57 protein-coding genes and 1 tRNA gene (1 of these 58 only partly in view) are annotated in these 55,177 nt (G+C 71.4%); 22 read left to right on the plus strand and 36 right to left on the minus strand.

All coding sequences use genetic code 11. The annotated features are described in order from the left end of the window. Positions 1–110: 110 nt before the first annotated feature. Genes AC1ROW_RS07785 through AC1ROW_RS07800 form a run of 4 tightly spaced genes read left to right on the plus strand, consistent with a single transcriptional unit; the run spans position 111 to position 3,315 of the window. On the plus strand, positions 111–1,145 hold the full coding sequence (locus AC1ROW_RS07785; protein ID WP_493018257.1) for a carbohydrate ABC transporter permease: 1,035 nt from the start codon (positions 111–113) through the stop codon (positions 1,143–1,145). After that, positions 1,142–2,056, plus strand: coding sequence for a carbohydrate ABC transporter permease (locus tag AC1ROW_RS07790; RefSeq protein WP_493018258.1), 915 nt, complete (start codon positions 1,142–1,144; stop codon positions 2,054–2,056). Before AC1ROW_RS07785 ends, AC1ROW_RS07790 begins: the two co-directional genes overlap by 4 nt. A gap of 4 nt (positions 2,057–2,060) precedes the next feature. Then, positions 2,061–2,297, plus strand: a complete 237-nt coding sequence (locus tag AC1ROW_RS07795; protein ID WP_493018259.1) for a hypothetical protein — start codon at positions 2,061–2,063, stop codon at positions 2,295–2,297. Between the two features lie 10 nt (positions 2,298–2,307). Then, positions 2,308–3,315: a LacI family DNA-binding transcriptional regulator gene (locus tag AC1ROW_RS07800; RefSeq protein ID WP_493018260.1), complete on the plus strand. Its 1,008-nt coding sequence runs from the start codon at positions 2,308–2,310 to the stop codon at positions 3,313–3,315. A gap of 299 nt (positions 3,316–3,614) precedes the next feature. Here AC1ROW_RS07800 and AC1ROW_RS07805 read toward each other — a convergent pair whose 3' ends face one another. Together AC1ROW_RS07805 and AC1ROW_RS07810 are read right to left on the minus strand one after the other, a co-directional pair. Continuing rightward, positions 3,615–4,853, minus strand: a complete 1,239-nt coding sequence (locus AC1ROW_RS07805; protein WP_493018261.1) for an MFS transporter — start codon at positions 4,851–4,853, stop codon at positions 3,615–3,617. A gap of 58 nt (positions 4,854–4,911) precedes the next feature. After that, complete coding sequence (locus tag AC1ROW_RS07810) at positions 4,912–5,388, minus strand: MarR family winged helix-turn-helix transcriptional regulator (protein ID WP_493018262.1); 477 nt, start codon at positions 5,386–5,388, stop codon at positions 4,912–4,914. A gap of 77 nt (positions 5,389–5,465) precedes the next feature. Here AC1ROW_RS07810 and AC1ROW_RS07815 point away from each other — a divergent pair, with 77 nt between their 5' ends. Beyond that, a complete protein-coding gene (locus AC1ROW_RS07815; RefSeq protein ID WP_493018263.1) occupies positions 5,466–6,917 on the plus strand; it encodes an amino acid permease in 1,452 nt (483 codons plus the stop codon). Here AC1ROW_RS07815 and AC1ROW_RS07820 read toward each other — a convergent pair. From AC1ROW_RS07820 to AC1ROW_RS07850, 7 genes are all read right to left on the minus strand, one after another. After that, complete coding sequence (locus AC1ROW_RS07820; RefSeq protein ID WP_493018264.1) at positions 6,869–7,552, minus strand: class I SAM-dependent methyltransferase; 684 nt, start codon at positions 7,550–7,552, stop codon at positions 6,869–6,871. The two genes, AC1ROW_RS07815 and AC1ROW_RS07820, sit on opposite strands and share 49 nt — an antisense overlap. A 67-nt stretch (positions 7,553–7,619) precedes the next feature. After that, positions 7,620–7,757, minus strand: a complete 138-nt coding sequence (locus AC1ROW_RS07825; RefSeq protein ID WP_493018265.1) for a hypothetical protein — start codon at positions 7,755–7,757, stop codon at positions 7,620–7,622. Positions 7,758–7,991: 234 nt separating this feature from the next. After that, positions 7,992–8,381 carry a 50S ribosomal protein L7/L12 gene (rplL, locus tag AC1ROW_RS07830; RefSeq protein ID WP_493018266.1) on the minus strand — a complete coding sequence of 130 codons (390 nt, stop codon included), beginning with the start codon at positions 8,379–8,381 and terminating at the stop codon, positions 7,992–7,994. Between the two features lie 53 nt (positions 8,382–8,434). Next, positions 8,435–8,950, minus strand: a complete 516-nt coding sequence (gene rplJ, locus AC1ROW_RS07835) for a 50S ribosomal protein L10 (RefSeq protein ID WP_055917683.1) — start codon at positions 8,948–8,950, stop codon at positions 8,435–8,437. A 198-nt stretch (positions 8,951–9,148) separates the two neighbouring features. Continuing rightward, positions 9,149–9,967, minus strand: coding sequence for an alpha/beta fold hydrolase (locus AC1ROW_RS07840; protein ID WP_493018267.1), 819 nt, complete (start codon positions 9,965–9,967; stop codon positions 9,149–9,151). After that, on the minus strand, positions 9,964–11,694 hold the full coding sequence (locus AC1ROW_RS07845; protein ID WP_493018268.1) for a sensor histidine kinase: 1,731 nt from the start codon (positions 11,692–11,694) through the stop codon (positions 9,964–9,966). The genes AC1ROW_RS07840 and AC1ROW_RS07845 overlap by 4 nt, the downstream gene beginning before the upstream one ends. Further along, complete coding sequence (locus AC1ROW_RS07850; protein ID WP_493018269.1) at positions 11,691–12,461, minus strand: response regulator transcription factor; 771 nt, start codon at positions 12,459–12,461, stop codon at positions 11,691–11,693. The genes AC1ROW_RS07845 and AC1ROW_RS07850 overlap by 4 nt, the downstream gene beginning before the upstream one ends. Positions 12,462–12,622: 161 nt before the next feature. Here AC1ROW_RS07850 and AC1ROW_RS07855 point away from each other — a divergent pair, with 161 nt between their 5' ends. Next, on the plus strand, positions 12,623–14,194 hold the full coding sequence (locus tag AC1ROW_RS07855; RefSeq protein WP_493018270.1) for an ABC transporter permease: 1,572 nt from the start codon (positions 12,623–12,625) through the stop codon (positions 14,192–14,194). Positions 14,195–14,219: 25 nt separating this feature from the next. Then, positions 14,220–14,891, plus strand: a complete 672-nt coding sequence (locus AC1ROW_RS07860) for an ABC transporter ATP-binding protein (protein ID WP_493018271.1) — start codon at positions 14,220–14,222, stop codon at positions 14,889–14,891. A 6-nt stretch (positions 14,892–14,897) separates the two neighbouring features. Here the strand turns inward: AC1ROW_RS07860 and AC1ROW_RS07865 are convergent, their stop codons facing one another. The 5 genes from AC1ROW_RS07865 to AC1ROW_RS07885 are packed head-to-tail and all read right to left on the minus strand — an operon-like array spanning position 14,898 to position 19,541. Continuing rightward, complete coding sequence (locus AC1ROW_RS07865) at positions 14,898–15,485, minus strand: pentapeptide repeat-containing protein (RefSeq protein WP_493018272.1); 588 nt, start codon at positions 15,483–15,485, stop codon at positions 14,898–14,900. Positions 15,486–15,514: 29 nt separating this feature from the next. Next, the gene (locus AC1ROW_RS07870) at positions 15,515–16,543 is read right to left on the minus strand and encodes a sugar phosphate isomerase/epimerase family protein (RefSeq protein ID WP_493018273.1); all 1,029 of its coding nucleotides are present in this window, start codon (positions 16,541–16,543) and stop codon (positions 15,515–15,517) included. Continuing rightward, a complete protein-coding gene (locus AC1ROW_RS07875; RefSeq protein WP_493018274.1) occupies positions 16,543–17,670 on the minus strand; it encodes a Gfo/Idh/MocA family protein in 1,128 nt (375 codons plus the stop codon). Before AC1ROW_RS07875 ends, AC1ROW_RS07870 begins: the two co-directional genes overlap by 1 nt. 48 nt (positions 17,671–17,718) lie before the next feature. Further along, on the minus strand, positions 17,719–18,819 hold the full coding sequence (locus tag AC1ROW_RS07880) for a Gfo/Idh/MocA family protein (RefSeq protein WP_493018275.1): 1,101 nt from the start codon (positions 18,817–18,819) through the stop codon (positions 17,719–17,721). Beyond that, positions 18,816–19,541 (minus strand): sugar phosphate isomerase/epimerase family protein, encoded by a 726-nt coding sequence (locus tag AC1ROW_RS07885; RefSeq protein WP_493018379.1) that lies wholly within the window; start codon positions 19,539–19,541, stop codon positions 18,816–18,818. Before AC1ROW_RS07885 ends, AC1ROW_RS07880 begins: the two co-directional genes overlap by 4 nt. Before the next feature lie 169 nt (positions 19,542–19,710). Between AC1ROW_RS07885 and AC1ROW_RS07890 the strand changes: the two genes are divergently transcribed. The 5 genes from AC1ROW_RS07890 (at position 19,711) to AC1ROW_RS07910 (ending at position 24,790) form a co-directional block, all read left to right on the plus strand. Next, on the plus strand, positions 19,711–20,892 hold the full coding sequence (locus AC1ROW_RS07890) for an ROK family transcriptional regulator (RefSeq protein WP_493018276.1): 1,182 nt from the start codon (positions 19,711–19,713) through the stop codon (positions 20,890–20,892). A 106-nt stretch (positions 20,893–20,998) separates the two neighbouring features. Further along, the gene (locus tag AC1ROW_RS07895; RefSeq protein ID WP_493018277.1) at positions 20,999–22,159 is read left to right on the plus strand and encodes a Gfo/Idh/MocA family protein; all 1,161 of its coding nucleotides are present in this window, start codon (positions 20,999–21,001) and stop codon (positions 22,157–22,159) included. A gap of 2 nt (positions 22,160–22,161) precedes the next feature. Then, complete coding sequence (locus AC1ROW_RS07900; protein WP_493018278.1) at positions 22,162–22,908, plus strand: ThuA domain-containing protein; 747 nt, start codon at positions 22,162–22,164, stop codon at positions 22,906–22,908. Positions 22,909–22,988: 80 nt separating this feature from the next. Beyond that, on the plus strand, positions 22,989–24,023 hold the full coding sequence (locus tag AC1ROW_RS07905) for a Gfo/Idh/MocA family protein (RefSeq protein WP_493018279.1): 1,035 nt from the start codon (positions 22,989–22,991) through the stop codon (positions 24,021–24,023). Positions 24,024–24,058: 35 nt separating this feature from the next. After that, positions 24,059–24,790: a YqaJ viral recombinase family protein gene (locus AC1ROW_RS07910; protein WP_493018280.1), complete on the plus strand. Its 732-nt coding sequence runs from the start codon at positions 24,059–24,061 to the stop codon at positions 24,788–24,790. Here the strand turns inward: AC1ROW_RS07910 and AC1ROW_RS07915 are convergent. Then, positions 24,769–25,527 carry a DUF998 domain-containing protein gene (locus AC1ROW_RS07915; RefSeq protein WP_493018281.1) on the minus strand — a complete coding sequence of 253 codons (759 nt, stop codon included), beginning with the start codon at positions 25,525–25,527 and terminating at the stop codon, positions 24,769–24,771. The two genes, AC1ROW_RS07910 and AC1ROW_RS07915, sit on opposite strands and share 22 nt — an antisense overlap. 223 nt (positions 25,528–25,750) lie before the next feature. Between AC1ROW_RS07915 and AC1ROW_RS07920 the strand changes: the two genes are divergently transcribed. Continuing rightward, entirely contained in the window at positions 25,751–26,722 is a 972-nt protein-coding gene (locus AC1ROW_RS07920; protein WP_493018282.1) for an NADP-dependent oxidoreductase, read from the plus strand. On the opposite strand, the gene AC1ROW_RS07925 is transcribed toward AC1ROW_RS07920, so the two are convergent. From AC1ROW_RS07925 to AC1ROW_RS07960, 8 genes are all read right to left on the minus strand, one after another. Next, the gene (locus AC1ROW_RS07925) at positions 26,703–27,254 is read right to left on the minus strand and encodes a GNAT family N-acetyltransferase (RefSeq protein ID WP_493018283.1); all 552 of its coding nucleotides are present in this window, start codon (positions 27,252–27,254) and stop codon (positions 26,703–26,705) included. The two genes, AC1ROW_RS07920 and AC1ROW_RS07925, sit on opposite strands and share 20 nt — an antisense overlap. 92 nt (positions 27,255–27,346) lie before the next feature. Beyond that, entirely contained in the window at positions 27,347–28,036 is a 690-nt protein-coding gene (gene rplA, locus AC1ROW_RS07930; RefSeq protein WP_185278481.1) for a 50S ribosomal protein L1, read from the minus strand. A 79-nt stretch (positions 28,037–28,115) separates the two neighbouring features. Continuing rightward, positions 28,116–28,547: a 50S ribosomal protein L11 gene (gene rplK / locus AC1ROW_RS07935; protein ID WP_185278482.1), complete on the minus strand. Its 432-nt coding sequence runs from the start codon at positions 28,545–28,547 to the stop codon at positions 28,116–28,118. Positions 28,548–28,669: 122 nt separating this feature from the next. Next, positions 28,670–29,590 (minus strand): transcription termination/antitermination protein NusG, encoded by a 921-nt coding sequence (gene nusG / locus AC1ROW_RS07940; protein ID WP_493018284.1) that lies wholly within the window; start codon positions 29,588–29,590, stop codon positions 28,670–28,672. 54 nt (positions 29,591–29,644) lie between these two features. After that, the gene (gene secE / locus AC1ROW_RS07945) at positions 29,645–29,917 is read right to left on the minus strand and encodes a preprotein translocase subunit SecE (RefSeq protein ID WP_493018285.1); all 273 of its coding nucleotides are present in this window, start codon (positions 29,915–29,917) and stop codon (positions 29,645–29,647) included. A 43-nt stretch (positions 29,918–29,960) separates the two neighbouring features. After that, positions 29,961–30,033: transfer RNA gene (locus tag AC1ROW_RS07950), tRNA-Trp, on the minus strand. A gap of 143 nt (positions 30,034–30,176) precedes the next feature. Next, on the minus strand, positions 30,177–30,848 hold the full coding sequence (locus tag AC1ROW_RS07955) for a LuxR C-terminal-related transcriptional regulator (protein ID WP_493018286.1): 672 nt from the start codon (positions 30,846–30,848) through the stop codon (positions 30,177–30,179). A 4-nt stretch (positions 30,849–30,852) separates the two neighbouring features. Continuing rightward, positions 30,853–32,073, minus strand: coding sequence for an ATP-binding protein (locus AC1ROW_RS07960; protein WP_493018287.1), 1,221 nt, complete (start codon positions 32,071–32,073; stop codon positions 30,853–30,855). 115 nt (positions 32,074–32,188) lie between these two features. Between AC1ROW_RS07960 and AC1ROW_RS07965 the strand changes: the two genes are divergently transcribed. The 3 genes from AC1ROW_RS07965 (at position 32,189) to AC1ROW_RS07975 (ending at position 35,644) form a co-directional block, all read left to right on the plus strand. Then, entirely contained in the window at positions 32,189–33,736 is a 1,548-nt protein-coding gene (locus tag AC1ROW_RS07965) for a PspC domain-containing protein (protein ID WP_493018288.1), read from the plus strand. Continuing rightward, positions 33,733–34,269: a hypothetical protein gene (locus AC1ROW_RS07970; RefSeq protein ID WP_493018289.1), complete on the plus strand. Its 537-nt coding sequence runs from the start codon at positions 33,733–33,735 to the stop codon at positions 34,267–34,269. Before AC1ROW_RS07965 ends, AC1ROW_RS07970 begins: the two co-directional genes overlap by 4 nt. Positions 34,270–34,729: 460 nt before the next feature. Next, positions 34,730–35,644, plus strand: coding sequence for a nucleotidyltransferase family protein (locus tag AC1ROW_RS07975; RefSeq protein WP_493018290.1), 915 nt, complete (start codon positions 34,730–34,732; stop codon positions 35,642–35,644). A 23-nt stretch (positions 35,645–35,667) separates the two neighbouring features. On the opposite strand, the gene AC1ROW_RS07980 is transcribed toward AC1ROW_RS07975, so the two are convergent. From AC1ROW_RS07980 to AC1ROW_RS07990, 3 genes are read right to left on the minus strand one after another with little or no spacing between them, the layout of a single operon-like run. Continuing rightward, positions 35,668–37,071, minus strand: a complete 1,404-nt coding sequence (locus AC1ROW_RS07980; RefSeq protein ID WP_493018291.1) for a sugar transferase — start codon at positions 37,069–37,071, stop codon at positions 35,668–35,670. Next, complete coding sequence (locus AC1ROW_RS07985) at positions 37,071–38,150, minus strand: LCP family protein (protein WP_493018292.1); 1,080 nt, start codon at positions 38,148–38,150, stop codon at positions 37,071–37,073. The genes AC1ROW_RS07980 and AC1ROW_RS07985 overlap by 1 nt, the downstream gene beginning before the upstream one ends. Beyond that, positions 38,147–38,746, minus strand: coding sequence for an arsenate reductase/protein-tyrosine-phosphatase family protein (locus AC1ROW_RS07990; protein WP_493018293.1), 600 nt, complete (start codon positions 38,744–38,746; stop codon positions 38,147–38,149). Before AC1ROW_RS07990 ends, AC1ROW_RS07985 begins: the two co-directional genes overlap by 4 nt. A 280-nt stretch (positions 38,747–39,026) precedes the next feature. On the opposite strand from AC1ROW_RS07990, the gene AC1ROW_RS07995 reads away from it, so the two are divergent. From AC1ROW_RS07995 to AC1ROW_RS08005, 3 genes are read left to right on the plus strand one after another with little or no spacing between them, the layout of a single operon-like run. Further along, positions 39,027–40,154, plus strand: a complete 1,128-nt coding sequence (locus AC1ROW_RS07995) for an ATP-binding protein (RefSeq protein WP_493018294.1) — start codon at positions 39,027–39,029, stop codon at positions 40,152–40,154. Positions 40,155–40,201: 47 nt separating this feature from the next. Further along, positions 40,202–40,510, plus strand: a complete 309-nt coding sequence (locus AC1ROW_RS08000) for a PqqD family peptide modification chaperone (protein ID WP_493018295.1) — start codon at positions 40,202–40,204, stop codon at positions 40,508–40,510. A 1-nt stretch (position 40,511) separates the two neighbouring features. After that, complete coding sequence (locus AC1ROW_RS08005; protein ID WP_493018296.1) at positions 40,512–42,044, plus strand: tyrosine-protein kinase domain-containing protein; 1,533 nt, start codon at positions 40,512–40,514, stop codon at positions 42,042–42,044. 34 nt (positions 42,045–42,078) lie between these two features. On the opposite strand, the gene AC1ROW_RS08010 is transcribed toward AC1ROW_RS08005, so the two are convergent. Genes AC1ROW_RS08010 through AC1ROW_RS08020 form a run of 3 tightly spaced genes read right to left on the minus strand, consistent with a single transcriptional unit; the run spans position 42,079 to position 44,601 of the window. After that, complete coding sequence (locus tag AC1ROW_RS08010; RefSeq protein WP_493018297.1) at positions 42,079–43,341, minus strand: O-antigen ligase family protein; 1,263 nt, start codon at positions 43,339–43,341, stop codon at positions 42,079–42,081. After that, on the minus strand, positions 43,338–44,417 hold the full coding sequence (locus tag AC1ROW_RS08015; protein ID WP_493018298.1) for a glycosyltransferase: 1,080 nt from the start codon (positions 44,415–44,417) through the stop codon (positions 43,338–43,340). Before AC1ROW_RS08015 ends, AC1ROW_RS08010 begins: the two co-directional genes overlap by 4 nt. 10 nt (positions 44,418–44,427) lie before the next feature. Beyond that, positions 44,428–44,601: a hypothetical protein gene (locus AC1ROW_RS08020; protein WP_493018299.1), complete on the minus strand. Its 174-nt coding sequence runs from the start codon at positions 44,599–44,601 to the stop codon at positions 44,428–44,430. Between the two features lie 211 nt (positions 44,602–44,812). Here AC1ROW_RS08020 and AC1ROW_RS08025 point away from each other — a divergent pair, with 211 nt between their 5' ends. Beyond that, positions 44,813–46,930, plus strand: a complete 2,118-nt coding sequence (locus AC1ROW_RS08025; protein WP_493018300.1) for a RecQ family ATP-dependent DNA helicase — start codon at positions 44,813–44,815, stop codon at positions 46,928–46,930. Between the two features lie 86 nt (positions 46,931–47,016). Here the strand turns inward: AC1ROW_RS08025 and AC1ROW_RS08030 are convergent, their stop codons facing one another. Genes AC1ROW_RS08030 through AC1ROW_RS08040 form a run of 3 tightly spaced genes read right to left on the minus strand, consistent with a single transcriptional unit; the run spans position 47,017 to position 49,069 of the window. Beyond that, entirely contained in the window at positions 47,017–48,189 is a 1,173-nt protein-coding gene (locus tag AC1ROW_RS08030; RefSeq protein ID WP_493018301.1) for a UDP-N-acetylmuramate dehydrogenase, read from the minus strand. A gap of 8 nt (positions 48,190–48,197) precedes the next feature. Beyond that, positions 48,198–48,623, minus strand: a complete 426-nt coding sequence (locus AC1ROW_RS08035; RefSeq protein ID WP_493018302.1) for a MaoC family dehydratase — start codon at positions 48,621–48,623, stop codon at positions 48,198–48,200. Continuing rightward, on the minus strand, positions 48,623–49,069 hold the full coding sequence (locus AC1ROW_RS08040; RefSeq protein WP_493018303.1) for an FAS1-like dehydratase domain-containing protein: 447 nt from the start codon (positions 49,067–49,069) through the stop codon (positions 48,623–48,625). The genes AC1ROW_RS08035 and AC1ROW_RS08040 overlap by 1 nt, the downstream gene beginning before the upstream one ends. A 487-nt stretch (positions 49,070–49,556) precedes the next feature. On the opposite strand from AC1ROW_RS08040, the gene AC1ROW_RS08045 reads away from it, so the two are divergent. Beyond that, a complete protein-coding gene (locus AC1ROW_RS08045) occupies positions 49,557–50,480 on the plus strand; it encodes a Ppx/GppA phosphatase family protein (protein WP_493018304.1) in 924 nt (307 codons plus the stop codon). A 12-nt stretch (positions 50,481–50,492) separates the two neighbouring features. Here AC1ROW_RS08045 and AC1ROW_RS08050 read toward each other — a convergent pair whose 3' ends face one another. From AC1ROW_RS08050 to AC1ROW_RS08060, 3 genes are all read right to left on the minus strand, one after another. After that, complete coding sequence (locus AC1ROW_RS08050) at positions 50,493–51,752, minus strand: RNA polymerase sigma factor (RefSeq protein WP_493018305.1); 1,260 nt, start codon at positions 51,750–51,752, stop codon at positions 50,493–50,495. 43 nt (positions 51,753–51,795) lie between these two features. Beyond that, a complete protein-coding gene (locus AC1ROW_RS08055; protein WP_493018306.1) occupies positions 51,796–52,212 on the minus strand; it encodes a YciI family protein in 417 nt (138 codons plus the stop codon). 98 nt (positions 52,213–52,310) lie between these two features. Continuing rightward, a complete protein-coding gene (locus AC1ROW_RS08060) occupies positions 52,311–52,991 on the minus strand; it encodes a TetR/AcrR family transcriptional regulator (RefSeq protein ID WP_493018307.1) in 681 nt (226 codons plus the stop codon). Between the two features lie 125 nt (positions 52,992–53,116). On the opposite strand from AC1ROW_RS08060, the gene AC1ROW_RS08065 reads away from it, so the two are divergent. Continuing rightward, positions 53,117–53,857, plus strand: a complete 741-nt coding sequence (locus AC1ROW_RS08065) for a DUF4386 domain-containing protein (RefSeq protein ID WP_493018308.1) — start codon at positions 53,117–53,119, stop codon at positions 53,855–53,857. A 107-nt stretch (positions 53,858–53,964) separates the two neighbouring features. Here the strand turns inward: AC1ROW_RS08065 and AC1ROW_RS08070 are convergent, their stop codons facing one another. Then, positions 53,965–55,177, minus strand: the 3' portion of a protein-coding gene (locus AC1ROW_RS08070; RefSeq protein ID WP_493018309.1) for an NtaA/DmoA family FMN-dependent monooxygenase. The gene runs 188 nt beyond the window's last position; 1,213 of the gene's 1,401 nt are visible here — the last part of the coding sequence; its start codon lies off the right edge, out of view — the gene reads right to left on this strand; it ends in the stop codon at positions 53,965–53,967.

The following is a 55,177-nucleotide window of genomic DNA, read 5'->3' on the forward strand; positions in this document are numbered from 1 at the left end:
TACGGCGACCACCGAGATCTACACTTACAATTCCTCGTCGGCAGCGTCAGATGTGGAGAAGAGACAGGCCCGGCTCCCCACCCCCACCGTCTTCTCCCCGGAGGCCGCACATGTCAACGTCGAACGTCGTCGCCCCCTCACCAACAAAGAACAGGCCGCCCGAGCAGCGCGCCGGAGTCAAGCACAACCGCCGCCAGCAGAGCCGCTGGGCCCTGTACCTCATCATCCCCACGCTGATCCTGCTCGCCGTCGTCATCGGCTACCCGATCGTCAGTGCCGTGGTGATGTCGTTCCAGAAGGACGCCGGCCTCGATCCCGCGACGGGCCTGTTCGTCCAGGGCGGCTTCGCCGGATTCCAGAACTACGCCCACTGGCTGTTCCAGCAGTGCCAGGGACCGAACGGCACGACGGTGTCGTGCCCACCCGGCAACCTCGGCTCCACCTTCTGGAGCGCGGTCGGGGTCACCTTCTTCTTCACGATCACGACCGTGGTCCTCGAGACCGTCCTCGGCCTCTGGTTCGCGCTCATCATGAACCGCGCCTTCCGCGGCCGCGGCTTCGTCCGCGCGGCCATCCTGATCCCGTGGGCGATCCCCACCGCCGTCACCGCGAAGCTGTGGTTCTTCATCTTCTCGGTCGCCGGTGTCGCCAACGCCGTGCTCAACGCGCACATCCTCTGGACGAGCGACGAATGGGCATCGCGGTTCGCGGTCATCATCGCCGACACCTGGAAGACCACGCCGTTCATGGCGCTGCTCATCCTGGCCGGCCTCCAGATCATCCCGGAGGACGTGTACGAGGCGGCGAAGATGGACGGGGCCAGCACGTGGCAGCGCTTCTGGCGCGTCACGATGCCCCTGCTGAAGCCGGCGCTGATGGTCGCGGTCCTGTTCCGCGTGCTCGACGCGCTCCGCATCTACGACCTCCCGCAGATCCTCACGGGCGGCGGCGGAGGCAACGGCCACGCGACGACCACGCTGTCCATCCTCGTGGTCAATCAGATCAGGCAGGGCTTCAACAGCGCTGCCGCCCTCTCCACCATCACGTTCATCCTGATCTTCCTGGTCGCGTTCATCTTCGTGCGATTCCTCGGCACGAACGTGGTGCGAACGCAGGAGACACAAGCGAAGGGAGCGAAGGGATGACCACCGTCGCCGGGCCCGCATCGGCCACCGCGGAGGCAGAGGCCCTCCCCCGCACGCGCACCAAGAACCGCACCAGGTCCCGCAACCGCAACCAGATGACCCGCACGCTGCTGCAGGCGCTGGTGATCGTGGTGTGGTGCCTGCTGCCGTTCTACTGGATGGTGGTGACGTCGTTCCGCGACGTCGGGTACACCAGCGACAACACGCCCTGGTTCACCCACATCACGTTCGACAACTACGTGACCGCCCTCTCGACCAACCTGGGCAACCACCTCGGCCAGGCGCTGCTGAACTCGCTGTTCATCGGCATCTGCGTCACGGCGATCTCCCTCATCGTCGGCATCTTCGCCTCGTACGCGCTCGCGCGCCTCGAGTTCAAGTTCAAGGGCATCATCCTGGGCATCATCCTGGCCGCCTCGATGTTCCCGGGCGTCGCGCTCATCACCCCGCTGTTCCAGCTGTTCACGAACATCGGGTGGATGGGCACGTACCAGGCGCTGATCATTCCCGAGATCTCGTTCGCCCTGCCGCTGACGGTCTACACGCTCGTCTCGTTCTTCCGCGAGATGCCGTGGGATCTGGAGGAGGCCGCCCGCATCGACGGATGCACGCAGGCGCAGGCGTTCCGCAAGATCATCCTGCCGCTGGCCGCTCCCGCGGTGTTCACGACCGCGATCCTGGCGTTCATCTCCTCGTGGAACGAGTTCCTGATCTCCAGCCAGCTGTCCAGCGACGCGACGCAGCCGGTGACGGTGGCGATCGCCTCCTTCACGGGCAGCCAGCCGCACCAGGAGCCGTACACCGCCGTCATGGCGGCCGGTACGATCGTGACCGTCCCGCTCATCATCCTGGTGCTGATCTTCCAGCGCCGGATCGTCGCGGGCCTCACGGCCGGTGGAGTGAAGGGCTGAGCGGATGCGAAGGAACGACCCGAAGGAGTTCGTCGACCTCGGACTGGGGTTCGTCGGCTTCTTCGCGGTCGTCTTCGTGATCATCACCGCCTCCTGCGAGCTCACCGGCCAGCCCGCGCTCACGTGGGCTCTGGTCTCGCTCGTGCTCGTGGTCGTCTTCATCCTCCTGCTGCAGGCGCGGCGCCGCATCCAGGCGTCGCGCCTCCGGGCGGAGGAAGCGCGAGCGGGCCAGGACTCCTGACGGGGGAAGCATGGCAGGAATCGAGGAGGTCGCGCGCGCGACCGGGGTCTCGACCGCGACGGTCTCGCGCGCGCTCCGAGGCCTTCCGAACGTCTCGGACACCACCCGGGCCGCGGTCCGGCGCGCCGCCGACGAGCTCGGCTACGTCGCGTCGTCCAGCGCGTCGGGACTGGCCAGCGGCCGCACCCTGGCGCTCGGGGTGGTCGTGCCGTCGGTCAGCCGCTGGTTCTACACGCAGGTGCTGGAGGGTGTCGACGCGGAGCTGCGCTCGGCCAGCTACGACATGATCCTGTTCAACCTGGGCGGCCACCGCGGCGACCGCGAGCGGGTCTTCCACCGCAGCATCCTGCGCAAGCGCACGGACGCGCTGCTGGCGCTGTGCCTCGACTTCACGCCCGACGAGCGCGAGCAGCTCGCGTCGCTCGGTCACCCGACCATCGTCGTCGGCGGCCCGGTGAAGGGCCTGCGCAGCGTCGGGATCGACGAGAAGGCGACGGCCAAGGAGGCCACGAACCACCTGATCGGGCTCGGCCACACCGAGATCGCCCACCTCGGCGGCGAGGACGAGGAAGGCCTCAACAGCAACGTGCCGGCCGGGAGGCTGCGCGGCTTCGAGAAGGCCATGCGATCGGCGCACCTCCCCGTGCGGCCGGAGTGGGTCATCCCCGGCGGGTTCTCCCTGCCCGAGGGCCGCGCGGCGATGAACCGGCTGCTCGACCGCCCGGGCCCGCGGCCGACGGCGGTGTTCGCCGGCTCGGACGAAATGGCGATGGGCGCCATCCTCGCCGCAGGCGACCACGGGCTGCGCGTACCGGACGACCTCTCCGTCATCGGGATCGACGACCACGACTACGCGGAGTGCTTCGGGCTCACGACGATGGCGCAGAGCCCGTTCGAGCAGGGAGCGGTGGCGACACGCATCCTCCTGGACGAACTGGCCGGCCGCGAGCCCCGCGCCGGCTCGGTGCGCTCCTCCGCGCACCTGGTCGTCCGCACGTCGACCGCGCCGCCCCGCTGAGGCCTTCGAGTTCGTACACTTTGCGCAAATCATTGCCGATTTGCACGAATCGGGGCGGATATGAACGATCGACGCCCACCGATCTGAAACAATGGGTCACGCGGCCGTTGGCCGATCGCGCCTTTCGGGTAGGCACGATCGACCGCCGACAGTCCGTCCGTACCGACGCTTCGGCGCGTACGGGAAGAGCCGCCCTGACTAGGACAGGGCGGCTCTTCGCTTTTTGAACCGGTTCAGGGTTTATTGTCGCCGTTCCTGAGTCGGAGACTGGGGCGACGCGCTTCGGCGGCGCGGCTCGGTCAGTCCGCGTCGGCGACGGCCAGAATCTCCGCCTCCTGCTCCAGCGTCTCGTGCGGGGCGTCGACGCGCTTGAGGTGCTTGTGGCCGAACATCACCAGGGCGGCGGCGATCAGGACCGAGACGGCTCCGGCATAGAACGGCGTCGACCGGGCGAACAGGCTCGCCAGCAGTGTCGCCGCGGGCGGGGCGATCGCGCCGCCGAGGAACCGGACGCCGGAGTACGCGCTCGACGCGACCGACCGCGGCAGGTCGGTGGCCTCCATCACGCACTCGGTCAGCACCGTGTTCAGAATGCCGAGCAGCAGGCCGCCGACGATCACGCACACGATCAGCGCGACCAGCGAGCCCACCAGCAGGCCGGCGGCGGCGAGGTCGATCGCCAGGAGCGGCATGATCAGCCACAGCACGCGGGTCCGCGGCAGCCGCACGGTGAGCAGCGGCGCGACCCAGACCGACGTGATCGCGAGCGCGACGCCCCAGCCGAAGAAGATCAGGCCCAGCGTGATCGCGTCCTTGACACCGAGGTCGGCCAGCGCGAACGGCGTGTACGCCAGCAGGACGAAGAAGCCGATGTTGTAGAACAGCGCGGCGGCGGCCAGGAAGCCGAGCGCGGGCCGGCCGAGCGCCCGGAACGGCGCGGAGAGCCTCGTGGGGACGGGCTTCTCGGGGTTCTTCTTGAGCATCACAACGATCGCGATGAAGCCGATCGCCATCAGGGTCGCGGTGCCGAAGAACGGGCCGCGCCAGCTCCAGCTTCCCAGCAGACCGCCGAGCAGCGGGCCGATGGCGATGCCGAGGCCCAGCGCCGCCTCGTAGAGGATGATCGCCGCCGACGTCCCGCCCGCCGCCGCGCCGACGATGGTCGCGAGCGCCGTGGAGATGAAGAGGGCGTTCCCGAGGCCCCAGCCGGCGCGGAAGCCGATGATCGACCACACGTTCTGCGACAGCCCGGCCGCCAACGCGAACACCACGATCAGCGCGAGACCGATCAGCAGCGTGCGCTTGGCGCCGATGCGGCTGGAGATCCAGCTCGTGAAGAACATCGCGACACCCGTGATCAGCAGGTAGCTCGTGAAGAGCATCTCGGTCTGCGTCGGGGTCGCCTTCAGGCTCGCGGCGATGGCCGGGAGGATCGGGTCGACGAGGCCGATGCCCATGAAGGCGATGACCGACGCGAACGCGACGGCCCAGACGGCGGTCGGCTGCTTGAGGATGTTGTCCGGCTTCTGATGGGACATGGACGGGTGAGGCCTCCTAGGTCTGTGAAGCGAGAAGAGTGAACGGTGAGGTGAATCCTCAGCGGCCGTCGACGGCGGCCGATGTCGCGGCCGACAGGTCGACGCGGGACGCGATGATCTCGACGGTGGCCCGCATCGCGGCCAGCTCGTCGTCGCGGAGGTCGGCGAACATCGGCACGAGCGCCTCCGAGAGCGTGTCGCGCCAGTCCTGGAGCGCCGCGGCGCCCTTCGGGGTGATCGCGATCTGCCAGGCGCGGGCGTCGTCCACGTCGGCGATGCGCTTGACCCACTCCGACTCGACCAGGTTGCGCACCAGCTTGGTCATCGTCGGCTGGGACACGCGGCTCTGGGACGCGAGCTCGCCGAGCCGCATCGCGCCGACCGACTGGAGCACGCTGAGCGTCCGCCAGACCGCCGGGGACTCAGTGCTGCCCGTGACGCGCGCGGCCAGCCGGGTGAGGCGGTGGCTCGCGACGACGAGGTCGCCGAGGGTCTGGCGGAGCTGGGTGGTGTCGGTGGGCAAGGTTTTGGTCACGCAGACAATTATATATAGCTTGTCTATATAAATCAAGCGCGTCCGGACACTGACATGTCGGCTGGTTGAATCGCCGGATGACTTCCTCCGACCCGGCCGGCGACGGCGCGTACCACAAGGGCCTCAAGCGACGGCACATCCAGATGATCGCCATCGGCGGCGCCATCGGCACCGGACTGTTCCTCGGCGCCGGGGGACGCCTCAACTCCGGCGGCCCCGGCCTCCTCGTCGTCTACGCGGTGTGCGGAGTGTTCGCCTACCTCATCCTGCGTGCGCTCGGCGAACTCATCCTGCACCGTCCGGACTCCGGCTCGTTCGTGTCGTACGCACGGGAGTTCTTCGGCGAGAAGCTCGCGTTCGTGACCGGCTGGATGTACTGGATGTACTGGGGCATGATCGGCATCGTCGACGTGACGGCTGTCGCCCTCTACATGCACTTCTTCGGCAAGTACATCCCGGTCATGGCCGAGATCCCGCAGTGGGTGTTCGCGCTGCTCGCCCTCACCGTGGTGCTGCTGCTCAACCTGCTCTCGGTGAAGGTGTTCGGCGAGCTGGAGTTCTGGTTCGCGCTGATCAAGGTCGTCGCGCTCGTCGCGTTCCTGGTGATCGGCGTCGCCTTCGTCGTCTGGGGCACCCCGGTCGACGGCCGCACGCCCGGCTTCGCGCTGCTCGCGGACCACGGCGGCCTCTTCCCGAACGGGCTGCTCCCGCTCATCCTCGTGGTCCAGGGGGTCGTGTTCGCCTACGGCGCGATCGAGCTCATCGGCACGGCCGCGGGCGAAACCGAGAACCCGGAGAAGACCATGCCGCGCGCGATCAACACGATCCTGGTGCGGATCGCGCTGTTCTATGTCGGCTCCGTCCTGCTGCTCTCACTGCTCCTTCCCTACACCGCGTTCAAGAAGGACGAGAGCCCGTTCGTGACGTTCTTCTCATCCATCGGAGTCGAGGGCGCCGACGCGATCATGAACCTCGTCGTGCTGACCGCCGCCCTCTCGTCGCTCAACGCCGGCCTCTACTCGACCGGCCGGATCGCCCGGTCGCTGGCGTTGCGCGGTGCGGCCCCCCGGTTCGCGCTCCGGATGAACAAGGCCGGGGTGCCCTACGGGGGCATCCTCATCACCGGCGTGGTCGCCCTGGCCGGCGTTGCCCTGAACCTGGTGATGCCGGGCGACGCGTTCGAGGTCGGGATCAACCTGACCTCCATCGGGCTGCTGTGGGCCTGGGCGATCATCGTGGTCTGCCAGCTGAGACTGCACTCCCTGGCGAAGGCCGGGAAGATGGCCCGGCCGTCGTTCCACATGCCGGGCGCGCCGTTCACGAGCTATCTGACGCTCGGCTTCCTCGCGCTGGTCGGCGTGCTGATCCTGCTCGACTGGCCGATGGGCACCCTCACGGTCGGCACCGCCGTCGTGGTCGTGGTCCCCCTGCTCATCGGCGGCTGGTTCCTGGTGCGCGGCCGCGTGCAGGCGCACGCGGCTCAGGAAGCGGAGGCCGCGTCGCGGGAGTCGACGTCCGTCGTGCGCTGAGCCAGCAGGAAGGCCTGGCGCGACTTCTCCGGCGCGATCCGCTCGCGGGTCGCCTCCGCTACGAGCGAGAAGCCGGCCGCGGTCAGCCGCTGCTTCACCCGGTCGGGCGACTGCCGCCGGGTGCGGAGGTCGAGCTCGTGGCCGTACGCCTGCCGCAGGTGCACCACGTCCTCGTCGCCCTGCTCGCTCACCTGGAACGCCAGCAGCAGCCGGCCGCCCGGGCGCAGCACGCGGGCGAACTCGGCGAACACGGCGTCCTGGCGATCCTGCGGGATGTGGATGATCGAGTACCACGCCAGCGCGCCCGCGAGCTCGCCGGCGCGGAACGGCAGCGCCGCCATCGACGCGACCTCGAACGGGATGCCCGGATGGTCGCGCCGGGCGACGTCGATCATCCCGGGCGACAGGTCGACACCGCGCACGTCGACCCCGATGCCGGCGAGGAACCCGGAGACGCGGCCGGGGCCGCAGCCGAGGTCGGCCACCGCTCCCCCGCCGTCGCCGGCGACCTGCTCGGCGAAGGCGGTCAGCAGAGCCCGCTCGATCGGGAGCTTCTCGAGTTCGCCCGCCAGCAGCGCCGCGTAGTCGTCGGCCACCAGGTCGTACGCGACGCGCGCCTCGTGCTCACTGTCCACCCGTCCGACCCTAGGACGCCGAAACGCCCCCGTCCGAGCAGGACGGGGGCGTTTCGCGTGGTTCGGGTTACCGCAGGTACCGGTCGTACAGGAGGGTCCTGCGGCAGAGATCCGGCGGGTGGGCGCCGCTGTCGCGGTCGTCACCGTGCAGGAGCGCGGCCCCGAGTCCGCGCAGGGTGGAGGCGAACGTGCGCCAGGTATTCATCGTGGTTTCTTCTTCCGGTCGTGCGTCCTTGCACACCGATGCACGCGGGCAGGCGCGATCGGACGCTCTGGTGGGGACGAGCGTCCGCGCCGCGCCTTCGCGGTTAAACCACGAAGGGCGCCGCCCCGTTACGGGGGCGACGCCCTCCACAACGCGGAACACTCTGTTACAGAAGGAGTCCGCGTCGCGTGGCTGTGTCAGCCTGCGGTAGAAGAAGCCCCGATGGGGCGTCGACTACTTGAGGGTGACGGTGGCGCCAGCCTCTTCGAGCTGAGCCTTCGCCTTCTCGGCGGTCTCCTTGTTGGCGCCCTCGAGCACGGTGCTCGGTGCGCCGTCAACGAGGGCCTTCGCCTCACCGAGGCCGAGGCTGGTGAGGGCGCGCACCTCCTTGATGACCTGGATCTTCTTGTCACCGGCGGCCTCGAGGACGACGTCGAACGAGTCCTTCTCCTCGACCTCTTCGGCAGCGGCGCCCGCACCACCGGCGGCCGGGGCGGCCACGGCGACGGGGGCGGCGGCGGTGACCTCGAAGGTCTCCTCGAACTTCTTCACGAACTCGCTGAGCTCAATGAGCGTGAGCTCCTTGAACGCGTCGAGCAGCTCCTCAGTCGACAGCTTTGCCATGATTTTCTCCTTAGTGTGTGTGGTTACTCACCGCTGCGGGATCCTTGCGGACCTTACGCAGCGGACTCCTGCTTCTCACGCAGCGCGTCGACCGTGCGAACGGCCTTCGACAGCGGTGCGTTGAACAGATATGCGGCTCCGAACAGCGAGGCCTTGAAGGCGCCGGCCAGCTTGGCCAGCAGAACCTCACGGGACTCGAGGTCGGCGAGCTTGCCTACCTCTTCTGCGGTCAGCGGGTTACCGTCGAAGTAACCGCCCTTGACCACCAGCAGAGGGTTTGCCTTGGTGAAGTCGCGCAGAGCCTTCGCGACGGCGACGGGGTCGCCGTGAACGAAAGCGATCGCGGACGGCCCGACCAGCTCGTCGTCGAACGACGAGATTCCCTGGTTGTTGGCCGCGATCTTGGTCAGCGTGTTCTTCACCACGGCGTACGTCGCGTGCTCACTGATGGACTTGCGCAGCGTCTTGAGCTGAGCAACAGTGAGACCGCGGTACTCGGTCAGCAGAACGGCGGTCGAGCTCTCGAACAGTCCTTCGAGCTCGGCGACCGTGGCTTCCTTGTTCGCCATGGCTACTCCTCGGTTGTCTTCTCGCACACCGCGGGAGCGGCGTGCGCCTCGACCGCGGGCAAAGAAAAAAGCTCCGGCGCAGGGGCACGGAGCTCGACTCGCAGAGAACTGCGGGAATCACTTCACACACCTGCGCGGGCGCCCACCTGAGTGGATCTTCGGACATGCACGCATGTCGACCAGCGGTCTTCGGCTCCGTCAAGCGTACGGGATGGGGCGCGCCGCACGCAAATCCGGCGCTGCGAGGTGGGCGCGCAGGAAGTCCCCGACGTCTCTGCCGAACCGCGGGTGCAGTGCGACGCCGGCGTGGGAACGATTGAGGTAGACCACGTGCGAGGCGCGCGGGAGCCCGCGGACGGTCTCCGCGGCGAGCTGCAGCGGATAGAAGAAGTCGCGGCCGCCGGAGACGACCAGCGCGGGCGCCGAGACGCGGGAGAGCCGGTCGCGGACGTCGTAGCCCTCCTCGGCCTCCACGAGGGCGCGCAGCCCCTGCGGGTCCGCGGGGCCGGGCAGCAGGCGGGTGAGCAGCCGGACCGCCGGGGCCAGCAGCGGGGCGTCCATCGTCGCGAGCGCGAGCTCGGTCGTCGCGCCCGGCTCGCCCGCGCTGAGGCGATCCGCATAGCGGCGCTGGGCGGCCCGGCCGTTCGCCCCGAGCACCGCGGCCCCTGCGGCGACGACCAGGGAGCTCACCAGGTCGGGATGGTCGACGGCCAGCTGGAGGGCGATGCTGGCGCCCGTGGACACGCCCATGATCGCCGCCGGCGTGCCGAACCGGCTGCGCAGCATCGTGGCATAGAGGTCGGCGACCTCCGCCATCGTGGCGCCCGGCTCGAGGCGCGCCGGCCGCCCGACGGCATGGACGCGGTGGGTGCGCGCCGGGCCGGTGACGATGACGCGCTCGGTCAGCGCGTCCAGGCCGCGCGCGCGGCCGGGCTCGGACGGCAGGCCGCGCAGGTACACCAGCGGAGGCGCGGCCGGGTCGCCATAGGCGACCGTGGGCAGGATGGTCCCCGTCACTCCCGGTCCGCTCCCTCTGGGGCGCTCTCGGACGTCAGGGCGCTCTCGGACGTCAGAGCGCTCTCGGACGTCAGGGCGCTCTCGGGTGCGAGCGCGCTCTCGGTCGTCAGGGCGCTGTCGGGCTCCCCCGCCACGTCCTCGACCGTCGCGGGCGGCAGCACGGACGCCTCCGGGGGACGATCCTCCACCAGCGGCAGCCGGACCGTGAAGACGGTGCTGCCCGGCTCGCTGGTCAGAGTGACCGAGCCGCCGTGCGCCTCCACCACCGCCCGCACGATGGCGAGCCCCAGCCCGGTCGATCCGGTCGCCCGGTTGCGGCTGCTGTCGCCCCGGGCGAAGCGCTCGAACAGCGTCCCCTGGAGGCCCTCCGGGATGCCGGGGCCGTCGTCCGAGACCGTGACCACGGCCTGCCGGGCGACGTCGTCCAAGGTGAGCGCGGCGACCACGGTAGTGCCCTCCGGCGTGTGGACGCGGGCGTTCGCGAGCAGGTTCATCACCACCTGGTGGAGGCGCGGGGCGTCGCCCAGCACTTCCACCGGCTCCTCGGGCAGGACGATCCGCCAGGTGTGGTCGGGCCCCGCCGCGTGCGCGTCGCTGAGGGCGTCGATCAGCAGCAGCGACAGGTCCACAGGGTCGCGGTCGAGCTCGCGGCCCTCGTCCAGCCGCGCGAGGAGCAGTAGGTCCTCCACGAGCGAGGTCATCCGCGTGGCCTCCGACTCGATGCGGCCGAGCGAACGGGTGACGTCCTGCGGCAGCTCGTGCGGCGAGCGGCGGGTGAGCTCGGCGTAGCCGCGGATGGACGCCAGCGGGGTCCGCAGCTCGTGGCTGGCGTCGGCGACGAACTGGCGCACCTTCTGCTCGCTGGCCTGGCGGGCGGTCAGCGCCGAGGCGACGTGGCCGAGCATCCGGTTGAGCGCGGAGCCCACCTTGCCGACCTCCGTGTGCGTGTCGGAGTCCTCCTCGGGGACGCGCACCGACAGGGCCACGTCGCCACGGTCGAGCGGCATGTGCGCCACCTGCTCCGCGGTCTCCGTGACCCGCGCGAGCGGCTTCATGGCGAGGCGGACGACGAAGCTGGCGATGAGGAACGCGAAGACCAGGCCCGCGAGGGTGACCAGCGCGATCACGAGCGTCAGCTGCTGCGTGGTCGCGTTCACCTCGCTGAGCGGGAGGCCGATGATGACGCTGTCGCCGTTGTCGAGCGGGGCGGCCGCGATCCGGTAGGAGCCGAGGGAGGCGCCGAGGTCGACGGTGCGCGGCTGTGAGTCGGCGGGAACGGTGAGCAGCGCCATTCCGTTGATCGTGACCCGCTGCGGCCCGAGCGGCTGGTCCGTCGACGGCGACGACCGATCGGACAGGATCACCGGCGGGAACAGCAGGCTGCCGTTCGAGCTGCGCACGGCGCCGAGCGTGCCGGTCGGCTGGCCCGGCGTCGTCACGACGCCCTGGGCCTCCGGCACGGTGGGCCCACCCGCGTTGATGCGGTCGGCGGTGTGCTGCCCGCGCACCAGCGCGCTGGTGAGCTGCTGGTCCAGCCGCTCCACGAGGTAGTTCTGCAGCGCCAGCACGCTGAACGTCCCGATCACTGCGCCGAGCACCGCGAGCATCGCCACGACGACGAGCACGACACGGCTGCGCAGCGTCCAGCTGCGGAACGGACGGAGACCGAAGCGCCGGGCGCGCTCACGGCCGGGGGTCGGGGCGCCCGCAGAGCGGGCAGCGGTCATCGCGCGGCCTTCACCATGTAGCCGGCGCCGCGCACGGTGTGGATCATCGGCGGACGGCCGGCGTCGATCTTCTTGCGCAGGTAGGAGATGTACAGCTCGACAACGCTGGAGGAGCCACCGAAGTCGTACGACCACACGCGGTCCAGGATCTGCGCCTTGCTGAGCACGCGCCGGGGGTTGCGCATGAGGAAGCGCAGCAGCTCGAACTCGGTGGCGGTGAGCTGGATGGGGTCGCCGTCGCGGTGCACCTCGTAGCTGTCCTCGTCCAGCACGAGGTCGCCCACGATCAGCACCGGGTCGTCCTGGTCGGCGATGGCTGCGCGTGACCGGCGCAGCAGGCCGCGGAGCCGGGCGACGAGCTCCTCCAGGCTGAACGGCTTCGTGACGTAGTCGTCGCCGCCGGCGGTGAGCCCGGCGATCCGGTCGTCGAGCGAGTCCTTGGCGGTGAGGAACAGGACGGGCGCCTCGTTGCCGTCGGCGCGCATCCGGGAGAGCACCTGAAGCCCGTCGATGTCCGGCAGCATGATGTCCAGCACGACCACGTCCGGCTTGAACTCGCGCGAGAGCTGCAGCGCCTGCTGCCCGTTGGACGCGGTCTTCACCTCCCAGTCCTCGTAGTGCAGCGCCATCGCGAGCAGATCGGTGAGCGTCGCCTCGTCATCCACGACGAGGACACGGATCGAACTCCCGTCGGCACGGCGCAGGAGGGTACGGGGCTGGCTGGAGGGGCCGGAGGCGGCTCGGGTGTTGATGGTCACCTTTCCCATTATGAGGAGGGGGATTGATGGTGTCTTTGCGAAAGCTATGGAGAGTCTGAGAAGGGTGGAGTGCACTCGGTAGATCCATTGCCTCGCCACAGTGCCCGGCAAAGCCCCGGCCCTACCGTCGCGTTCAGTCACCCCTTTCCGACCCAGAGATATGGAAGCCAATGTTCGGGACATATCTGCGGCGCGAGCTCCTCAATCGCCGCAAGCAGACGGTCATCATCGCGATCGGCATGGCCCTCGCGATCGCGCTCGTCATCATCGTCAACGCGGTCTCCGCCGGTGTGAAGGACGCGCAGGCGAGCGTGCTGCAGTCCGTCTACGGCGTCGGCACCGACATCACCATCACTCAGCCGGCCACCGCGCAGAACGCGACCACCCAGCAGGGCGCCGGCGGAGGCCCCCGCTTCGACTTCGGGGCGAACTCGGGGACCGACACCGGCTCCGGGCGTCAGGTGAACACCTCCCGCTTGGAGCCCACCCGCGGGGCCACCGTGATGGACGCCTCGACGCTCACCACCGCGTCGAAGGTCCGGAACGTGCAGTCCGCCGCCGCGGTGCTATCGCTGACCAACACCAGCTTCAGTGGCACCCTCCCGAACTTCCAACAGCTCCGCGAGCAGCGTCAGGCCGGCGGCTCGACGGCCTCCACGCCCCCGCCCACCGGCGGAGCGGATGGAGCGGGCGGCAGCTCGTTCACCGTCGACTCGTTCTCGGTGATGGGACTCGACCCGGGAGGCAAGTCGGTCGGACCGCTCTCGTCCGTGACACTTTCCAGCGGTCGCACCTTCACCGCGGCGGACAAGGCGGCCGACGTCGTCGTGCTCGACGCCGCGTACGCCAAGACGGCCTCCAAGGCGGTCGGCGACACCGTGACCATCGGCGGCACCGACTTCACGGTGATCGGCATCGTCTCCGCCACGGGGGCCGACTCCACCACCGCGGCGAACGCCTACATCCCGCTCGGCGTCGCGCAGACCCTCTCCGGCCAGGCCTCGAAGATCTCCGCCGTCTACGTCACGGCGGCGTCGTCGAGCGACATCGACCAGCTCAAGGCCGACCTGAGCAAGGCCCTCCCCGGTGCGACCGTCAGCACGCAGGCCGACCTGGCCTCCAGCGTCTCCGGCTCGCTCGGCAGCGCAGGCCAGCTCATCGCCAACCTCGGCACCTGGCTCTCGGTGATCGTGCTGGCTGCGGCATTCCTCATCGCCATCCTGTTCACCATCTCCGGCGTCACCCGACGCACCCGCGAGTTCGGCACCCTGAAGGCGATCGGCTGGTCCAACCGCCGCATCACCGGCCAGGTCGCGGGCGAGTCGATCGTGCAGGGCCTGATCGGAGGCGTCATCGGCGTCGCCGTCGGACTCCTCGGCGTGCTGGTCGTCAACATCGTCGCTCCGACCCTGACCGGCAGCGTGGGCTCCGGCTTCGCCAACGCTGCCGGCCAAGGGACGGGCGGAGTCGGGACGGGAGGCGCGGGCACGGGGCAGACCGGCGCCGGCACAACCGGCGGCTTCGGGGGCGGCGGCTTCGGCGGCGGGAACGGCGCGTTCGCCGGCGCACGCCGGGCCGCCTCCCAGACCACGGCCGACATCGCCCTGCACGCCCCGATCACGGTGTGGATCATCGTCGGGGCCGTAGCCCTCGCCATCCTCGGCGGTCTCATCGCCGGCGCGATCGGCGGCTGGCGCGCCTCCCGCCTCCGTCCCGCCGCCGCCCTGCGCTCGGTCGCCTGAGCCGACCACGACCTGAAGGAGTCTCGTGTACACCCTTACGAACGTCACCAAGAAGTACCGCCAGTCCAAGCGCGAGGTCGTCGCCCTCGACGATGTCACCCTGGAGATCCCGGACGGCCAGCTCGTCGCCATCCAGGGCCCGACCGGCGGCGGCAAGTCCACCCTGCTGCAGATGCTGGGCGCGCTCGACCGGCCCACCTCCGGCTCGGTGGAGCTCGGGTCGGCCAGCCTGTCGAAGCTGGGCGACGGCACCCTCACCGGCCTCCGGGCCACCGAGATCGGCTTCGTCTTCCAGGGCTTCAACCTGATCCCGACGCTGACGGCTCAGGAGAACGTGGAGACGGCGCTCGCGCCGCTCAAGGTCAGCACGGAGGAGCGCAAGCGCCGCGCGGCCGAAGCGCTCGCCTCCGTCGGTCTCGCCGACCGCGGCAGCCACCTCCCGTCCGAGCTCTCGGGCGGGCAGCAGCAGCGCGTCGCGATCGCCCGCGCGCTGGTGAAGGACCCGGAGGTGCTGCTGGCCGACGAGCCCACCGGCAACCTGGACGAGGAGACCCGCGACGAGATCATGGACCTCCTCGAGGGCCTGTGGCGCGACCGCGGCCTGACGGTCGTCGTCGTGACGCACGACACCGCCGTGGCCACGCGCGCCCAGCGCCGCCTCCACATCGCGCACGGCCAGGTGAAGGAGGTCGCGTAGCGCCCGTCAGGTCGGGGTCGCGACCACCGTCATGCCAGCGGCCTCCGCGAGGAGGACGGCCTGGCGCTCGTCGATGGTGGCGCCGCGGAGGCCGACCTCGGCCGGGTCCACGCCGGTCAGGTCGCTGCCGACCAGGTTCGCCGCGAAGAAGTCGGCGCCGGTGAGCACCGCCGCCGACAGGTCGCACCCGGCGAACACCGCCTCGCCGCAGCGCGCCCGGCTGAGGTCGGCCTCCCGGAGCTTGACGCCCGTGAACTGGACGCCGCGCAGCTCGGCGCGGCCGAGGTCCACGAACGACCAGTTGCCGCCCTCCACCTTCAGGAGCGGGAACTCGCAGCCGCTGAAGCTGCTGCCGGTGACCTTGCACCGCAGGAACGTCGCGTCGAAGAAGTTGCAGCCGACGAACGTGCAGTTCACGAAGGCGCTGTCGGTGTGCTCGCTGACGTTGAACCGCACCGAGCGGAACGTGCACGCGGTGAACGTCGCTCCCGTCGAGCGGACCTCGGTCAGGTCCACGTCGATGAACTCGACGCCGTCGAACTCGAGCCCGTCGAGGTCGCGGCCGTACCAGTCCTCGCCCCGGATGATGTCCACGAACGCGAGCCTACCGGGAGGCCCCGACCTCAGTCCTGGTTGCTGAACGCCGCGTCGAACGACGCCGTCGGCAGCTTCCACAGCAGCGAGCGGATGAATCCGACCGCCTCGGCGGCGCCGTGCAGGCGGTCCATCCCGGCGTCCTCCCACTCGACCGAGATGGGGCCGGTGTAGCCGATCGACTCCAGCGCGCGGAAGGAGTCCTCCCACGGCACGTCCCCGTGCCCGGTCGAGACGAAGTCCCAGCCGCGGCGCGGTTCGCCCCAGGGCAGGTGCGAGCCGAGCACTCCGGCGCGGCCGTTCTTCGGGCGCAGGCGGGTGTCCTTGCAGTCGACGTGGTAGATGCGGTCCTTGAAGTCCACGATGAAGCCGACCGGGTCGATGTCCTGCCACATCATGTGCGACGGGTCCCAGTTGAAGCCGAACGCCTCGCGGTGGTCGATCGCCTCCAGCGAGCGGACGCTGGTCCAGTAGTCGTACGCGATCTCCGACGGGTGCACCTCGTGCGCGAACCGCACGCCCTCGCCGTCGAACACGTCGAGGATGGGGTTCCAGCGGTCGGCGAAGTCCTGGTAGCCGGCGTCGATGACGGACGCGGGCACCGGCGGGAACTGCGCGACGTACGGCCAGATGCTGGAGCCGGTGAAGCCGACGACGGTGTCCACGCCGAGCTTGCGGGCGACCTTCGCGGTGAGCTTCAGCTCCTCCGCGGCGCGCTGGCGGACGCCCTCCGGGTCGCCGTCGCCCCAGACCTTCGAGCCGACGATCGCCTGGTGGCGGAAGTCGATCGGGTCGTCGCAGACCGCCTGCCCCTTGAGGTGGTTGGAGATCGCCCAGACCTTCAGTCCGTACTTGTCGAGGATGTCGAGGCGCCCCTGGAGGTAGGCGTCGTCCTCCGCGGCGCGCCAGACGTCGAGGTGCTCGCCCGAGCAGGCGATCTCCAGGCCGTCGTAACCCCATTCGGAGGCGTGCTTCGCGACCTCCTCCAGCGTGAGGTCGGCCCACTGGCCGGTGAACAGGGTGACCGGGTGCGTGCGGCCCGACTCGACATCAGTCATCAGTTGGTCTCCATCTCGATCCAGGTGCCCGACTCGGCCGAGTCGATCACGGCGTCGGTGATCCGGACGGCGCGCAGGCCGTCCTCGAAACGCGGCAGGCCGTCGGGGGTCTCCCCCGCGACCGCGGCGTAGCTGTCGGCGACGAACGCGTTGAACGCGTCCTGGTAGCCCTGCGGATGCCCGGAAGGCACCACGCAGAGCCGCGCGGCGTCGGCGCTGAGCTGGTCGGCGTCGCGCGGGATCAGGAGGCTGCCCGAGCGGCGGCCGATCCAGAGCGTCTCCGGCTGCTCCTGGTCGAAGGCCACGCTCTCGGCGCTGCCCGCGATCTCCAGCCACAGCCGGTTCTTGCGGCCGGGGGCGACCTGTGACACGAGCAGAGTGCCGATCGCTCCCGACACGGTCTCGATGACGACCGCGGCGGCGTCCTCCGTGGTGATGCCCGCGTGGGAGGCGCGCTCGGCGAACACCGTGCGCTTCGTGGCGGAGAGGCGCGCGACCCGATCGCCGCTGACGAACTCCACGAGGTCGACCAGGTGCGAGCCGATGTCGGCGAACGCGCGCGAGCGGCCGCCCTGCTCCGAGTCGACGCGCCAGTTGTCGTCACCGGAGGCCAGCAGCCAGTCCTGGAGGTAGGAGGCGTTCACGGTGAGCACCTGGCCGGCGTCGCCGGACGCGAAGCGCGCCCTGGCCTCCCGGACCAGCGGGTGGAAGCGGTAGACGAACGGCACGGTCGCGGTGCGCCCCGCCGCGGCGGCGACCAGCGCCTCCGCGTCGCCGACCGTCGTAGCGAGCGGCTTCTCGCAGACGACGTCCTTGCCGGAGGCCAGCACCGCGGCGGCCTGCGCGGCGTGCAGCGCGTTCGGCGTGGTCACGTGGACGACGTCGATCGTGTCGTCGGCGAGCACCTCCTCCAGCGAGTCGTACGCCCGGCCGATCCCGAGGCGCTCGGCCGCGGTGGCCGAGCGCTCCGGGGAGGACGAGACGATGCCCGCCAGTTCGGCGCGCGCGGCCCGCGCCGCGCGCGAGTGCACCTCCGCCATGAATCCGCCGCCGACGATCGCGACGCGCAGCCGCGCTCCGGCCGCGCTCTCGTCCCGCCGGCTCAGTCCACCCGACTCGCTGCTCACACTGCTCCGTTCGTCCGTCGATCCCGCATCGTTTGGCGATCCGGCACGTCAGGCCAGGGTCGCCGCGCGCGGGTCCCAGTCCTCCGGCAGCGCGGGAGCGACTTCGACGGTGCTCTTCACGTCCACCGGGGTTCCGGACTCGCCGGCCTCGATGGTCGCGACCATGATGTCGAGGACGTGGAAGGCCTGCTCGCCCGAGGCGCGCTCCGGCACGCCGGCGCGGATGGCCCGCGCCAGCTCGACGACGCCGATGCCGCGGCTGCTCGTGGTGCCGGTCGACGGCAGCGTCTCGACGCCGTCGGCGCCGTGCACCAGGAGGTCGCCCTCGAAGGTGTTCGGGTCCGGGACGACGAGGGTCGCCTCGAGGCCGGCGACCTCGAACTGCGTGCGGCCGAGCTTGGAGTCGAAGCTGAAGATCGACTGCGCGGTCTGGCCGCTCTCGAACTCGTAGAGGGCGCTGACGTGGGTCGGCACGGTGACCGCGAACGACTCGCCGGCCCGCGGGCCGGAGCCGATGACGCGCGACTCCTTCGCCTTCGACGCGACGGCGGACACCCGCTTGACGGGGCCGAAGAGCTGCACCAGCGCCGTGAGGTAGTACGGACCGATGTCGAACAGCGGTCCGGCGCCCTCCTGGAACAGGAAGTCGGGGTTGGGGTGCCACGACTCCGGACCGGCGCTCTGCATCAGGGTCAGCGCGGTCAGCGGTGCGCCGATGGCGCCGCTCTCGACCAGGCGGCGGGACGACTGGATACCGGCGCCCAGGAAGGTGTCGGGCGCCGTGGCGACGCGCAGGCCCTTCTCGTGGGCGGCCTCCAGAAGCTGCTGACCGCTGGTGCGGTCGAGCGCGAACGGCTTCTCGCTCCACACGTGCTTGCCGGCGGCGAGCGCCTGCAGCGCCACCTCCACGTGCACCTTGGGGATGGTCAGGTTGACGACGATCTCGATCGCGTCGTCCGCCAGCAGCTCCTCGACGGTGCCCGAGCCCGGGACGCCGTACTTCTCGGCCTGGGCCTTCGCGCGCTCCAGGTCGATATCGGCGACGAAGCGCACGTCGAGGTCCGGGAACGCGGTGAGGTTCTCGAGGTACTGGTTGCTGATGACGCCGGCGCCGATGAGGCCGACGCCGACGCGGCCCGTGCCGGTCACGCGAAGGCCTCGGTGGTGAGGAAGGCGTAGCTGTCGGCGACGGCCTGGAAGCGGTCGCCGCGGGAGTCGTCCAGCTCGATGACGCGGAGCGCGTCCGGAGCGGCCGCGATGATGGCGGCGACGGGCACGGTGCCCTGGCCGACGGCGACCTGGTCCTTGGTCTCGGTGGTGCCGGGGCCGTCCTTGATGTGGAGGGCGACGACGCGGTCGCCGAGCTTCGTGAGCAGCTCGACCGGGTCCTTGCCGCCGACGATCACCCAGTAGGTGTCGACCTCGAGGACGACCTCTGGCGCGAGCTTGCTCGCGAAGTACTCGAGCGCGGTGACGCCCTCGATGGTGCTCTCGAGCTCGTGGGCGTGGTTGTGGTAGCCGACGCGGACGCCGTGCTTGGCGGCGACCTGGGCGGCGGCGTTGAGGGCGGCGGCCGTGGCCTCCACGTCCGCGGCGGTCTGCCAGCGCTCGGCCGGCACGTGCGGGTCGATGACCGTCTGGATGCCGAGGTCGGCGGCGGCGGCGAACACGGTGTCCAGGTCGTCGCGGCCGATGAAGCCCTGGTGCGTGGTGGGCGCGGTCAGGCCGGTCTCGGCGAAGCCCTGGCGGAGGCCGTCCGCGAAGTCCAGGAAGCCGAAGGGCTCGACCTGGGTGAAGCCGATGTCCGCGATGCGGCGAAGGGTCCCGACCGTGTCCTCGGTCAGAAGCTCACGGACCGTATAGAGCTGCACGGAGAGTTTTGACGTCGACACTGTTCTCCTCGTCGAGTTCGCTGGGGTGTCGGCGCACGAGACGGCGCCGGGATCCATTCAAGCGAGACTTCTGTCGATTGTCAATCAAAAGTCGCCTCGTGATCGGCGGGCTTTGGACCGGCGACCAGCCCTGTGGTTCAATACGTGCATGACCGACAGTGTCCGGGAGTCCGGCATCGTCGCCGCTGACGCCTCGGACCTGCTGGCGATCCTGCGCGACGGCGTTCCGCGCACCCGCGCGCAGCTCGCCGAGCTGACCGGCCTCGCCCGCTCGACCATCGCGGTGCGCATCGACTCGCTCACCGAGTCCGGCCTCGTCGCCCCGGCCGGCGACGACGTCTCGACCGGCGGCCGCCCGCCCGCCCGCATCCGGTTCAATCCCGACTCGCGGGTCGTGCTTGGGGTCGACCTCGGCGCCACGCACGGTGTCGTCGCGCTCGCCGACCTCGCCGGCACGATCACGAGCAGCGAGTCGCGCCGGCTCCGCATCTCCGACGGCCCGGAGGCCGTGCTCGACTGGGCGCTGGAGACCGCCGAGCGCCTGTACGCCGCGACCGGACGCCCCCTCGGCGACCTGGTCGGCGTGGGCGTGGGTGTCCCCGGACCGGTCGAGCACTCGACAGGCCTCCCGGTCAACCCGCCGATCATGCCCGGCTGGGACCGCTTCGACATCCCGGCCTACGTGCGCCGGGTGTTCGACGTGCCCGTGCTGGTCGACAACGACGTGAACCTCCTGGCCCTCGGGGAGCACGCCCTCGCGTGGCCCGACCAGTCCGAGCTCCTCTTCGTCAAGGTCGCCACCGGTATCGGCGCGGGCATCATCAGCGGAGGCCGCTTGCAGCGCGGCGCGCAGGGCTCGGCCGGCGACCTCGGCCACGTGCGGGTGCCCTTCACCAGCGAGACCCCGAGCCACGGCGCGCGGGACGCCGACCTGGAGGCCCTCGCGAGCGGCCCCGCGATCGCGCGGGCGCTCACCGCGGCGGGCATCCCGGCCGAGACCAGCGATGACGTCGTGGCGCTCGCCCGGACCGGCAACGCCGAGGTGCTGCAGGCCATCCGCCAGGCGGGACGCGACCTCGGCGAGGTGCTCGCGACCTGCGTCAACCTCCTGAACCCCTCGCTCGTCGTCGTCGGCGGCAGCCTCTCCCGGGTCGGGGAACAGCTCCTCGCCGGGGTGCGGGAGGTCGTCTACCAGCGCTCGACCCCGCTCGCGACCCAGCATCTCACCATCACCCAGTCCCGCTCCGGCGAGACCGGCGGCGCCATCGGGGCGGCCACCATGGTCATCCAGGCCACCCTCGGCGTCGCCGCCCCTCCGCTCCCCCGCTGAGCCCCCACCGTCCACCGTCCACCTCCGCGCCCCGGGAAGGTCGAATCGATTCGATCCCGGCACGCCAGAACGAACCGCCCCACCACAACCCCGTGAAAGGAACGCAGTGACCACCGCATCCACCCCGCTCCGCGCCGGCGTCGTCGGCCTCGGCTGGGCCGGCCAGCAGCACATGGCCGCCTACTCCGACCTCCCCGGCGTCGAGCTCGTCGCCATCGCCGGAATGGAGGACGGCCCCCGGGCCGAGCTCGGCGAGAAGTACGGCGTGACCCGCCGCTACAGCGACTGGCGCGACCTCGTCGCCGACGGCGACCTCGACGTCGTGAGCGTCGCCGTGCCCACCTTCCTGCACGCCCCGATCGCCGTCGGAGCGCTGGAGGCCGGCATCCACGTGCTCAGCGAGAAGCCGATCGCCCGCACCGCCGACGAGGCGCAGACGATGGTGGACGCCGCGCACCGCTCCGGCCGCGTGCTGGAGGTCGCCTTCAACCACCGCCGCCGCGGCGACATCGAGGCGCTGAAGGCCGCGATCGACGCCGGCCAGATCGGGCGGCCGTACCACGCGCGGGCGATCTGGCTGCGCCGGGCGGGCATCCCGGCGCTCGGCAGCTGGTTCACCAACCGCGAGATGGCCGGCGGCGGACCGCTGATCGACATCGGCGTGCACGTGCTCGACTATGCGCTGCACCTGTTCGGCGAGCCGCGGGTCACCGCCGTCTCCGCCGTCACCCACTCCGAGCTCGGCGCGCGCGGCCGCGGCGGCGCGAAGAGCGACAAGCAGCACGTCGGCTCCGCCTACGAGGTGGAGGACCTGGCCAGCCTGCTGCTGCGCCTGGAGGGCGGCGGCTCGATCGTGCTCGAGACGAGCTGGGCGGCCTACCGTCCGGCCGGCGACGAGTTCGGCATCACGCTCTACGGCACCGAGGGCGGCGCCGACCTGCGGGTCGTGGATTACGCACCCGCCGGCGAGCTGACCATCTTCACCGGCGAGGGCGAGGAGGTCGAGGACGTCGCGGTGAAGGCCGACCCTGGCCGTGGCCACCTCGCCGTGGTCGAGACGTTCCTGGAGCACGTCGCCGACCAGGCGAACTGGTCGCACTGGGACGGCTCGCTCGCCCTCGACCGCGCCCGCGTCATCGACGCGGCGTACGAGTCGGCCCGCATCGGCGCCGAGGTGCGCCTGAGCCCGGCGACGGCGGGGCTCGACACCGCCCAGAGCACGGCAGAGACCGCCACCGACACCACCACCGAGACCCAGGAGGCCTGACCATGACCGCACTGCCCACTTCCCCGTTGCGCGTCACCGTCTGGAACGAGGGCGTCCACGAGACCACCCAGCCCGAGATCGCCGCGATCTACCCCGAGGGCATCCACGGCGCCATCGCCGCCGGCCTCACCGAGCTGCTCGGCGAGGAGGTCGTCGTGCGCACGGCGACCCTCGCCGACCCCGAGCACGGCCTGAGCGAGCAGCAGCTCGCCGAGACCGACGTGCTGCTGTGGTGGGGCCACATCGCCCACGACCAGGTCTCCGACGAGGTCGTGGAGCGCGTCCGGCAGCACGTGCTCGGCGGCATGGGCCTGATCGTGCTGCACTCCGGGCACTTCTCGAAGATCTTCATCCGCATGCTCGGCACCACCTGCTCGCTGCGCTGGCGCAACCCGGAGGGCGGTGAGCGCGAGCTCGTCTGGAACGTGAACCCCGCGCACCCGATCGCCCAGGGCGTCGACCAGCCGATCGTGATCGAGGCGCAGGAGATGTACGGGGAGTTCTTCGACATCCCGACGCCGGACGACCTGGTGTTCATCAGCTCGTTCACCGGTGGGGAGGTGTTCCGCTCCGGCGTGACGTTCACCCGCGGCCGCGGCAAGATCTTCTACTTCTCGCCCGGCGACCAGGAGTACCCGGTGTACTTCCACCCGCAGGTGCGCCGCGTCCTCGCGAACGGCGTGCGCTGGGCAGCGCCCGTGCCCGGCGCCCGCCAGGCCCCCGAGGTCTCCAACCCGCAGCCGGTCTGACCCATCCACCTGACAGGACACGCCGCCTCCGCACCGGAGGAGGCGGCGTGTCCTGCCAGTTCGCAGGGCAGACTGGTGCCATGTCGAATGAGCTTCCTTCGCCGCGTTTTTCGGACCCGGCGGACGCGCCGGCGCTGCGCTGGGGCGTGATCGGGCCGGGCGTGATCGCGGGCGACTTCACGGACGCGTTGCACGCGCACACGACGCAGCGGATGGTCGCCTGCGGCTCGCGCTCGGCCGAGCGGGCCGCCGCGTTCGCCGCCGCGCACGGTGTCGAGCGCGCGTACGACTCCTACGAGGCGCTTGTCGCCGACCCGGGGGTGGACGTCGTCTACGTGGCGACGCCGCACAGCGAGCACCTGGAGCACGCCCTCCTCGCGATCGCGGCGGGCAAGCACGTCCTGGTGGAGAAGCCGCTCGCCGCGACGGCCGACCAGGCCAGGCGCATCGCCGCGGCGGCGCGAGAGGCCGGGGTCTTCGCGATGGAGGCGATGTGGACCCGCTACCTGCCGCAGACCGACATCGTCCGCCAGCTCCTCGAGGCCGGAGCGCTCGGCGAGGTGCGCGTGGTCACCGCCGACTTCGGCGGCAACCCGCCCTTCGACCCGGCCGGGCGACTGTGGGATCCCGCGCTCGCCGGCGGCGCCCTCCTCGACCTCGGGGTCTACGTGGTGTCGTGGGCGTCGTTCGCGCTCGGCGCTCCCGCCGGGATCATCGCGACCGGGACGATCGCCCCGACCGGCGTGGACGAGCAGGTCGCGCTGATCCTGAGCTCCGCCCGCGGCGGCCAGGCGCTGCTCAGCACGGGCCTGCGCGCCGGCACGCCCTCGCTCGCGACCATCTGCGGCACGGAGGGCAGGATCGAGCTCGACAGCCCGTTCTGGGGGCCGAGCGGACTGCGCGTGGTCGGTCCCGACGGCCGCGTCGCGGCGGAGTGGCGCGACCCGTACGGCCGGCCCTACCGGCAGGGGATGTCGTACGAAGCGGCCGCGCTCGCCCGGTACGTCGCCGAGGGCCGCACCGAGTCGCCGCTGCACTCGCTGGACGAGGCGGTGTCCACGCTCGCCACGATCGACGAGGCACGCCGCCAGCTCGGCGCCGCGGGCGTGGGCTGACAGCGCTCGCGCCCGAGCCGAGGCAGAATGGACGAGTGTTCGACCGCTCCGCCACCCGCACCGCCGACCTCTACCGGCCGGGCGTGCTGGCGGACCTCGGGCCGGCCTCCTCGGCCCCGGCGCCCCGTCCCGTCGTGCCGGCCGTGCCGGGCGCGACCGGGCACCTGGCCCGGGTCGTCGCGTCGTCCAGCGATCGCGTCGGCTGGCTCCGCGCCCGCAGCCGCGGGATCACGGCGACGGACGTCGCGAAGCTGACCACCCCGCAGTCGCTCCGCGCGGCGGTCCACGACAAGCTGAACGGCTCCGGGTTCTCCGGAAACGTCTTCACCCAGCACGGCCGCAGCCGGGAGCCCGAGATCGCCGCCTGGGTCGCCGCCACCCACGGCATCCAGCCGTCCGACCTGCTCTTCCACGCCGAGCGCGACCGGAGACACCTGGCGACGCCGGACGGCCTGATCCTGCGCACCGGCGGCCGGATCGAGCTCGCCGAGATCAAGACCACGAACAAGCCGTTCAACAGCATCCCGCGGCACTACCTCCGCCAGATCTGGTGGCAGCAGTACGTCCTCGGCGCCGAGCGGACGCTCTTCGTGTGGGAGCAGCACGACCGTTTCGTGCCGATCCACGACGAGCCGCAGTGCCAGTGGGTCGACCGCGACGACCGGGAGATCGCCCGGCTCGTGGCGCTGGCCGGCGACCTGATCGACCTGCTGCGGGAGGCGACGGCCCGGCCGGTCGCCCGGGTTCAGCCGACGATCGCCTCCTGATCGGTCGGGTCCGCCTCCGCGGTCTGCCCTGTGTCCGCCGACACCGTGCGGTCGCCGGCGGGCGACCGCGTCAGCGCGAGCGCGTAGGCCGCCATCCACGCGATGGCGACGGTGGTGCCGACGAGCTCCAGCCACGCGCCGACGTCCGTCGCGACCTGCACCAGTGCGAGCAGTCCGCCCACGATCGTGATGAGGGCGACCGCGACACAGCTCACCAGCGAGACGCGCGCGACCCGCGGGAGGCCGGAGGCGAACGCGACCTGGAGCATCGCGAAGCACGCCGCGGCGAAACCGACCACCGCGGAGACCGTGTGCACGAGATCCTGCACGGTCGACGCCGGATCGACCAGCGGAACCGGGCAATACGCGGTGCAGGTGACCTGGGAGGCCAGGACGAAGCACAGCGCCGCGAACCCGAGGCTGGCGGCGGGAGCCCACCGGTCCAGCGCACGCACCGACGACCGGACGTGCCCGCTCGCCAACGCGACGGAGAAGCCGCCCGCCGCGATGAGCAGCAGCGCGACCTCGAACGGGAACGCCGTGGGAGCGCCGACCGCGCCGAGCTCGCTCACGTAGACCGGGTACGGCACGGTGAGCCGGGCGGCCCAGATGATCGTCAAGCCGCTGAGGACGCACACGGTCCCGATCGCCAGCAGTACGGGGATCGCCCGCTGCCAACCGCCGGCGAGCACGGGCAGGGCGAACGGCTGGCGCACGATACGCAGCAGTCGTCGCACAGGGGCTCCTCGGGATGACTCGGGTCGAGGGATTCTATCCGGAGCATCCCTGCGAACGTCCTGAGCCGGGCACGGCCTTTCTGAACGGATCGGTGAACGGCCGGAGCGGAACGGGAAACAGACTGTTCACACGCGGTCACCGGCCCGAAACACCCGTGAGCCTTCCGCGCGTTTGACTGGGAGCAGCCGCACCGTCCGCGGCGTGGCGACGAGGGGATCACGAATGCCGAACACCATGCGCGCTGCGCTGCTCGACGCCGCGGGCGATCCGGCCGCCCTCCGGATCGGCGAGGCCCCGACGCCGGACCGGGTGAACGCCGAGTTCCTGGTCAAGGTCGTCGCGGCGGGCGTCAACCCGCTCGACGCCTCCACGCGGTCAGGCGATGGCGTGTTCGGCGCCATCCACAGCTTCCCGGCCGTGCTCGGCCATGACTTCAGCGGGGTGGTCGTGGAGTCGCCCTTCGCCGCGCACCCGCTCCGCCCGGGCGACGAGGTCTTCGGGATGGTGATGGTCCCCCGCTTCGGCGGCAGCTACGCGGAGTACGTGTCCGTGCCGAGCGTGAGCCTGGTCCGCAAGCCCGCGACGCTCTCGCACATCGAGGCGGCCGCGGCGCCGCACGCCGCGCTCACGGCGTGGGGCATGGTGGTGGAACTGGCCAAGGCGCACGAGGGCCAGCGGGTGCTGGTGCACGCGGGCACCGGCGCCGTCGGGCACTTCGCGATCCAGTTCGCCGCCTACTTCGGCGCCCACGTGATCGCCACGACGCCGAACGCCGACCACGCCTGGCTGCGCTCGCTGGGCGCCGCCGAAGTGGTGGACGAGGCTGCCACGGGCTACGACCCCACCGGGCTCGGCGACACCGTCGACGTCGTCATCGGCCCCGCCCCGGACCTGGAGCGGGCCACCCGTGCCCTCGCCCTGATCCGGCCCGGCGGCCTGCTGGTACTGCACGTCCCGGCCGGCGTCGACCCCGGGCTGGCCGAGGCCGCCGACGCCGCGGGGGTGCGGGCGACCGGCTACACGGGCGCGCCGGACGGAAGCACCCTCGCCGTCATCGCGCGCCTCCTGGAGACCGGGAGCGTGCGCGTGCACGTCGACCGGATCTTCCCGCTGGACGAGATCGCGGAGGCCCACCGGGCGCTCGAGCACGAGCACACGAAGGGGGCGATCGTGCTCAAGGTCGCGGAAGGCTGACCAGCTCGCGCTCCATCACCCAGTCGTCCTCCAGCCGGTCCCCGACGAGGAAGCGCTTGGAGCCGACCCGCTCGAAGCCGTGCTTGCCGTAGAAGTTCTGGGCGCGCGCGTTCTCCTCGTTGACGCCGAGCCAGATCCCCGCGGCCCCGGCCTGCGCGGCGACCGCCAGGCTGGCCTCCATCAGCCGGCCCGCGACACCCTCGCCGTGATGGCCGGGGAGGACGTAGCACTTGCTGAGCTCGGCGGTCGGGCGCACCCGCACCGCGGCCGACACGTCCGCGTCGGCCGGCTCGCCGAGGTTCACCATCGTATAGCCGATGACCGCACCGCCGGCATCCTCCGCCACGAGCACCCGCCGCGCCGGGTCGACCGTGTATTCGCCGAACCGCTCCGCCGACAGCACGGCCGCGATGAAGGCGGCCTTGGCCTCGTCGGTGGTGTGCGGCGGACACGCGAGCGGGAAGGTCACGGCGGCGACGGCCGCGAGGGCCTCCGCGTCGGCGGCGGTCGCGGGACGGATCACGACGGTCATCCCCTCAGCGTAGCCATCCCCCCTCCACAGAGGAGACGACGACGGGCCGGTCACCGCGTGCGCGGTGCCGGCCCGTCGAGGGAACGATGCGATCAGATCGCGTTGACGTCCAGCGGGATGCCCGGGCCGAACGTGGTCGACACGGCGCCCTTCTGGATGTAGCGGCCCTTCGCAGCGGACGGCTTGAGACGGACGACCTCGTCGAGGGCGGCCTTGATGTTCTCGTCGAGCTGCTCGGCGGTGAAGCCCGCCTTGCCGACCACAAAGTGGACGTTGGCGTGCTTGTCGACGCGGAACTCGATCTTTCCGCCCTTGATGTCGGAGACGGCCTTCGCGACATCCGGGGTGACCGTGCCGGTCTTCGGGTTCGGCATCAGGCCGCGCGGGCCGAGCACCTTGCCGAGACGGCCGACCTGGCCCATGAGCTCCGGGGTGGAGACGGCCGAGTCGAAGTCGGTGTACCCGCCGGCGACCTTCTCGATCAGGTCGGAGCCGCCGACCTCGTCGGCGCCCGCGGCGATAGCGGCCTCAGCGGCCGGGCCGGTCGCGAACACGATGACGCGCGCGGTCTTGCCGGTACCGTGAGGAAGAATGACGGTACCGCGGACCATCTGGTCCGCCTTGCGCGGGTCCACACCGAGCTTCAGCGCGACCTCGACGGTCGAGTTGAACTTGGCGGAACCGGTCTCCTTCGCGAGGGTGACCGCCTCGGTGGGGGTGTAGAACTTGCCGGCCTCGATCTTGTCGGCCGCGGCCCGGTAGGCCTTGGACTTCTGTGCCATGAGATTTCTCCTAACGAGAATGTGGTGCGAGCCTGGCCGGCTCTGCCACGGTGATGTCTGGGTGACGGGGAGGTCGGGCTTACGCCTCGACCGTGATGCCCATCGAACGGGCGGTGCCTGCGATGATCTTCGACGCCGCGTCAATGTCGTTGGCGTTGAGGTCGACCATCTTCTGCTCGGCGATCTCGCGCACCTGGTCCTTGGTCAGCTTGCCGACCTTGGTGGTGTGCGGCACGCCGGAGCCCTTGGGGACGCCCGCGGCCTTCTTGATCAGCTCTGCGGCCGGCGGGGTCTTGAGGATGAACGTGAACGAACGGTCCTCGTAGACGGTGATCTCCACCGGGATGACGTTGCCGCGCTGCGCCTCGGTGGCCGCGTTGTACGCCTTGCAGAACTCCATGATGTTCACGCCGTGCTGACCCAGGGCCGGGCCGATCGGCGGGGCCGGGTTGGCGGCGCCGGCCTTGATCTGAAGCTTGATCAGACCGGTGACCTTCTTCTTCGGTGCCATGTCTCTTCCTTCTTTGTGTATTCGAGCACGCGGGTCTGGGACTCGCGTCGCTCTCCCGGTTTCTCGGCCCTTCCGAGACCCGGTGTGATGTGAAAACTAGGGGATGCCCTGAAAGATTCCCGTCAGAGCTTCGTGACCTGGTCGAAGCTGAGCTCGACCGGGGTCTCGCGCTCGAAGAGCGACACGAGCACGGTGAGCTTGCCGCTCTCCGGCTTGATCTCGCTGATCGAGCCAGGCAGACCCGCGAACGAGCCCTCCTTGATGGTGATGGTCTCGCCGATCTCGAAGTCGACCTCGGCCGGGATGACGCGCGCGGCGGACTTCTGGCCCTTCGCGGCGCCCTTGGCCGGGGCCTGCTCGACCTGCACGAGGCTCTTGAGCATCGAGAAGGCCTCTTCGAACCGCAGCGGGGTCGGGTTGTGGGCGTTGCCCACGAAGCCGGTGACGCCCGGGGTGTGGCGGACGACCGACCAGCTGTCCTCGTTGAGGTCCATGCGCACCAGCACGTAGCCGGGGATGCGCACGCGGTTGACCATCTTGCGCTGGCCGTTCTTGATCTCGACCACGTCCTCCATCGGGACCTGGACCTCGAAGATGAAGTCCTCCATGTTCATGGAGACCATGCGGTTCTCGATGTTGGACTTCACGCGGCGCTCGAAGCCGGCATAGGAGTGGATGACGTACCACTTGCCGAACTTGGCGCGCAGCTCGGCGCGGAACTCCTCGTACGGGTCGGTGGCGGCCTCGTCCTCGTCCTCCACGGCCTCCTGGGCGGCCTCGGCCTCCTCGGCGGAGTCGACCTCGAGGGCCTCATCGACGGCGCGGTCGGCCTCGGGGTCGACGGCCTCGGCCATCGCGTCGAGGACCGCGTCCAGGTCAATCTCGGTGCCGTCCTCGGCGACGATGTGCAGCGCCTCGTGCTCGGCGGGGTCGGACGACTCCTCGTCGCGCTCCAGGACGTTGCCCGTCTGCGCCTCGTCGTCTTCGGAGGACTGCTCGGCAGCGGTCGCCCAGTCGACGTCGTCGCGGTTCGTCTCAGACACTGAATTCATTCCATTTCTGTCGGTATGGCCGTGCGGCCGGTCGGGATGAGCGGGTTACTTCGGATTTCCGAAGACCCACACCACGCCGAGACCGAACACCCAGTCGAGCAGGGACACGATCGCCATCATGATGACCACGAAGACGAGCACGACGCCGGTGTAGCTCAGGAGCTCCTTGCGCGTCGGCGTGACGACCTTCTTGAGTTCGCCGATGACCTGCCGGATGAACAGGGCGATCCGCGCGAAGGGGTTGCGCCTCGCGGCGCGATCCTTCTTGGCGTTGGCGACGACTTCCTCGCTCGGCTCGTCGATTACCTTTCGGGCCACCTCGTTACACCTTTCGTGGACCGGCATCCGGGATGCCGGTTTGCAGGGCGGACAGGAATCGAACCTGCAACCTGCGGTTTTGGAGACCGCTGCTCTGCCAATTGAGCTACCGCCCTAGGGATCGTGAACCCGGAAGACCCTCCTGGCATTCGCGAAAATAGGCGCAGAAAAGCTTGGCGGATTCAACCACCGCACCCAAGTGTACGGGACGCCACAGCCCCTCGCAAAAACGCCCCGGCCCCGTGCGCGGCGTCTCGGCTCAGAGGAGCTTGCGCTCCAGCGCCCACGCCGTGAGCTCGTGCCGCGACGAGAGCTGGAGCTTGCGGAGCACGGCCGAGACGTGCGTCTCGACGGTCTTGACCGAGATGAACAGCTCCGCGGCGACCTCCTTGTACGCGTAGCCGCGTGCGATCAGCCGCATGACCTCCCGCTCGCGTGCCGAGAGCCGGTCGAGCTCGTCGGTGCTCTCGGCCTGCTCGCCCGCCGCCGCGCCGAACGCGTCGAGCACGAAGCCCGCGAGCTTCGGCGAGAACACCGCGTCGCCGCCGGCGACGGCCACCACCGCGTCGCTCACCTGGCGCCCCGAGCTGCCCTTGGTGAGGTAGCCGCGGGCTCCGCCGCGGATCACGCCGACGACGTCCTCTGCCGCGTCCGACACGCTGAGCGCGAGGAAGCGCGTGCGCTGGTGCTCGGCGGCGGTGCGCCGGAGCACCTCTGCGCCGCCGCCGCCCGCGCCGCCCGGCAGATGCACGTCGAGGAGCACCACGTCGGGTTGCGTGCGGAGGATCGCCTCCACGGCGCCGTCGACGTCCTGCGCCTCCGCCACGACCTGGAGGCGGTCGTCGAGGTCGGCGCGCAGCCCGGACCGGAAGATCGAGTGGTCGTCGACGATCACGACCGTGATCGGGCGCGGTGCGGTGGCGTCGGTCATGGTCTCATTCTCGCTCTGCTGGCAGTTCGACGGTCAGGTGGATCTCGGTCCCGGTCTCGCGCGAGGTGACCGTGGCGTGGCCTCCCGCGCGGCGCATCCGGCCGACGATCGACTCGCGCACGCCCAGCCGGCCCTCCGGCAGCGCGGCGATGTCGAAGCCGGGTCCGCGGTCGCGGACGAACACGTCGGCCGTGCCCGCGCCGGACTCGACGTACACGGAGACGTCGCCGCCGGCGTGCCTGGCCGCGTTGAGCATCGCCTCCCGGGCGGCGGCCGCCAGCTCGGCGGGGGCACGGAGGACGGGCTCGCCCACGCTGACGACGTCGAAGTGGACGGCGTGGTCGACCTCCAGCGCCGCGGCGACCTCCCGGAGCTCCGTGGCGAGGTCGGAGGCCTCGGGCGCCCCGCCGTCCGCGCCCTCTGCGTAGAGCCAGTCGCGCAGCTCGCGCTCCTGGGCGCGCGCGATCCGGCCGACCTCGCTGGAGGCGCCCGCGCGATTCTGGATGAGCGCGAGCGTCTGCAGCACCGAGTCGTGGAGGTGCGCGGCCATCTCCGCGCGCTGCTCCTCGCGGACCCGCGCCGTCCGCTCGGCGATCAGTTCGCGCCAGAGCCGCAGCGCCCACGGCGCGACCAGGACGGCAGCGCCCGCGAAGGTGGCGCCGATGATGGCGAGCCACAGGTATCCCGACGAGCGCCCCGCCTGCATCCCGCTGAGGACGAGGGCCAGCGCGACCAGGAACCCGCCAGCGGCCAGCCGGAACGTCGTCGGCGAGAGCGGGGACGCGGCGAGGCTCTGATCGTCCACGAGCTGATCCCAGATCACGGCGGCGACCAGCAGCAGAACCGACGTGAGGACGGCGCCGAACGCGGAGCCCTGCGCGTCCGCGGCGACCATCACGACGGCGGCGACCCCCGCGGCGGCGCCCATGCCGGCCAGCACCCGCGGCACGTTCACGCGGCGGGTGACCCGCTCGTCCGGATCCTCCGGGGTCGCCGCGCGCAGCGGGGTCAACGCCCAGAGCCACAGATAGAACAGCACGCCCGCGCCGCCGATCAGGGCCGTGCCGACGAAGATCCAGCGCACGGCGACGACGGGCCAGCCGAGGTGGTCCGCCAGCGCCACGCTCACCCCACCGACCAGGCACTCCCGCGGGCGCGCGAGCGGAGGGCGCGGGATGCGCCCTGGGGACGCCGCGCTGGAGCGGGTCGCCGGGTTGGAGGCCATACCTGGAATCCAAGCAGAACCGGTCCCTCCCGCACAGCGCGAACGGCGGGAATCAGGGTGCGGTCAGGGTGTCCCCCGATAGCGACCGGGCGCCGCCGCAGGCCACGATCGAGGCATGGTGAACGACAGCACGACTCCTCCCCCGTCAGGCGGCGCCGCCGCCGGCGGCCGGCAGGCCCCGTACGGCGGCCCGCAGACCGGTCTCTCCGGCCGCGGCACACGCTTCTTCGACTGGATGCGCAGCCTCGGCGTCACGCGCACCGACGGCTGGATCGGCGGAGTGTGCGCAGGCATCGCGTACCGGATCGGGATCGATCCCCTGATCGTCCGCGGCATCCTGGTCGTCGCCGCGCTGCTCGGCGCGCCCGCCATCCTGTTCTACGCCATCGCCTGGGCGCTGCTGCCGGACCGCGACGGCCGCATCCACCTGCAGCGGCTCTTCGAGGGCGAGTTCGAGCCTCCGATGGTCGCGATCGGCGTGCTCGTCGTGCTCTCGCTGCTGCCCTGGTCGGACGGGGTCTGGTGGTTCGGTCGCTCCCCGGGCTGGGGCGACGAGGTCGGACGGATCGTCTGGACGCTGATCGTCCTCGCCGCCGCGACGACGCTGATCGTCTTCGCCGGGCGCCAGGCGGATCGTCGGTCCTGGACCGGGAGTGCGGGCGGTGCGACGGCCGGACAGGCGCCCGCGCCTGATGCGGGCTCACCGGCCGCCGCAGCCGCCGCCACCACGAACGCCGCCGCCTCCACAGACTCCGCCATCCCCGCGACGCCGACCGTCGCCACGGTCACCGAGCCGACCGCGCCGCCCGCGCCCGGCGCCGGCGCGAGCACACAGGAGGTGGACGACTGGCGTGCCAGACAGGCGCAGTGGAAGGCCGAGCACGACCAGTGGAAGCAGCGCCTCGCGGAGGACATGCGCACGGTGAAGGCGCAGCGCTCGGCCCAGCTCCGCGCGCAGGCGGCCGCGGCGAACGCCGAGGCGGAGTCCCGGCGGGCGGCCTACCGCGCCGCGAACCCCCGGGTCGGAGCCGCGATCGGCTGGCTGTCGGTCGGCCTGGCGCTGGTCGCCGGCGCCGTCGCGGGCGCGCTGTGGGGGCCGCTCACCGGCCTGCCCGGTTACGCTCTGACGGCCGCCCTCGCCGCCGCCACACTGGTGTTCGGGATCACCGTCCTCATCGCGGGGATCGCCCGCCGCCGCAGCGGCTTCCTGATCTTCCTCGGCATCCTGCTCGCGACGCTCACCGTCCTGGCCGCGCTGCTGCCGACCTCCCCGGCGGTCCGCCTGAACGCGAGCGTCACGGCCGGGAGCACGCTCTCGGCGACGCCGACCGGGAGCGCGAACTACCTCCAGGCCGTCGGGGACACGACGATCGACCTCACGAAGGCCGTGACGGCCTCAGGCACCCCGGTGGTGAACCTCGCCAAGGGACCGGGCCCGACCACGGTGGTCGTCCCCGTGGACGCCACGGTCCGGCTGGAGGCCGCGACGGCCTCCGCGGTGACGGTGACGGACCCTGCGGGCGGCGAGCAGGTGCACCACTGCGACCCCGAGCCGTTCGGCGGCTGCTCCACGGACATCGTGGTGGGGCCGGGCGGGCGCCCTGACGCCATCGTCCGCGTCGCGCAGCTCGACGCGGTCCGCGTCGAGCGAGTCCAGCAGTGAACGAGAGCGAGAACGAGATGCCCACGAACGCCGACCAGCCGAACGACGAGCTCCGCGAGCCGACGCCGACCGCTCCCGAGCCCAACGAGGCGGACACCCTGGTGATCCCCGCCGCGTCGGATACAGCGACGGCCCCGACCACTCCGATCCAGCCGACTCCGATCCAGCCGACCCCGATCGCCTCCGCAACCACGCCGACGACCCCGCTCCCGGCCGCGGAGCCGCCCGCCACGCCCGCCGAGCCCTGGCTGTCCGCTTCGGCCTACACGTTCGCGACGCGCCCGGCGCCCTCCGGTCCGCCTCCGGTGCGGTGGGGCGGGATCGTCTGGGGAGCCCTCCTCATCGTGCTCGCCGCCTCCGTCCTGGTGGTCGTCTCCTCGCCCGTGCGCCTCGCCGGCGTGACGGTGTGGCTCGCGACGCTCTCTCCCGGCGGGGCGGTCGCGGTCTGGGTGGCGGTGGTGGGGCTGGTCATCGTCGTCTCCGCGCTGCTCGGTGCCGTCGGCGCGGCCCAGCGCAACCGCCGACGGGTCTGACCGCCGAAGGAAGGCGCCGGCCGCTCAACCCGAATGAGCAGGCCGGCGCCTTCGGGTGGATGCCGTCGCTCAATGGGAAACAGCGACGTCCGACCCACCCAGGGGCGGCGCGGCTTTCGGGTACCCGTACCGGAAGCGGCGACCGCAGGACTCCAGTTAGGCGGACGCGGAGTGCCCGATCCGACGCCGGCCGCGGAATCACGCGGCGGCCTTCCGCCAGGATCACCTGAGCGCTCACCTGTCGCTCCTGATACGCGCGATTCCCTCGGAGTGAGCGCACCCGTCCGCGCTCTGCGGGCGCGCCGCGGACGCGCCGCGTCCGGTGACTATGGGTGGTGGACAGCCGCGGGCGTCCCGCGTCATCGTGCGCGGGCCGCGCGGATTCAGGGCGAGACGGGACATGACCGGTCGCGACCGCGACCCCCGGCGCTCGCCGATCGGAAGACCTGGAGTGAAAGACATGGTGAAACCAGCCCGGTCCGCGCCCACCCCTCCGGCGGTCGCGGACCCGACCCTGCTGCTCACGGCCGCCGTCTCCCGGCTCGCGGCGACCATCGGCGTCCGGCTGGTCGTCATCAAGGGCATCGCCGCGGACCAGTACGGGCTCCGCCCCGCCCACATCAGCAGCGACGTCGACGTGCTCGTCACCCACGACGGCTACGGCGTCCTCCTCGCCGAGCTCGAGAAGCGCGGCTGGAGCCGACGGCCGCACGACCCCGACACGGACACCTTCCCCCTGCACAGCGCGAGCATGTTTCACCCCGAGTGGGCGGCCGACATCGACGTCCACTTCCGCTATCCCGGCCTGGAGGTCGAGGGCGACGTCTTCGGGTCGCTCTGGGCCCAGCGCACCACCATGTGGTGCGGCAACCAGCCGATCTGCATTCCCGGCCTGGTCGACGCGATCATGATCGGCGCCGTCCACGCGATCCGGTCGCGCTTCTCCCAGCGCCACCGCGCCGAACTCGACTTCCTCGTTCGGCGCTGCTCCGCCATGGACGTCACGCTCCTGCTCGAACGCGCGGACGAACTGGGCGCCCTCGCCACCGCTCGGCCGTTCCTGGAGCGGCTGAAACCCTTCGATGCGGACTACGACTGGGGTGAGGCGTCCGCCGAGTGGCGGTTGCGCACGGAGTTCCCCGAGGCGTCCCAGCGGCGCGCGCTGCTCTGGAAGCAGGCCACACCCCGCGAGCGGCTCGGCAAGCTCCGCCTCGCGCTCTTTCCGCCGATGTCCGCGCTCGTGAAGGAGACGACCACGACGAACCTGGGGCCCGCGCAGCTCGTCGGCCGCTACGTCCGCCGCTGGGTCCGCGGGGCGAAGGCCCTCCCGAACGCGCTCGCGGCGCTCCGGGCCGGCGACCGACGCCGCAGCTGAGCGCCGCCCGGCACAGGTGCCGCTCAGTACGCGCCGTTCGGGCGCAGCACCACCCCGACCGTCTGGAACAGGATCTGGAGGTCACCGGCCACCGACCAGTTCTCCACGTAGAAGAGGTCGAGCCTCACGCCCTGCTCCCAGGACAGGTCGGAGCGACCGCTCACCTGCCACAGCCCGGTCATCCCCGGCTTGACGATGAGCCGGCGGTGGCTGTCCCTGTCGTACTCCGCCACTTCGGACGGCAGTCCCGGGCGTGGCCCGACGAGGCTCATCTCGCCCTTGAGCACGTTCCAGAGCTGCGGGAGTTCGTCGATCGACGTGCGGCGCAGGAACCTGCCGACGCGGGTCACACGCGGGTCGTCCTTGATCTTGAACAGCGGCCCCGCGCCCTCGTTCCTGTGCTGCAGGTCCGCGACCTCCTCCTCCGCGTTCACCCGCATGGTGCGCAGCTTGACGATGCCGAACGCCGTGCCGTCGCGACCGACGCGCGACTGCCGGAAGAAGGCAGGCCCGGGGCTGTCGAGCCGGATCACGATGACGCAGACGACGATGACCGGCAGGAGCAGCGTCAGCGCGACGGCGCTCAGGACGACGTCGAACACGCGCTTCGCCCGGCGTCGCGTGATCGAGCGGTCGGCCGGCGCCACCTCCACGATGGGGAGCCGGTCGATCGGGAAGTACTCGGCGCGCGGCGCGGCGAGCTCCGGCACGTCGATGGAGAGCCAGACCACGGCGCCCGCGCCCTCCACGTCCCAGAGGAGCTGCCGGACGTTGGCGCCGTCGCGCTCCTCGGTCAGGACGATGATGTCGACCCGATGCTGCTCGACGAGCTCGCGCAGATACGGACCGCGCGCATTCTCGATCCCCGTCGTGGCGACCACGTCGACCGCGACCGGCGCCGCCCGCTCGGCGAAGACCGCTGCGAGCTCTGCGACGCGTTCCGGCGTGCCGACGACGAGCGCGCGCCGGATGTAGCGGCCGCGGGCGCGGTGCGCGTAGATCCACCACCGGCAGACGAAGCGCACGGCGAGCAGGCCGAGCATGCCGAACGGCATGGCGAACGCGAGGTAGGCGCGCGAAAGGTCGAGCTGGAGGACGAGCGAGCCGACCGCGAGCAGGGCGACGAGCCAGACGGTCGCCCGGATCGGGGGCGCGTACGACGGGCCATTGAGTCGTTTCGGCCAGGAGACGTACCCGTTCAGCATGGCGACGATGGCGAGCCAGATCAGCCCGAGCAGGATCGAGACCATCACGTACGACGTGTCGAGCGGCCCGATCTGGAACGGATCGTTGCGGCTCCCGAAGCGCACGAGGTGCGCGATCGCGAGGACCCCGCTGACGACCAGCGCGTCGGCCAGGAGGAGCGTGCGAGCGGCGCGCAGCCGGCCGGCCAGCGTGTGCGGGAGTTGCGAGTCGGTGCGGACCATCAGTTCCTTCCATCCCCGAGCGCGCCGCGTTGCAGCGTCGGTATGACGTCGTCGGCGGCGAGCGCCTTCCTGAGGACGCCGAGGCGCGTCTCGTCGACACGCACGATCGACTGGCCGCCGGGGGACGTCCCGGTCCCGGCGGTCGGCAGCGTGAGGGTGTGGATCGCGTCGGGCTTCAAGCCGCCGAAGCTGAGCGCGAGGGACGCAGCGGTCGGCGCCGTCAGCCCGTCGTCCACCGCCAGGTAGCGAGCGAGCGTCATGATCGCGGACTGCGTCCTGCCGGGATCGGTCAGCGTCCCGGCGCTGATGAACCCCTGGAGCATCCCGCGGACGAACGCCTGCTGGTTGCGCACCCGCTGATAGTCGGCGTCCGGGAAGGAGTACCGCTCGCGGACGAAGGCCAGGGCGGCCTCCCCCTCGAGCCTGTTCTTGCCCTTCTCGAAGCTGTAGCCCGGCATGTTCTTGGAGCTGAACGCCCGGTCCGACCAGACCTTCACACCGCCCAGAGCCGTCGACAGCGCGCCGAACCCGCCGAAGTCGACGACCATCACGTGATCGATCCGGGCCCCCAGCAGGCCTTCGACCGTCTGGACCGTCAGCGGGACGCCGCCCCAGGCGAAGGCGGCGTTGAGCTTGTCCTCGCCGTGACCGGGGATCGGGACCCAGAGGTCGCGCATCAGCGAGACGATGACGACCCCCGACCGGTCCGCCGGGATGTTGACCAGCATGAGCGTGTCGGAGCGCTCCCCGGTCGCCGCGCCCGACATCGGGTCGTGGAGCCCGTCGCGCGAGTCCGAGCCGATGAGCAGGATGTTGGTCGCCCCCGCGACGGCCGAAGGACGCCCGGCCTCGTCCGGGAAGGCGTCCGGGATGCGCGTCACCCGTTCGTCGAACGACCACCCCAGCCAGAAGACGTACCCGCCGACGAGCGCCACCGGCAGCGCGATCACCAGGACGGCGGCGGTGATCCCGATCCAGATTCGGCGGCGTCGTCTCCGTTCGCCCCGACGGCGCTCCTGCCTGCGCGCAGAACGCACAGGAGACGCTGGATCGTCGCCCCCGCCGCCGGTCGCCGTCACACGGCCCCCTTCCGACCGGCCAGGATGTCGATCGCCGGCACGAGCCGGCGCGCCATCTCGTCGAACGCCTCGTCCGGCCGGCCGTAGGGGTCGTCGATGTCGTCGTCCCCCCGCTGCGGGAGCAGGCCGCGACGGCGGGCGTCTACGGCGCGGTCGGTGAGTTCCCGCCACCGCGCGGGATCCGCTGCGTCGCCGTCCCATCCGAAGCCGTCGACCGCTCGGGCGAACTCCAGCAGGGTGAACGTCCGGGAGAACGCACCCGGGTCGAGCGCGGTGACCCGCGTCGCGTGCTCCTGGGTGAGCGCCAGGACGAGGTCGGAGCCCACGATCGTGGCCTCGGTGAGCTGACGGGCCACGAATCCGTCCGGGTCACCGCCGAATGCACGGACGCGCGGGCGCGTCTGCGACGAGATCGACCGCCCCACGACCGCGCGCGTCCCAGCGCTGTGGACGACCACGCGCTCCGGCGCTGCGCCCGGCTCCCCCGATCCGCCGGGCGCTGACCGCAGCCGCGCCTGCAGGAGTCGCTCGGCCATCGCAGACCGGCAGATGTTGCCCGTGCACACGAACAGGACGGAGAATCCACTCCCGGGCATCGCGCGACTCCCCTCGGTCGATGTCGCGGCGGAATCGCCGCGGTCGAAGATGCAGACGGACAGGATGACCCCGCCGACTCGCCGCGCGCCGGGCTGCGGAGAGGACGGCGGTGGTCGCGGCAGCGTTCTTCACCCGCTGAATCGGGTGCAGGCCGCGCCCCGGACGAAGAACATCACCCGATCGGCGCGCCTCCGGGCGGGATGCCCGCAGCGGCCCGAGGTCTGGACCCGCTCGGATACTGGGTCTTTCGCCCCGACCCGACAGCCCCCGAGGAGACCCATGCCCGCCCACCCGTCCGACCCGCACGACGACGGCCCGCAGGAGCACGGCACGCACGGGGCGGCCGACGGATTCGTCGTCGGCGCAGTCGGGTGGCGCGTACGGGTCCGGGTGACCGGACCGGGAGCCCGCGACTTCCGAGCGGCATTCGCCGGCGCCTGGGCGCATCTGCTGCTCGACCCGCGCACCGACACCGCGGACGAGCTCGCCATCGATGTCCCGTCGGACGCGTCGGACTCGATCGTCGTGAGTCTGGCCCACGCCAGCGCCCTCATCACGCGCACGCTCATCGACGCGAACGCCGGCCGCGGACTGCTGTTCCACGCTGCTGCGGCCGTCGGAGCCGACGGCCAGGCGATGCTCCTGGTCGGACCGTCCGGAGCGGGCAAGACCACCGCCATCACCCGGCTCGCCGGCGGGCACGCGTACGTGACGGACGAGACGGCCCTCGTCGACGCCGACGGCCGTGTCGTGCCCTACCCGAAGCCGCTCTCGGTCGACCGGGGAGGACCGGCCAAGGCTCAGCTCCCGCCCGCCGGGCTGGGGCTGAGCATCGCCGAGGACGCTGAGCAGGTGGCCCGGGTGATCGTCCTGAACCGGGAAGCGGGCGGTGCGAGGCAGCCGGTGTCACGGCGCCTCGACCTCGTCGAGAGTCTGCAAGCCCTCGTCCCGCAGCTCTCGGCTCTGGAGCAGCACCCGCGACCGCTCGGCGCCCTGGCGGACCTGATCCGCCAGGTCGGCGGCATCGAGCAGCTCAGCTATGCCGACGTCCACGACCTCGACCCCGAGTCCGGACCGCCCGCCTCGCCGCGACTGTCCGACGAGGAGCTCGCCTTCTCGCGCGTCTCCTGCGAACGCGACGACGACGCGGCGTCCGGCCTCGTGCGCACTCGCCCGCACGACGCCCTGGAGGCCGCCGATCTGCTGGTCCTCGCGCACGGGAGCGAGGTCCGGGTGCTGGCCGGGATCGCGAAGACGCTGTGGCTGGCGACCGGAGCGGCCCGGTCCGAGGCCGAGCTCCTGGACCGCCTGCGCGCGGTCCACGGAGCCGCGCCCGGGGACGCCGCGGCCCTGCACGACACCATCGATGTCCTCGTCGGCACGGGGGTGCTCGAGTGGCGGAGCTGACACACGCCACCACGACGGGTGACGTCCAAGGTGAACTTAGTCGCGGCGTGCACCGTCATGCCCGGTCGGTCGTCTGGGTCGAGACGACCGCCGGGAGCTGGGCGGTGGCCGACATCTCCGATTTCCGGCAGTTCGTCCTCACCGGACCGTCCGGCGTGCTCTGGCAGTCGTTCGACGGCCACACGACGGACGACGCGATCGTCGCGCGCCTGCTCGGCTCGTATCCCGACCATCCGGAGTCGGCCGACGCCGACTGCAGGTCGCTGATCGACGAGCTGGTAGAGCTCCGACTGCTGGAGCCCGCACACCCCGAACCCCACCACGAGCTGGCCGACGAGGCCGAGATGGAGCAGTGACATGACCTCGCCGACGGACACCACGGACAGCCAGTCGAAGGGCAGGGACCTCCGCGACTTCGTGCGGATGATCCGGCGCTACTGGCTCGGCGAGGCGATCATCGTCCTGGCGACCATCGGTCTCGTCGCGGGGTTCACCGCGATCCAGCCACGCGTCTACCAGTCCACCTCGACCGGTCTCACCCAGGCGGCGACCGGCGAGAGCCTGTCGATGGCATTCGCGGGCGAGAGCCTCGCCAAGTCGCGCGCGGAATCGTATGTGCGCGTGGCGACGTCGGACGCGGTGGCCAAGCGCGCGCAGGAGATCCTCGGCACCGACCGCACCATCTCCGACCTTCTCGGTCACGTCACGGCGACGCTCCCGGCGGACACCGCCATCATCGAGATCACGGCGAGCGCGGGCACGCCGGACGGCGCCGCGAAACTCGCCAACGCCTGGACGACCGCACTCTCGGATCAGGTGAGGGCCCTGGAGTCACCGGAGGGGTCAGTCGGCGATCCGGCGATCTCGTTCGTGCCCCTGGCGAACGCCCGGCCGCCGTACTTCCCGTCGTCGCCCAACATCCAGACCGCGCTCGTGCTCGCGGTGCTCGCGGGCTGCGCGCTCGCGCTTGTCTATGCGCTGCTCCGCCAGCACTTCGACCGCCGGATCCGCTCGGTCGACCAGATCGAGCGCCTCCTCGACGCCCCCGTGATCGGGACCGTCCCGGCGAGCCCCGCGCTGTCCGACCGCAAACGCGTCGTCGAGCATGACGGCAGCGCCGACTCGACCCAGCTCTTCGCGATCTCCGAGTCGCTGCGCGAGCTGCGCACCAATCTGAGCTACATCGACGTCGACAACCCGCCGAAGGTGATCGTGGTGACCAGCTCGATCCCCGGCGAAGGCAAGTCGACCCTGACGGCGAACCTCGCCGACGCCATCGCCTCGGGCAACGCGAACGTGGTCATCATCGACTGCGACCTCCGCCGACCGATGCAGTCGACCCTCTACAACCTGCGCGGCGGCGTCGGCCTCACCGATGTGCTGAGCGGCCGGGTTGCCATCGGCGACGCCCTCCAGGCTCCGACCGCGAGCGGCCATCTGCGGGTCCTCGGAGCCGGCCGCGTGCCGCCGAACCCGAGCGAGCTCCTGGGCTCACGCACGATGCGCGAGCTGATCGGCGCGCTGTCCGGCGTCGCCACGGTGATCCTCGACGCGCCCCCGCTGCTCTCGGTGACGGATGCCGCGATCCTCGGCACCATCGCGGATGGCGTGGTGATCACAGTGGGCGCGAAGCAGGTGACCGCCGAGCAGCTCCAGAAGGCCTACCGATCGGTCACGCGCGTCAACGGCAAGGTGCTGGGCGCTGTCCTCAACAAGATCCCGCCGAACGGCGTCGACTCCCACGACTACGGCTACTACCGCAACGACTACTACACGTCCACCGAGACCCCGTCGGCGAGCGCGGAACCGTCAGGCGAGGAGGCGCGCACGGGCGACGAGGCGACGCCCACCCGCCGCTCGTCGCGGAAGGAGCTCCGCGCCGGCAAGTGACGTTCGGCGCCGCTCCACCGGCCGCCGTGGCGGCCTACGCCGTCGGCAGCGCCACGGCGGAGTCCGCCTGCGGGACGATGCCCTGAACCGGCGCGTCCGCGCGCGGGAGGGCGATCAGCAGACTCGCCAGCACCCCCGCGCTCATCCAGGTGAACACGTCGAACGAGAAGAACATGGCGAACAGCATCGCCAGAACAGCCTTGATGGTGCGGTCGGCGAACCAGAACGCGACCGTCCAGAATACGAGGAGTGCGAGCAGGCCCACGATCCCCATCGTCCCCAGCGCATAGACCAGCATGTTGTCGACTGCTCGGAGGAAGGTCTGCTGCATGAGACCGCGATCGTACAGAACGGCTTCGCTTCCGAACCCGTTCCCGAACCAGACCTCCATCGTGGGCCGGTTCAGGAGCGCGCGGACGGACTCGAGGGCGCCGAGGCGGTGCGTCCACGAACCCGAGTCGAGCAGGTTCGCGACGATCGTTCCGATTCCGATGTCGATGTTCAGCAGCACGATGACGGCCGCTCCGACGCCGATCGCGGAGCGCAGCCAGGAGGTCAACGATCGGTTCAGCGCGACGTGCACCAGCAGGCCGACGGCGACGGCGGCGGCGGCGCTGCGCGTTCCCGAAATCGCGAGGCCGATCGTCGCCACGGTCAGGTTCACCAGTCTCCACGTCGGCGACCAGCGTGCCGGATTCGACCATGCGACGATCATCGCGATTCCGATGTAGAGCGCGAAGACGATGGGATGCCCGAATGTGCCCTGGGCTCGGGCGTAGACGTCGTTCGTGAAGGGGTTATAACGGATCGTCCCGGTGTATCCCCAGATCGGTTCCGGCAGGACGAGGACCTCCACGAACGCCAGGCCGACTTGAAGCGCCGCCACTCCGGCGATCGTGGCGTACACCATCCTGAGTTCGGCTCGGTCGAGCGAAGATGCGACGTACGCCACCAGCGTCGCCAGTCCGAAGTACAGCACGATTCGATTCGTGCCATAGCTTCCGGTCAACAGCACGCCCAGCGCGATGTACCCCCACCATGCGGACACCGCCCAGAACCGAACGCCTCCCGAGCCGGCGGCCCGCGAGCGCACGAGGGCGAGCACGAGGACGCCGATCGCGGCCATCGCGGTGGGCGGGCGCACGGAGTCGGGCGCGAAGGTCGCGAGCCCGAACGACGCCGCCACCACCGTGAACGAGACCGCGACGCCGCGGATCAGCCGCGGGGGCACCGCGATCATGAGGAGGACGATCGCGAGGATCGCGACCGCCCCGCCGAAGAGCAGCAGCGGGTTCACGAGCGGACGGCCGGCGCTGCGAGCCGCCGGTACGCGTCGAGGACCGGGCCGAAGACGCGCGCCGGCGACGCCTCGGCGTCCGCCCAGCGCTTGGCGCTCTCCACCACGGCGGCTCGGGTGGCCGTGTCGTCCGCCGCGCCCGCGATGATAGCCGCGAACTCCGCGTCCGTGGCGTCGTCGGGCACCTCGTAGCCGCGGCCGTCGACGAGGAGGCCGTTGGCCGCCGACGCGGTCGCGACCACCGGGCGGCGGCGGTCGAAGGCCTCCAGGACGGCCAGCGGAGTGCCCTCCCACCGGGAGGTCATGAGGAGGAAGTGCGCGGCGTCCAGGCGCGCGGGGACGTCGTCCACCTGGCCCGCGAAGTCGACCGGGGCGCCGCGTTCGGCCGCCAACGCGCGCGCGGCGTCGCGCAGCTCGCCGTCGCCGGCCCAGGTCGCCTGCACCGGGCGCCGGTCCGCGAGCTCCGCGACGACGCGGACGAACCGCAGCGGGTCCTTCTGCTCGACCATCCGGCCGACCGCGAGCAGCCGCAGCGGTGAGCCGACCTCGTTCCCGACGGGGTCGGGTGCGCCCTCGCGCTGGGCGGGCGCGTTCCCGACGATCACGACGCGCTCGGCCGGTCGGCCGGCGTCGACCACGACCATCTCGGCGACGGCGGGACCGACGGCGAAGACGACCGCACTGCGGAAGGACAGGACGCGCGGCCGCACGCTCGGCAGTCGCGTGTGCGCGTGCTCGACGACCGGGATGCGGAGGAGCCGCCCCACGATCAGCGCCTGCAGGGCCTCACGGCGCTGATGGGCGTGGAGGACGTCCGGACGTGCCTGCCGCGCCGCGTCCAGCAGCCGTCTCGTCTGGGCGACGAAGCCGCCGACGTCATGCCCGATGAACCGGACCGATGGGGCCAACCGGGCGACGGCTGTGCCTCCTGCACCGAACACCGACACCGACACACCGTTGTCAACGGCCAGCCAGTTGGCGAGGTCGACGACCACCTGCTGAGCTCCGCCGTGCCCCATGCTGTCGACCACGTGCATCACGCGGAGCGGGCCGTGGCCCGTGGAGTCGGCGGTCACGGACGACGGCTCACCGCGACTCGATGACCTGGACGTCGCCGAGCGCGTTACGGGCCATGTCGAGCGCCTCCCCGACATTGCGCGCGTCCATCACGACAACGGCGGTGGTGCCGTTGGGGAGGCGGAGCCGTAGCTCGAACGGGCGGAGCGGAGCCGGTGCGCGGGTTCGGGTACGAGTGGACACGCAGAAACTGTAGGCGCGCGTCCGGCGCCGATCGGAAGCGATCCGCGCCGCGCTCGCGGGCCGACACCGCCTTTTCATCTGCTTGATCACCCGATGCGGCCGCCTGCTGCCGGACGCACGGAAAGTGCTGCACCGTTCGGGAAGCGAGAGACCTTTCCACAGATTCCCCCGAGCGGGTCGCGACGTCGGCGCCGTCTGGAACGATGGCTGCATGAGCACCACCGACACCGTCCCCGAAGCCACCCGCGACCGCGCCCTGAGCCGCCTCCGCGCACTCGTCGGCCGACCCGACGCGGCATTCCACGACGGGCAGTTCGAGGCGGTGTCCGCGCTCGTCGACGATCGGAGCAGAGCACTCGTCGTGCAACGCACCGGGTGGGGCAAGTCGGCGGTGTATTTCGTGGCGACGATGCTGCTGCGCGAACGCGGCGCCGGACCGACCATCCTCGTCTCACCGCTCCTGGCCCTCATGCGCGACCAGGTGGAGGCCGCGGCCCGCGCGGGCGTCCGGGCGCTGTCGATCAACTCGGCCAACCGGCACGAATGGGACGACGTCGCCGCCCGGTTGCGCGACGACACGGTGGACGTCCTCCTCGTGTCACCGGAACGGCTCAACAATCCGGACTTCCGCGACCAGCAACTGCCGGCGCTGGTCGCACGCTGCGGCCTGCTGGTCATCGACGAGGCGCACTGCATCTCCGACTGGGGGCACGACTTCCGGCCCGACTACCGGCGCCTGCGCGAACTCGTCGCCGCGCTGCCGGAAGGCATCCCCGTACTCGCGACGACGGCCACCGCGAACCAGAGGGTGGTCGCCGACGTGGAGGAGCAGCTCGGCGGCTCAGCGCTCCCGGCCGCGGTGCGCACGATTCGCGGGCCGCTGGCTCGCCGGTCGCTGCGACTCGGCGTCCTGGCGCTCGAGGACGCGACCGCCCGTCTGGCCTGGCTCGCCGGTCACCTCGCCGACCTCCCGGGCAGCGGGATCGTCTACGCCCTCACCGTCTCGGCGGCGGACGACACGGCGCGCGTGCTGCGCCGGGCCGGCCACGACGTCGCCGCTTACACCGGCCAGACCGATCCGGCCGAACGGGAGGAGCTCGAAGGCCGGCTGAAACGCAACGACGTCAAGGCCCTCATCGCGACCAGCGCCCTCGGGATGGGGTTCGACAAGCCCGACCTGGGATTCGTGGTGCACCTCGGCGCGCCGTCCTCCCCGGTCGCGTATTACCAGCAGGTCGGCCGCGCCGGCCGGGCCACGGAGTCGGCGGACGTGCTGCTGCTGCCCGGGCCGGAGGACCGCGCCATCTGGCGGTACTTCGCGACGGCGGCCATGCCCACGGAGGAGAAGGCGACCGCCCTGCTCGGAGCCCTCGGCGACCAGGCGCAGTCCACGCGGGCGCTGGAGAGCCGGGTCGACCTGCGCTCCTCCACGCTCGAGCTGCTGCTCAAAGTGCTGGACGTCGACGGCGCGGTCCGGCGCGTGCCGGGCGGGTGGGTTTCGACGGGACGGCCATGGGAGTACGACCGCGAACGCTACGAGCGTATCGCGGCGGCGCGCGAGGCCGAGCAGCAGGCGATGCTCGACTACGAGACCACCGCGGGGTGCCGCATGGAATTCCTGCAGCGGCAGCTCGACGACCCGGATGCCGGTCCGTGCGGCCGCTGCGACCGGTGCGCCGGCGAATGGTACCCGGCGGGAGTCGCGACGAACGTACGGCAGACGATCACGGCAGAGCTCGACCGCGTCGGCGTCCCCGTCGAACCGCGCAAGCTGTGGCCGACCGGCGCCGACAGTCTGGGCGTGCCTGTACGGGGCAAGATCGCTCCGGCCGAGCAGGTCGAGCCGGGCCGCGTGCTTGCCCGGCTCACCGACCTCGGCTGGGGCGGGCGTTTGCGGCAGCTCCTCGATGTCGACGCGCCGGACGGCGAGTGCTCTCCGGAGGTCGTGAAGGCGTGCGTGCAGGTGCTCGCCGACTGGGAGTGGGCGAACCGGCCCGCGGCGGTGGTCGCCGTGCCGTCCCGGGGCCGGCCGCGGTTCACCGAGAGCCTCGCGCGGGGCCTCGCCCAGATCGGACGGCTCCCCTACCTCGGCGCCCTCGCGCTCCGCGGCGGCGGCCCGTCGGGAGGCCCCGGCGGCAACAGCGCCTACCGGCTCGCCGGCGTCTGGGACCGCTTCGACGCGTCTGGGCTCGACGTTCCCGCCGGGGCGCCGGTGCTGCTGGTGGACGACCTGATCGACAGCCGGTGGACCGTCACCGTGGCCGGGCGCGAGTTGCGCCGGGCGGGTGCGGGGGCGGTGCTGCCGTTCGCGGCCGCGCTGCGGGCGTGACCGGCCCGTGCCTGATCGACCTGCTCGTGACCGGCCTGTGCGTGACCGACCCGCGCGTGACCGGCCTGTGCGTGATCGGCGCGCGGTTACAGGTCGAGCCCGACCAGGATCGGCTCCGGGCGCAGCAGCACACCGAACTCCGCCTGGACCCTCGCCTGGATGAAGGAGGCGAGCTGCCCGATGTCCGCCGCGGTCGCATGGCTGCGGTTGACGATCGCGAGGGTGTGCTTCGACGAGATGGCGGCGCCCGAGCCCGGGAGCGAGAACCCGCGCCGGATCCCGGCGTTCTCGATCAGCCACGCCGCCGACAGCTTGACGTCGTACGGGCCGTCCGCGAGGGGCGGGATGTCCAGCGGGTGCACGCCGCCGGCCGGCAGGCCGATGACGACATCCGGCTCCGGAGGGGTGACGGGCCAGCGAGGCGCGTCCGCGGGCAGGCTGCGCGCGAACGACTCCGAGACGATCGGGTTGGTGAAGAAGCTTCCCGCGCTCACCGAGTCCGGGTCGGCCGGGTCCAGCACCATCCCCTTCGAGGCACGCAGCGCGAGGACCGCACGGCGGAGCTCCGCCACCGGCACCCGCGATCCGAGCGGCACGCCGAGCGAGTCGGCGAGCTGCGCGTACGCGACCGGGGCGCTGAGCGGCGCACCGACGCCACCGGGCACCGAGTTGTCGGCGAGCTCCAGGTCCACCGTGAGCACGACGCCGAGCAGCCCGCGCTTCAGGATGGAGGTGCGGTAGCCCAGCTCCAGGTCCGCGCGCGACAAGCGACGGACCTCCCCGCTCTCCGCATCCAGGAAGTCGACGCCGAGCAGCGCCGACTCGAGCTCCTGGCCGTACGCGCCGATGTTCTGCACGGGGGCCGCGCCGGTCGATCCGGGGATGCCGGACAGCGCCTCGATGCCGGACCAGCCGTTGCGGACGGTCAGCGCGACCACGTCATCCCAGGGCTCGCCGGCCTGGACCCGCAGGCGCACGCGGCCCGCGGGAGCGTCCAGGCGCTCGACACCACGCGTCACCACGCGGATCACCGTGCCGTCGAAGCCCTCGTCGCTCGCCACCGTGTTGGAGCCGCCGCCGAGCAGCAGCCAGTCCTCGCCCGACGCCCAGACCTCCCGCGCGGCCGCGACGAGAGCGTCGGTGTCGGCCGGGGCGATCAGCGTGTTCGGCACTCCGCCGACCCGCATCGTCGTCAGCTCCGACAGGGGCGGCGTGGTCGGCCGGCGGTCGCCGGCGGGCACCTCGTCGTGTGCGGTCATCTGGTCGTTCACGCGAGCGAGACGCGTACCTGCGCCTTGCCGAGGACGGTCTCGGAGTTGAACGTCGTCGTGAGGTCGATCCGCGCGATCCGGGCCTCGACGTCGAGCTGCCCGACTTTGGCCGTCAGGTGCACGCTCGCGCCCTCCTCCGGGTCCACGACCACCGGGCGGGTGAAGCGCACCTGATAGTCCACGACGCGGGCCGGGTCGCCCGCCCAGTCGACCACCGGCTGGACGGCGAGGCCCATGGTGAGCATCCCGTGCGCGATCACGCCGGGCAGCCCCACCGACGTCGCGACGTCGTCGCGGTAGTGGATCGGGTTGAAGTCGCCGGAGGCGCCCGCGTAACGGACGAGCGTGTCGCGGCTGAGGGCGAACGAGCGCTCGGCGACGATGTCGCCCACGGCCAGGACGTCGAAATCGGGGGCGGCCATCACTCGTCTCCTCGCACGACCAGGGTGGAAACGGAGGTGACGACGTGCTCGCCGGAGCCGTCCACGATCGCCGTCTCGGCGGTCACCATGCTGTGCGCGCCGAGCGACTTGACGGCCGTGACGGTCAGCGTGGCCGTGAGCTCGTCGCCCGCGATCACCGGACGCGAGAACGTGAACCGCTGGTCGCCGTGGACGACGCGGCTGAAATCGATGCCCGCCTCCGGGTCGGCGAGGAGCTGGTCGAGGGTGAGCTGCTGCACCACGACCGGAAAGGTCGGGGGCGCGACGAGGTCGGCGTGACCGGCGGCCTGCGCGGCGGCCACATCGAAGCTGATCGGATCCGTCGCGAGCACGGCGGCGGCGAACTCGCGCACCTTCTCACGGCCGACGAGATACGGAGGGGTGGGCGGGAAGCTCCGACCCACGAGCTCTGGATTCACTGGCACCCGTCGATTCTACGCAAGCGCCCCCGGCTCCCCCGGGTAACCCCGGTCTTCCCCGGATAAACCAGCCTGCCCCCGGGAAAAGGAGAACCCCGGCGCACTCGGCGCCGGGGTTCTCGAAGCTCTCGTCAGCGGATCACTGGCAGCTGTCGCACTGCAGCAGGTCCATCGGGTCGACCGGAACCGCATAGCCGCCGACGGTGTCGTTCTCGTAGTCCATGATGGCCTCCCCTGAAGTCTTGTCACTCGCGCGTCTCGCGGTGTTTACCCACTATATAACCCGAATGACACGATTGTCATTCCACTACATGTAGTGTTTGGGGGATTTTTTTTGGGACCTTTTCCCTCACCCCCGAGATTACGCGGGACCACCGACACAGCCCCCTCCGAATTGGGTACAACGACACGGCGTGTCGCCCTCCCGAGGCGGCGCACCGAGGCCCAAGACGGCGTGTCGCCGGCGGCCTCGCGCGGCCAGTACTGTCTGACTATGCGACTCGGAGTCCTCGATGTGGGATCGAACACCGTCCACCTGCTCGTCGTCGACGCGCACCCCGGCGCTCGCCCCGTTCCCGCGGCCACTCACAAGTCGGTGCTGCGGCTCATGCGCTACATCACCGAGGACGGCTCGATCAGCGCCGAGGGCGAGACGGCGATCCTGGAGGCCATCCGGTCGGCGGTGGAGGTCGGGCGGGCGGAGGGCATCGAGGAGCTGCTGCCGTTCGCGACGTCAGCGATCCGGGAGGCTACCAACGGGCCCGCGATCCTCGCCCGCATCCTGGACGAGACGGGAGTCGACCTCCAGGTGCTCTCCGGCGAGGACGAGGCGCGGCTGACCTTCCTGGCCGTGCACCGCTGGTCGGGCTGGTCGGCCGGCTCCATCCTCCTGATGGACATCGGCGGCGGCTCGCTGGAGATCGCGGCGGGCGTGGACGAGTTCCCGGACACCGCGGTGTCCCTGCCGCTCGGCGCCGGCCGCAGCACCATCGGGTTCCTCCACCAGGACCCGCCGACCGCGGACCAGCTCACCGCGCTGCGCGACCATGCCAGGACCACGCTCGCCGGCGCCGTCGGGCGCTTCACCGACCGCGGACCCGCGCACGTGATCGGCACCTCCAAGACCATCCGCTCGCTCGCCCGCCTCGCCGGCTCGACCGCGAGCGGCCCGGGCGGGACCGAGCGCAGCCTCCTGCGGCGCTCCGAGCTCTCCGATTGGGTGCCGCGCCTGGCGCAGCTCACGGCCGACGCCCGCACCGCGCTGCCCGGGATCACGGCCGACCGGACGTTCCAGATCGTGGCGGGCGGCGTGGTGCTGCGTGAGGCGATGCGCGCGTTCGACGTCCCGGTGCTCGAGGTCTGCCCCTGGGCGTTGCGCGAGGGCATCATCCTGCGGTATCTGGACCACCTCGACTGAGCCGCCGGCGGACTAGGGGGTGAGCGCTGCCGCCTTCGCGAGGAGCACGCTCCGCTCGGCGGCGTTCGCGCACAGGTCGGCAGCGCGACGGAACTCCTCCGCGGCCTCGGCGGCGCGGCCGAGCCGGGAGAGCAGCTCGGCCCGCACACCGGGAAGCAGGTGAGAGCCGGCGAGCGCCCCACTGCGTTCCACGGCCTCCACCTCCACGAGCCCGGCAGCCGGGCCGTCGGCCATCGCCACGGCGACCGCGCGGTTGAGGTCGACGACCGGCGATGGGGCGACCTGGCCCAGCGCCTCGTAGAGGAGGACGATCCGCGGCCAGTCCGTCTCCGGGACCGAAGGCGCGACCGCGTGACACTCCGCGATCGATGCCTGGAGGCCGTACGGCCCGAGTCCGCGCCCCGCGGCGACCGCTGTGGCGAGCGCCGCCCGGCCGCGGCGGATCGCCGAGCGATCCCAGCGGCGGCGGTCCTGGTCCTCCAGGAGCACCGGGCTGCCGTCGGGCGCGGTGCGCGCGGGGAAACGCGCCGCGGTCAGTTCGAGCAGGGCGAGCAGCCCGTGGACCTCCGGCTCCCGTTCCAGGCGGGCGAGCACGCGCGCGAGCCGCACCGCCTCGTACGCCAGGTCGGTGCGCATCCAGGCCTCCCCCGCCGTCGCGGAGGAGCCCTCGGTGAAGATCAGGTAGATCACGCTGAGCACGGAGCCGAGGCGCTCGCGGCGGTCGGCACCGGACGGCACCTCGAACGGCACGTGCGCCGCAGCGATCGTCTTCTTCGCGCGGGTGATGCGCGCCTGCACGGTCGGCACCGGCACGATGAACGCGCGCGCGATCTCGTCCGTGGTGAGGCCGCCGACGACCTTGAGCGTCAGAGCGATACGCGCCTCCCGGGACAGCACCGGGTGGCAGGCCGTGAAGATCAGGGCGAGCACGTCGTCGTCGATGTCGTCCGGGTCGAACAGCAGGTCGGTGCCCGGGACGGTCTCGTCGAGGTCGCGGGCGAGCAGCGCATACCGCTCGTCGCGGCCGGCGCGGCGGCGGAACGCGTCGATCGCGCGCCGCCGCCCCACCGTGAGCAGCCAGCCGACCGGATCCCCCGGCGGCCCCGAGGTCGCCCAGCCGACGAGCGCCTCGGCGAGCGCCTCCTGGGCGACGTCCTCCGCGAGCGCGAAGTCGCCGGTGTAGCGGGCGAGCGCACCGACGATCCGGGCGGACTCCATGCGCCACACCGCCTCGACGGCGCGGCGGGCGTCGGAGGGGGTGCGCGGCGTCATGCGAGTGACGGCGTCGTCCGGCCGGCGACAGGCGCCGCGCCGCCTAGAGCTGACCGGTCGCCACGCGCCACGCGCGCTCCTTCTGGATCCACTCGTTGTCCTGCGGGAACTCGTCGATGCTGGTCACGCGGCGGATCTCCACCTTGCTGCCCTGGATGTACGGCATCCGCTTCGTCCACTCGACGGCCTCCTGCGCCGAGGCGACATCGAGGATGTAGAAGCCGTTGAACAGCTCCTTGGTCTCCCCGTAGGGGCCGTCGGTGACGACCGGCGCCTCCCCGGTGAAGTCGACCACCACGCTCTCGGCCGGGTCGAGGCCCTCGGCGGCGAGCAGCACGCCCGCGCGGATGAGCTCGTCGTTGAACCGGCCCATCGCGTCGAGGACGTCGGCGAAGTCGACGTTGCGGAACGCCTCCTCGGCTTCGGCGGTCGGACGCAGGACGAGCATGTACTTGGCCATGATTTACTCCTTGATCTGGCGGGTCCCTTCGACCCTCTCATTGCCAAGGTCGGGCGGGCCAGCGGGAAATCGACACGCGCCGGAAGTTTTTTCTCGGGTCAGGGCTGGAGGCGTTCGATGCCCTGGAGGATGAGGTCGAGGCCGGTGGCGAACTCCTCGTCGTAGTCGTAACCGTTGTGCGCGAGCTCGGCGACGACCTCCAGGAGGTACGGGAAGCGGAGGGCGACCTCCGGCGGGAGGGTCTGCTCCTTCGAGGCCGCGACCTCCCCCGATTCCTCCGGGGTGTCGAATGGGAGGGTCTTCTCCTGCAGCGCGAAGCCGTAGACGTAGGCGTCGAGGACCGAGGTGGCGTGCACGGTGGCGCGGAACGAGAAGCCGGCCTCGCGCAGGCAGCCCATCATGGCGTTGTGGGCGGCGAGGTTGGCCAGGCCGGGGCGCATGCGCGACTCCATCAGGCCGACGGCCCACGGATGCCGCCGGAGCGCGGCGCGGAGAGAGGTGGCGCGGGCGCGCATGGCTTCGTGCCACGGGACAGCGGGGGCTCCGCCCTCGGCGTCGGCGATCGGGGGCGGATCGACCTCCGCCCAGACCAGGTCGACCATCCCGTCGATCAGCTCCTCCTTGTTCGCGACGTGCTTGTAGAGGGCCATCGGGACGACGCCGAGCTCCCCCGCGAGAGCGCGCATGGAGAGCGCGTCGAGGCCCGCGGCGTCGGCGCGCTCGAGCGCGCGGGCGAGCACGACGTCACGGGTGAGGCGTGGGCGCGCGGACTGCGGCATCTGCGGCTCCTCCTCCGGGATCCGGACGGACTATTGACAAGGTGTACGGCGTACACCTATCGTTCGAGGTGTACACCGTACACCCATCCTAGACCACCGTATCGAGACCCGAATCCGAGGACCCCATGACCGCCCAGACCGTCACCCTCGAGCCGGCGCCCGCCTCGAGCGCCGACCGCCTCCGCTCGCTCACCGCGGGCGTGCTCTTCCTCGTCACCTTCGTCTCGGCCATCGCCGGCGTCCTGCTCTACGCGCCCGTCCTGGACGACCCGCACTACGTGCTCGGCGCCGGGGCCGACGGCCGGGTCCTGCTCGGCATCCTCTGCGAGGCGGTGCTGATCGCCGCCAACCTCGGCACCGCGCTCGCGCTCTTCCCCGTCCTCCGGCGCCGGGCAGAGGGGCTCGCGCTCGGCTACGTGGTCGCGCGCGTCCTGGAGTGCGTGTTCATCGCGGTCGGGATGCTGTGCCTGCTCACGGTCGTGACCCTCCGCCAGCACGCGGCGACGCTCGGCGACGCCGACACGCTCACCGTGTCGGCGCAGACGCTGGTCGCGCTGCGGAACTGGACCTTCCTGCTCGGCCCCGGCTTCGTCGCCGGACTCGGCAACGGCGTCCTGCTCGGCTGGCTGCTGCTGCGCTCCGGTCTCGTGCCGCGTCCGATGGCGGTGGTCGGGATGGTCGGCGGGTCGCTCGTCGCGCTGTCGGGGATCGGCGTGCTGTTCGGGTTGTGGAGTCAGGGGTCGCCGGTGTCCGCGGTGGCGACTCTGCCCGAGATCGTGTGGGAGGCGTTCCTGGGGGTCTACTTCACATTCGTGGGGTTCCGGGCGCGTCGGCGGGCCGTGGAGGAGGCTTCGGTGTCGGCGTGATGGACGTCACGCGCTCAACGCGCGCATTCGCCGGCGAGGGGCACGTGAACGCCCTCAGAGCGTCGTTGAGGCGCGTTCGCGTGCCCTTCGCGCGCCGGGGCCCGGGGTCAGCGGGTGGCGGCCACCTCGGTGTGCAGGTTCGCCCCGCCGCGGTAGCGCGTCGCGGGGTGCCTCTCGGGCAGCCGGTTGTGCCCGTCCCCGAACAGCCGCTCCCGCAGCGTACCGGACCGCTCCCCCTCCTGCGGGAGCCGCCCTCGGCGACGCAGCTCCGGGATGACCAGCTCGGCGAAGTCGCGTGCCGTCTCGAAGGAGTGGTACTGGCGGAGGTTGATGCCGTCCAGCCCATCCTCGTCCAGCCAGCGCTCGATCTCGTCGGCCACCGTCTTCGGGTCGCCGACCACCAGGAACCGGTCGTCGCGGCCGTTCTTGATGACGTCGAGCGCCTGGCCGACCGTCGCGTCCAGCGGCAGGAACGGCACCCGCTCGGCCGGGAACTCCACCCGCGCCAGCGCCTCCCGCACGGTGATGTCGCGCGGGAACGCCGTCAGGTCGACGGGGAGGCCGCTGTGGGCGAGGATGCCGTCGAGGCTGGCGTGCTGCCGGTACAGCCGCCATTTGTCCTCGGCCTCCTCGGTCGTGCGGCCGACGATCACGCCGGCCATCGCGATGAACTTCACGTCGTCGCGCTGCCGGTCGTGGCGCTCGGCGGTGTCGCGCATCCCCTCGGCGTTGCGGCGGAACTCCTCGCTGGTGCGGCCGCCCGTGAAGACCACCTCGGCGTGCCGCCCGGCGAACTCGATGCCCGCGGGCGATCCGGTCGCCTGGAACAGCACCGGCGTGCGCTGCGGCGACGGGTGCACGATGTGCGGGCCGGCCACCTTGTGCCGCTCGCCTACGTGGTCGATGTACCGCACCTTCGACGGGTCGGTGAAGACGCGCGCCTGCCGGTCGGCGATGACGGCGTCATCGTCCCAGGAGCCCTCCCACAGCTTGTAAAGGACGTCCAGGTACTCCTCGGCGCGGCGGTAGCGCTCGTCGTGCGGCACCTCGTCCTCCAGACCGAAGTTGCGGGCGGCGTTCGGGAGGTAGGAGGTCACGATGTTCCACCCGATCCGGCCCTTGGTGAGGTGGTCGAGGGTCGACATCCGGCGGGCGAACGCGAACGGCGGCTCGTAGGTCGTCGAGAACGTGACGCCGAAGCCGAGCCGGTCGGTGACGGCCGCCATCGCCGGGACGAGCAGCAGCGGGTCCAGGTTCGGGCTCTGCAGACCTTCCCGGAGCGCCGTCTCGGGGCCACCGCGGAAGACGTCGTAGGCCCCG

It is taken from the genome of Leifsonia sp. GW821-FHT13C09 (genome assembly GCF_058806435.1).

Bases quoted from the DNA above. Each gene is read 5' to 3' on its own strand.
- AC1ROW_RS07990 (WP_493018293.1), bottom strand. From the start codon at position 38,746: ATGCCCGGGAGTGGATTCTCCGTCCTGTTCGTGTGCACGGGCAACATC.
- rplA (WP_185278481.1), bottom strand. From the start codon at position 28,036: ATGGCACAGAAGTCCAAGGCCTACCGGGCCGCGGCCGACAAGATCGAG.
- AC1ROW_RS08035 (WP_493018302.1), bottom strand. From the start codon at position 48,623: ATGGCCGCCCCCGATTTCGACGTCCTGGCCGTGGGCGACATCGTCGCC.
- AC1ROW_RS08025 (WP_493018300.1), top strand. From the start codon at position 44,813: ATGAGCACCACCGACACCGTCCCCGAAGCCACCCGCGACCGCGCCCTG.
- AC1ROW_RS07960 (WP_493018287.1), bottom strand. From the start codon at position 32,073: ATGGCCTCCAACCCGGCGACCCGCTCCAGCGCGGCGTCCCCAGGGCGC.
- rplJ (WP_055917683.1), bottom strand. From the start codon at position 8,950: ATGGCGAACAAGGAAGCCACGGTCGCCGAGCTCGAAGGACTGTTCGAG.
- AC1ROW_RS07890 (WP_493018276.1), top strand. From the start codon at position 19,711: ATGACCGACAGTGTCCGGGAGTCCGGCATCGTCGCCGCTGACGCCTCG.
- AC1ROW_RS08055 (WP_493018306.1), bottom strand. From the start codon at position 52,212: ATGGCCAAGTACATGCTCGTCCTGCGTCCGACCGCCGAAGCCGAGGAG.
- AC1ROW_RS07845 (WP_493018268.1), bottom strand. From the start codon at position 11,694: ATGACCGCTGCCCGCTCTGCGGGCGCCCCGACCCCCGGCCGTGAGCGC.
- rplL (WP_493018266.1), bottom strand. From the start codon at position 8,381: ATGGCAAAGCTGTCGACTGAGGAGCTGCTCGACGCGTTCAAGGAGCTC.
- rplK (WP_185278482.1), bottom strand. From the start codon at position 28,547: ATGGCACCGAAGAAGAAGGTCACCGGTCTGATCAAGCTTCAGATCAAG.
- AC1ROW_RS07955 (WP_493018286.1), bottom strand. From the start codon at position 30,848: ATGACCGACGCCACCGCACCGCGCCCGATCACGGTCGTGATCGTCGAC.
- AC1ROW_RS07900 (WP_493018278.1), top strand. From the start codon at position 22,162: ATGACCGCACTGCCCACTTCCCCGTTGCGCGTCACCGTCTGGAACGAG.
- AC1ROW_RS07850 (WP_493018269.1), bottom strand. From the start codon at position 12,461: ATGGGAAAGGTGACCATCAACACCCGAGCCGCCTCCGGCCCCTCCAGC.
- AC1ROW_RS07785 (WP_493018257.1), top strand. From the start codon at position 111: ATGTCAACGTCGAACGTCGTCGCCCCCTCACCAACAAAGAACAGGCCG.
- AC1ROW_RS07980 (WP_493018291.1), bottom strand. From the start codon at position 37,071: ATGGTCCGCACCGACTCGCAACTCCCGCACACGCTGGCCGGCCGGCTG.
- AC1ROW_RS08005 (WP_493018296.1), top strand. From the start codon at position 40,512: ATGACCTCGCCGACGGACACCACGGACAGCCAGTCGAAGGGCAGGGAC.
- AC1ROW_RS07805 (WP_493018261.1), bottom strand. From the start codon at position 4,853: ATGTCCCATCAGAAGCCGGACAACATCCTCAAGCAGCCGACCGCCGTC.
- AC1ROW_RS07920 (WP_493018282.1), top strand. From the start codon at position 25,751: ATGCCGAACACCATGCGCGCTGCGCTGCTCGACGCCGCGGGCGATCCG.
- AC1ROW_RS07905 (WP_493018279.1), top strand. From the start codon at position 22,989: ATGTCGAATGAGCTTCCTTCGCCGCGTTTTTCGGACCCGGCGGACGCG.
- AC1ROW_RS07815 (WP_493018263.1), top strand. From the start codon at position 5,466: ATGACTTCCTCCGACCCGGCCGGCGACGGCGCGTACCACAAGGGCCTC.
- AC1ROW_RS08065 (WP_493018308.1), top strand. From the start codon at position 53,117: ATGACCGCCCAGACCGTCACCCTCGAGCCGGCGCCCGCCTCGAGCGCC.
- AC1ROW_RS08050 (WP_493018305.1), bottom strand. From the start codon at position 51,752: ATGACGCCGCGCACCCCCTCCGACGCCCGCCGCGCCGTCGAGGCGGTG.
- AC1ROW_RS07975 (WP_493018290.1), top strand. From the start codon at position 34,730: ATGGTGAAACCAGCCCGGTCCGCGCCCACCCCTCCGGCGGTCGCGGAC.
- AC1ROW_RS07925 (WP_493018283.1), bottom strand. From the start codon at position 27,254: ATGACCGTCGTGATCCGTCCCGCGACCGCCGCCGACGCGGAGGCCCTC.
- AC1ROW_RS08030 (WP_493018301.1), bottom strand. From the start codon at position 48,189: ATGACCGCACACGACGAGGTGCCCGCCGGCGACCGCCGGCCGACCACG.
- AC1ROW_RS07825 (WP_493018265.1), bottom strand. From the start codon at position 7,757: ATGAATACCTGGCGCACGTTCGCCTCCACCCTGCGCGGACTCGGGGCC.
- AC1ROW_RS08060 (WP_493018307.1), bottom strand. From the start codon at position 52,991: ATGCCGCAGTCCGCGCGCCCACGCCTCACCCGTGACGTCGTGCTCGCC.
- AC1ROW_RS07995 (WP_493018294.1), top strand. From the start codon at position 39,027: ATGCCCGCCCACCCGTCCGACCCGCACGACGACGGCCCGCAGGAGCAC.
- AC1ROW_RS07800 (WP_493018260.1), top strand. From the start codon at position 2,308: ATGGCAGGAATCGAGGAGGTCGCGCGCGCGACCGGGGTCTCGACCGCG.
- AC1ROW_RS07870 (WP_493018273.1), bottom strand. From the start codon at position 16,543: ATGACTGATGTCGAGTCGGGCCGCACGCACCCGGTCACCCTGTTCACC.
- AC1ROW_RS07790 (WP_493018258.1), top strand. From the start codon at position 1,142: ATGACCACCGTCGCCGGGCCCGCATCGGCCACCGCGGAGGCAGAGGCC.
- AC1ROW_RS07965 (WP_493018288.1), top strand. From the start codon at position 32,189: ATGGTGAACGACAGCACGACTCCTCCCCCGTCAGGCGGCGCCGCCGCC.
- AC1ROW_RS07795 (WP_493018259.1), top strand. From the start codon at position 2,061: ATGCGAAGGAACGACCCGAAGGAGTTCGTCGACCTCGGACTGGGGTTC.
- AC1ROW_RS07855 (WP_493018270.1), top strand. From the start codon at position 12,623: ATGTTCGGGACATATCTGCGGCGCGAGCTCCTCAATCGCCGCAAGCAG.
- AC1ROW_RS08045 (WP_493018304.1), top strand. From the start codon at position 49,557: ATGCGACTCGGAGTCCTCGATGTGGGATCGAACACCGTCCACCTGCTC.